53 protein-coding genes (2 of these 53 cut by a window edge) are annotated in these 56,458 nt (G+C 72.4%); 35 read left to right on the top strand and 18 right to left on the bottom strand.

The features are described 5' to 3' along the window. From tsaD to ACFYO8_RS03970, 4 genes are all read left to right on the top strand, one after another. Positions 1–182: the end of a tRNA (adenosine(37)-N6)-threonylcarbamoyltransferase complex transferase subunit TsaD gene (gene tsaD / locus ACFYO8_RS03985; RefSeq protein WP_354870554.1), read on the top strand. Its footprint begins 865 nt before the window's first position; the window shows 182 of its 1,047 coding nt (coding positions 866–1,047); its start codon lies off the left edge, out of view; its stop codon occupies positions 180–182. Between the two features lie 17 nt (positions 183–199). Further along, positions 200–454: a hypothetical protein gene (locus ACFYO8_RS03980; RefSeq protein ID WP_354870557.1), complete on the top strand. Its 255-nt coding sequence runs from the start codon at positions 200–202 to the stop codon at positions 452–454. A 71-nt stretch (positions 455–525) separates the two neighbouring features. Next, positions 526–2,232 carry an ABC transporter ATP-binding protein gene (locus ACFYO8_RS03975; protein ID WP_387256791.1) on the top strand — a complete coding sequence of 569 codons (1,707 nt, stop codon included), beginning with the start codon at positions 526–528 and terminating at the stop codon, positions 2,230–2,232. Beyond that, positions 2,229–3,977, top strand: a complete 1,749-nt coding sequence (locus ACFYO8_RS03970) for an ABC transporter ATP-binding protein (RefSeq protein ID WP_355014813.1) — start codon at positions 2,229–2,231, stop codon at positions 3,975–3,977. The genes ACFYO8_RS03975 and ACFYO8_RS03970 overlap by 4 nt, the downstream gene beginning before the upstream one ends. Before the next feature lie 73 nt (positions 3,978–4,050). Here ACFYO8_RS03970 and ACFYO8_RS03965 read toward each other — a convergent pair whose 3' ends face one another. The 5 genes from ACFYO8_RS03965 to ACFYO8_RS03945 all read right to left on the bottom strand — a co-directional run bounded on the left by ACFYO8_RS03965 (position 4,051) and on the right by ACFYO8_RS03945 (position 9,363). Then, a complete protein-coding gene (locus ACFYO8_RS03965; RefSeq protein WP_355014814.1) occupies positions 4,051–4,788 on the bottom strand; it encodes a DUF4142 domain-containing protein in 738 nt (245 codons plus the stop codon). Positions 4,789–4,880: 92 nt separating this feature from the next. Then, positions 4,881–6,056 carry an ROK family protein gene (locus tag ACFYO8_RS03960; RefSeq protein ID WP_355014815.1) on the bottom strand — a complete coding sequence of 392 codons (1,176 nt, stop codon included), beginning with the start codon at positions 6,054–6,056 and terminating at the stop codon, positions 4,881–4,883. A gap of 30 nt (positions 6,057–6,086) precedes the next feature. After that, positions 6,087–7,346 (bottom strand): ABC transporter permease, encoded by a 1,260-nt coding sequence (locus ACFYO8_RS03955; protein WP_355014816.1) that lies wholly within the window; start codon positions 7,344–7,346, stop codon positions 6,087–6,089. After that, positions 7,343–8,155 carry an ATP-binding cassette domain-containing protein gene (locus ACFYO8_RS03950; RefSeq protein ID WP_355014817.1) on the bottom strand — a complete coding sequence of 271 codons (813 nt, stop codon included), beginning with the start codon at positions 8,153–8,155 and terminating at the stop codon, positions 7,343–7,345. The genes ACFYO8_RS03955 and ACFYO8_RS03950 overlap by 4 nt, the downstream gene beginning before the upstream one ends. A gap of 104 nt (positions 8,156–8,259) precedes the next feature. Further along, positions 8,260–9,363 (bottom strand): substrate-binding domain-containing protein, encoded by a 1,104-nt coding sequence (locus ACFYO8_RS03945; protein WP_355014818.1) that lies wholly within the window; start codon positions 9,361–9,363, stop codon positions 8,260–8,262. A gap of 426 nt (positions 9,364–9,789) precedes the next feature. Between ACFYO8_RS03945 and ACFYO8_RS03940 the strand changes: the two genes are divergently transcribed. The 6 genes from ACFYO8_RS03940 to ACFYO8_RS03915 all read left to right on the top strand — a co-directional run bounded on the left by ACFYO8_RS03940 (position 9,790) and on the right by ACFYO8_RS03915 (position 12,548). After that, a complete protein-coding gene (locus tag ACFYO8_RS03940; RefSeq protein ID WP_355014819.1) occupies positions 9,790–10,347 on the top strand; it encodes a MauE/DoxX family redox-associated membrane protein in 558 nt (185 codons plus the stop codon). Next, positions 10,344–10,895, top strand: a complete 552-nt coding sequence (locus ACFYO8_RS03935) for a hypothetical protein (RefSeq protein ID WP_354870584.1) — start codon at positions 10,344–10,346, stop codon at positions 10,893–10,895. Before ACFYO8_RS03940 ends, ACFYO8_RS03935 begins: the two co-directional genes overlap by 4 nt. Further along, the gene (locus tag ACFYO8_RS03930) at positions 10,888–11,202 is read left to right on the top strand and encodes a hypothetical protein (RefSeq protein ID WP_354870587.1); all 315 of its coding nucleotides are present in this window, start codon (positions 10,888–10,890) and stop codon (positions 11,200–11,202) included. The genes ACFYO8_RS03935 and ACFYO8_RS03930 overlap by 8 nt, the downstream gene beginning before the upstream one ends. 77 nt (positions 11,203–11,279) lie before the next feature. Beyond that, positions 11,280–11,855 carry a hypothetical protein gene (locus ACFYO8_RS03925; protein WP_355094389.1) on the top strand — a complete coding sequence of 192 codons (576 nt, stop codon included), beginning with the start codon at positions 11,280–11,282 and terminating at the stop codon, positions 11,853–11,855. Beyond that, a complete protein-coding gene (locus ACFYO8_RS03920; RefSeq protein WP_354870593.1) occupies positions 11,852–12,238 on the top strand; it encodes a hypothetical protein in 387 nt (128 codons plus the stop codon). Before ACFYO8_RS03925 ends, ACFYO8_RS03920 begins: the two co-directional genes overlap by 4 nt. Before the next feature lie 52 nt (positions 12,239–12,290). Further along, the gene (locus ACFYO8_RS03915; RefSeq protein WP_141721744.1) at positions 12,291–12,548 is read left to right on the top strand and encodes a hypothetical protein; all 258 of its coding nucleotides are present in this window, start codon (positions 12,291–12,293) and stop codon (positions 12,546–12,548) included. Positions 12,549–12,680: 132 nt separating this feature from the next. Here ACFYO8_RS03915 and ybaK read toward each other — a convergent pair whose 3' ends face one another. Together ybaK and ACFYO8_RS03905 are read right to left on the bottom strand one after the other, a co-directional pair. Then, a complete protein-coding gene (gene ybaK / locus ACFYO8_RS03910; protein WP_357711120.1) occupies positions 12,681–13,160 on the bottom strand; it encodes a Cys-tRNA(Pro) deacylase in 480 nt (159 codons plus the stop codon). A gap of 135 nt (positions 13,161–13,295) precedes the next feature. Further along, complete coding sequence (locus ACFYO8_RS03905; protein ID WP_387256789.1) at positions 13,296–14,519, bottom strand: methyltransferase domain-containing protein; 1,224 nt, start codon at positions 14,517–14,519, stop codon at positions 13,296–13,298. Between the two features lie 254 nt (positions 14,520–14,773). On the opposite strand from ACFYO8_RS03905, the gene groES reads away from it, so the two are divergent. The 3 genes from groES to ACFYO8_RS03890 all read left to right on the top strand — a co-directional run bounded on the left by groES (position 14,774) and on the right by ACFYO8_RS03890 (position 18,564). After that, a complete protein-coding gene (gene groES / locus ACFYO8_RS03900) occupies positions 14,774–15,088 on the top strand; it encodes a co-chaperone GroES (protein ID WP_018222648.1) in 315 nt (104 codons plus the stop codon). 70 nt (positions 15,089–15,158) lie between these two features. Then, positions 15,159–16,802 (top strand): chaperonin GroEL, encoded by a 1,644-nt coding sequence (gene groL / locus ACFYO8_RS03895; protein WP_354870598.1) that lies wholly within the window; start codon positions 15,159–15,161, stop codon positions 16,800–16,802. A 121-nt stretch (positions 16,803–16,923) separates the two neighbouring features. Beyond that, positions 16,924–18,564: a sulfite oxidase gene (locus tag ACFYO8_RS03890; RefSeq protein ID WP_357711115.1), complete on the top strand. Its 1,641-nt coding sequence runs from the start codon at positions 16,924–16,926 to the stop codon at positions 18,562–18,564. A 145-nt stretch (positions 18,565–18,709) separates the two neighbouring features. On the opposite strand, the gene ACFYO8_RS03885 is transcribed toward ACFYO8_RS03890, so the two are convergent. Then, a complete protein-coding gene (locus ACFYO8_RS03885; protein ID WP_354870604.1) occupies positions 18,710–19,093 on the bottom strand; it encodes a WhiB family transcriptional regulator in 384 nt (127 codons plus the stop codon). 252 nt (positions 19,094–19,345) lie between these two features. Between ACFYO8_RS03885 and ACFYO8_RS03880 the strand changes: the two genes are divergently transcribed. Then, positions 19,346–20,164: a response regulator transcription factor gene (locus tag ACFYO8_RS03880; RefSeq protein WP_354870607.1), complete on the top strand. Its 819-nt coding sequence runs from the start codon at positions 19,346–19,348 to the stop codon at positions 20,162–20,164. A gap of 13 nt (positions 20,165–20,177) precedes the next feature. Here ACFYO8_RS03880 and ACFYO8_RS03875 read toward each other — a convergent pair whose 3' ends face one another. Continuing rightward, positions 20,178–20,582: a DUF5319 domain-containing protein gene (locus ACFYO8_RS03875; protein WP_354870610.1), complete on the bottom strand. Its 405-nt coding sequence runs from the start codon at positions 20,580–20,582 to the stop codon at positions 20,178–20,180. A gap of 197 nt (positions 20,583–20,779) precedes the next feature. Between ACFYO8_RS03875 and guaB the strand changes: the two genes are divergently transcribed. The 4 genes from guaB to ACFYO8_RS03855 all read left to right on the top strand — a co-directional run bounded on the left by guaB (position 20,780) and on the right by ACFYO8_RS03855 (position 26,512). Next, positions 20,780–22,342 (top strand): IMP dehydrogenase, encoded by a 1,563-nt coding sequence (guaB, locus tag ACFYO8_RS03870; RefSeq protein WP_354870613.1) that lies wholly within the window; start codon positions 20,780–20,782, stop codon positions 22,340–22,342. A 31-nt stretch (positions 22,343–22,373) separates the two neighbouring features. Next, positions 22,374–23,492, top strand: a complete 1,119-nt coding sequence (locus ACFYO8_RS03865) for a GuaB3 family IMP dehydrogenase-related protein (protein ID WP_354870616.1) — start codon at positions 22,374–22,376, stop codon at positions 23,490–23,492. 76 nt (positions 23,493–23,568) lie between these two features. Then, positions 23,569–24,966: a M1 family metallopeptidase gene (locus tag ACFYO8_RS03860; RefSeq protein WP_355014820.1), complete on the top strand. Its 1,398-nt coding sequence runs from the start codon at positions 23,569–23,571 to the stop codon at positions 24,964–24,966. Between the two features lie 88 nt (positions 24,967–25,054). After that, a complete protein-coding gene (locus ACFYO8_RS03855; RefSeq protein WP_355014821.1) occupies positions 25,055–26,512 on the top strand; it encodes a M1 family metallopeptidase in 1,458 nt (485 codons plus the stop codon). Between the two features lie 3 nt (positions 26,513–26,515). On the opposite strand, the gene ACFYO8_RS03850 is transcribed toward ACFYO8_RS03855, so the two are convergent. Further along, positions 26,516–27,616, bottom strand: a complete 1,101-nt coding sequence (locus ACFYO8_RS03850) for an LCP family protein (protein ID WP_355014822.1) — start codon at positions 27,614–27,616, stop codon at positions 26,516–26,518. Between the two features lie 139 nt (positions 27,617–27,755). On the opposite strand from ACFYO8_RS03850, the gene ACFYO8_RS03845 reads away from it, so the two are divergent. Continuing rightward, positions 27,756–29,438, top strand: a complete 1,683-nt coding sequence (locus ACFYO8_RS03845) for a GMC family oxidoreductase (RefSeq protein WP_354870628.1) — start codon at positions 27,756–27,758, stop codon at positions 29,436–29,438. 80 nt (positions 29,439–29,518) lie between these two features. After that, the gene (guaA, locus tag ACFYO8_RS03840; protein WP_354870631.1) at positions 29,519–31,075 is read left to right on the top strand and encodes a glutamine-hydrolyzing GMP synthase; all 1,557 of its coding nucleotides are present in this window, start codon (positions 29,519–29,521) and stop codon (positions 31,073–31,075) included. 6 nt (positions 31,076–31,081) lie between these two features. Here the strand turns inward: guaA and ACFYO8_RS03835 are convergent, their stop codons facing one another. Next, entirely contained in the window at positions 31,082–31,459 is a 378-nt protein-coding gene (locus ACFYO8_RS03835; RefSeq protein ID WP_354870634.1) for a PspC domain-containing protein, read from the bottom strand. A 144-nt stretch (positions 31,460–31,603) separates the two neighbouring features. Between ACFYO8_RS03835 and ACFYO8_RS03830 the strand changes: the two genes are divergently transcribed. From ACFYO8_RS03830 to ACFYO8_RS03820, 3 genes are all read left to right on the top strand, one after another. Continuing rightward, complete coding sequence (locus ACFYO8_RS03830) at positions 31,604–32,551, top strand: NUDIX domain-containing protein (protein ID WP_354870637.1); 948 nt, start codon at positions 31,604–31,606, stop codon at positions 32,549–32,551. Positions 32,552–32,680: 129 nt separating this feature from the next. Then, positions 32,681–33,592, top strand: a complete 912-nt coding sequence (locus ACFYO8_RS03825; protein WP_354870640.1) for an NUDIX domain-containing protein — start codon at positions 32,681–32,683, stop codon at positions 33,590–33,592. A gap of 345 nt (positions 33,593–33,937) precedes the next feature. Continuing rightward, entirely contained in the window at positions 33,938–34,852 is a 915-nt protein-coding gene (locus ACFYO8_RS03820; protein WP_354870643.1) for a CDP-alcohol phosphatidyltransferase family protein, read from the top strand. Between the two features lie 57 nt (positions 34,853–34,909). Here the strand turns inward: ACFYO8_RS03820 and ACFYO8_RS03815 are convergent, their stop codons facing one another. The 3 genes from ACFYO8_RS03815 to ACFYO8_RS03805 form a co-directional block, all read right to left on the bottom strand. Further along, complete coding sequence (locus ACFYO8_RS03815; protein ID WP_357711102.1) at positions 34,910–36,157, bottom strand: phosphatidylserine decarboxylase; 1,248 nt, start codon at positions 36,155–36,157, stop codon at positions 34,910–34,912. Positions 36,158–36,311: 154 nt separating this feature from the next. Then, positions 36,312–36,710 carry a hypothetical protein gene (locus ACFYO8_RS03810; RefSeq protein WP_354870816.1) on the bottom strand — a complete coding sequence of 133 codons (399 nt, stop codon included), beginning with the start codon at positions 36,708–36,710 and terminating at the stop codon, positions 36,312–36,314. Then, on the bottom strand, positions 36,707–38,554 hold the full coding sequence (locus ACFYO8_RS03805; RefSeq protein WP_354870647.1) for a PspC domain-containing protein: 1,848 nt from the start codon (positions 38,552–38,554) through the stop codon (positions 36,707–36,709). Before ACFYO8_RS03805 ends, ACFYO8_RS03810 begins: the two co-directional genes overlap by 4 nt. Positions 38,555–38,730: 176 nt before the next feature. Between ACFYO8_RS03805 and ACFYO8_RS03800 the strand changes: the two genes are divergently transcribed. From ACFYO8_RS03800 to ACFYO8_RS03770, 7 genes are all read left to right on the top strand, one after another. After that, positions 38,731–39,981, top strand: coding sequence for a PspC domain-containing protein (locus ACFYO8_RS03800; RefSeq protein ID WP_354870799.1), 1,251 nt, complete (start codon positions 38,731–38,733; stop codon positions 39,979–39,981). 1 nt (position 39,982) lies between these two features. Then, on the top strand, positions 39,983–40,660 hold the full coding sequence (locus tag ACFYO8_RS03795; RefSeq protein WP_354870650.1) for a response regulator transcription factor: 678 nt from the start codon (positions 39,983–39,985) through the stop codon (positions 40,658–40,660). Positions 40,661–41,242: 582 nt separating this feature from the next. After that, the gene (locus tag ACFYO8_RS03790) at positions 41,243–42,886 is read left to right on the top strand and encodes an ABC transporter substrate-binding protein (RefSeq protein WP_355094257.1); all 1,644 of its coding nucleotides are present in this window, start codon (positions 41,243–41,245) and stop codon (positions 42,884–42,886) included. Positions 42,887–43,030: 144 nt separating this feature from the next. Further along, a complete protein-coding gene (locus ACFYO8_RS03785) occupies positions 43,031–43,957 on the top strand; it encodes an ABC transporter permease (protein ID WP_354870654.1) in 927 nt (308 codons plus the stop codon). Between the two features lie 75 nt (positions 43,958–44,032). Continuing rightward, positions 44,033–45,016 carry an ABC transporter permease gene (locus tag ACFYO8_RS03780; protein WP_354870657.1) on the top strand — a complete coding sequence of 328 codons (984 nt, stop codon included), beginning with the start codon at positions 44,033–44,035 and terminating at the stop codon, positions 45,014–45,016. A gap of 25 nt (positions 45,017–45,041) precedes the next feature. Continuing rightward, the gene (locus tag ACFYO8_RS03775) at positions 45,042–46,070 is read left to right on the top strand and encodes an ABC transporter ATP-binding protein (RefSeq protein WP_354870801.1); all 1,029 of its coding nucleotides are present in this window, start codon (positions 45,042–45,044) and stop codon (positions 46,068–46,070) included. After that, a complete protein-coding gene (locus tag ACFYO8_RS03770; protein ID WP_354870660.1) occupies positions 46,063–47,079 on the top strand; it encodes a dipeptide ABC transporter ATP-binding protein in 1,017 nt (338 codons plus the stop codon). Before ACFYO8_RS03775 ends, ACFYO8_RS03770 begins: the two co-directional genes overlap by 8 nt. A gap of 66 nt (positions 47,080–47,145) precedes the next feature. Here the strand turns inward: ACFYO8_RS03770 and ACFYO8_RS03765 are convergent, their stop codons facing one another. After that, positions 47,146–47,499 (bottom strand): chorismate mutase, encoded by a 354-nt coding sequence (locus tag ACFYO8_RS03765; RefSeq protein WP_354870662.1) that lies wholly within the window; start codon positions 47,497–47,499, stop codon positions 47,146–47,148. Positions 47,500–47,785: 286 nt separating this feature from the next. Between ACFYO8_RS03765 and pcrA the strand changes: the two genes are divergently transcribed. After that, positions 47,786–50,179, top strand: a complete 2,394-nt coding sequence (gene pcrA / locus ACFYO8_RS03760; RefSeq protein WP_355014823.1) for a DNA helicase PcrA — start codon at positions 47,786–47,788, stop codon at positions 50,177–50,179. Positions 50,180–50,269: 90 nt separating this feature from the next. On the opposite strand, the gene ACFYO8_RS03755 is transcribed toward pcrA, so the two are convergent. Then, on the bottom strand, positions 50,270–51,025 hold the full coding sequence (locus ACFYO8_RS03755) for a M23 family metallopeptidase (protein WP_387188763.1): 756 nt from the start codon (positions 51,023–51,025) through the stop codon (positions 50,270–50,272). A 262-nt stretch (positions 51,026–51,287) separates the two neighbouring features. Next, on the bottom strand, positions 51,288–51,998 hold the full coding sequence (locus ACFYO8_RS03750; protein WP_357711093.1) for a M23 family metallopeptidase: 711 nt from the start codon (positions 51,996–51,998) through the stop codon (positions 51,288–51,290). 403 nt (positions 51,999–52,401) lie between these two features. Between ACFYO8_RS03750 and ACFYO8_RS03745 the strand changes: the two genes are divergently transcribed. From ACFYO8_RS03745 to sucD, 3 genes are all read left to right on the top strand, one after another. Then, on the top strand, positions 52,402–52,806 hold the full coding sequence (locus ACFYO8_RS03745; RefSeq protein ID WP_354870670.1) for a cobalamin B12-binding domain-containing protein: 405 nt from the start codon (positions 52,402–52,404) through the stop codon (positions 52,804–52,806). Between the two features lie 436 nt (positions 52,807–53,242). Next, positions 53,243–54,421, top strand: coding sequence for an ADP-forming succinate--CoA ligase subunit beta (sucC, locus tag ACFYO8_RS03740; protein WP_354870673.1), 1,179 nt, complete (start codon positions 53,243–53,245; stop codon positions 54,419–54,421). A 2-nt stretch (positions 54,422–54,423) separates the two neighbouring features. After that, positions 54,424–55,311 (top strand): succinate--CoA ligase subunit alpha, encoded by an 888-nt coding sequence (gene sucD / locus ACFYO8_RS03735; RefSeq protein ID WP_354870676.1) that lies wholly within the window; start codon positions 54,424–54,426, stop codon positions 55,309–55,311. Between the two features lie 56 nt (positions 55,312–55,367). Here the strand turns inward: sucD and ACFYO8_RS03730 are convergent, their stop codons facing one another. Next, complete coding sequence (locus tag ACFYO8_RS03730; RefSeq protein ID WP_354870678.1) at positions 55,368–55,637, bottom strand: DUF4190 domain-containing protein; 270 nt, start codon at positions 55,635–55,637, stop codon at positions 55,368–55,370. A gap of 158 nt (positions 55,638–55,795) precedes the next feature. Between ACFYO8_RS03730 and ACFYO8_RS03725 the strand changes: the two genes are divergently transcribed. Then, on the top strand, positions 55,796–56,458 hold the 5' portion of the coding sequence (locus ACFYO8_RS03725) for a DUF6350 family protein (RefSeq protein ID WP_354870681.1). The gene runs 624 nt beyond the window's last position; 663 of the gene's 1,287 nt are visible here — the first part of the coding sequence; its start codon is at positions 55,796–55,798; its stop codon lies beyond the right edge, outside the window.

The following is a 56,458-nucleotide window of genomic DNA, read 5'->3' as shown; positions in this document are numbered from 1 at the left end:
TGGCCGAGCAGCGGGCCGGCAGGCACGGCATCCGGGTGCGTACGCCCCGGCCGAAGCTCTGCACGGACAACGGCGCGATGGTGGCCGCGCTCGGCTCCCACCTGGTCGCGGCGGGTGTCGCGCCGAGCCGGCTGGACCTGCCGGCCGACTCGGCGATGCCGCTGACAGTGGTCAGCGTGTGAGCGGGGAGGGGACCGACATGATCGTCCGGATGTGGGAGGCGAAAGCCGAGTCGTACGGCTTCGCCGACCTGATCACCTGGGTCTGCGACACCGCGCTGCCCGAGTTCGAGCACGACCCGATGCACGTCTCCAGCGAGGTCTTCTCCTCCACCGACCATCGGCTGGTGGTCATCTCCAAGTGGCGGAACAACCCCCGGGAGCTGCCCGAACCGCCGGCCCGGCTGATCGCCCGCCCGCCGCACAGCTGGGACTTCACCCAGGTCGACCGCTGACGCGAGGGTCGTCGGGACGGCCGGAAACTGGTTGGCGTCCGGGGCGCCCCGGCACCTAGCGTCCGTGGGTCATGCGCTTCTCACCGGCCGGCGATCCCGGCACCCCCGACGCGCGGTCGGCCACCCGGTACCTCGTGTGGCTCGCCGGGCGGCACCCCGTCTTCTTCGGCGCGGGTCTCGCGCTCGGCGTGATCTGGATGCTGGCCCAGGCGCTGGTGCCGGCCGTGCTCGGCCGCGCCGTGGAGGCCGGCCTGGCCCAACGCGATCCGGACGCGGTGCTGCGCTGGAGTCTGGTCCTGCTCGGGCTGGGCCTGGTGCAGGCCGTCGCCGGGATCCTGCGCCACCGCTGCGCGGTGCACAACTGGCTCGGCGCCGCCTACCGCACGGTGCAGGTCACTGTGGACGCCACCAACCGGCTCGGTGCCGCGCTGCCCCGCCGGGTCGCGGCCGGCGAGGTGGTGAGCATCGGCACCGCCGACATCGAGCACATCGGCGGCGCCGTCGACATCACCGCCCGGGGCGCCGGGGCGGTGGTCGGCATCGTCACCGTCGCGGTGATCCTGCTCAGCGCCTCCCAGCCGCTCGGCCTCGTGGTGGTCCTCGGGGTGCCGCTGCTGATGGCGTTGGTCGCCCTGCTGATCCGCCCGCTGCACCGGCAGCAGGCCGCGTACCGGGACTCGACCGGCCGGCTCACCGCGCGGGCCGCGGACATCGTCTCCGGCCTGCGTGTGCTGCGCGGCGTCGGCGGCGAGCCGGTGCTCTCCGAGCGCTACCGGCAACGGTCGCAGGCGTTGCGCGCGGACGGGCTGCGGGTGGCCCGGGTCGAGTCGCTGTTGCAGGCCGCGCAGATCCTGCTGCCCGGCGTCTTCGTGGTGCTGGTGACCTGGCTGGGCGCCCGGTTCGCGCTGCGCGGCGAGATCAGCGCCGGCGAGTTGGTCTCGTTCTACGGCTACACCGCGTTCCTGGTCAGCCCGCTGCGCAACCTCACCGAGGCGGCCGACAAGCTGACCCGGGGACATGTGGCGGCCCGCCGGGTGGTCCGGTTGCTGCGGCTCGCGCCGGAGTTCACCGACCCGGCCACCCCGGTGCCGGTGCCGGCCGGGCCGGGCGAGCTGGCGGACGTACGGTCCGGGCTGGTGCTGCGACCGGGCCGGCTCACCGCGCTGGCCGCCGCCACCCCGCAGGACGCCACCGAGATCGCCGACCGCCTCGGTCGGTACGCCGACGGGGACGTCACGCTGCACGGCGTACCGCTGCGGGCGGTGGCGCTGGCGACGGTGCGGGAGCGGATCCTGGTGGCCGACAACGACGCGCAGCTGTTCAGCGGCGTGCTGCGCACGGAGCTGGACCCGCACGACCGGGCCGAGCCCGGCGTGGTGGAGGCGGCGCTGGCCGCGGCGAGCGCGACCGACATCGTCGAGGCGCTGCCCGGCGGCCTGGACGGCGAGGTCGCCGAACGCGGCCGGGAGTTCTCCGGCGGGCAGCGGCAACGGCTGCGGCTGGCCCGCGCGCTCGTCGCCGACCCGGAGACGTTGATCCTGGTCGAGCCGACCAGCGCGGTGGACGCGCACACCGAGGCGCGCATCGCCGAACGGCTCGGCGCGGCCCGCCACGGCCGCACCACGCTCGTCTGCACCACGAGCCCGTTGGTGCTCGGTCACGCCGACCACGTCGTCTTCGTGGAGGACGGCAAGGTCGTCGCCGAGGGCCGGCACGAGGACCTGCTCGCCACCGAGCCGCGCTACGCCGCCACGGTGAGCCGGGAGGAGGATCGATGAGCAACGCGCTGCCCGTCGCCGACGGCGCCCAGGTCCGCCGGTACGCGCGGGAGCTGATCCGTCGTCACCCGCGCGGCCTGGCCGCCGTGCTCGGCCTGCACGCTCTCGCCGCGGGCGCCGGACTCGTCACTCCGCGCCTGCTCGGTGACTTGGTGGAGGGGATCTCCCAGGGCATCGCCGCGACGACGGTGGACCGGGTCGTGGCGGCCATCGCCGCGTTCGTGGTGGTGCAGGCGGTGCTGGTCCGCTTCGCGCACCTGGCCTCGGCCCGGCTCGGTGAGCGGGTGCTCGCCGAGCTGCGGGAGGAGTTCGTCGACCGGGTGCTCGCGCTGCCGCTCGCCACTGTGGAGCGGGCCGGCACCGGAGACCTGCTCACCCGCACCTCGCGGGACGTCGCCGCGCTGTCCCGCACGGTCCGGTTCGCCGGGCCGGAGACGCTCATCGCGGCGCTCACCGTGCTGCTGATCCTCGGCGCGCTGGTGCTGACCGGCCCGCTGCTGGCGCTGCCCAGCCTGCTGTCGGTGCCGGTGCTGTGGGCCGGCACGCGCTGGTACCTGCGCCGCGCGCCGCAGGGCTACCTGCGGGAGAACGCCGCCTACTCGGACATCACCGACGGGATCAGCGAGACGGTCGAGGGGGCGCGGACCACCGAGGCGCTGGGTCAGGCGGCCCGCCGCCGGGCTCGCGGCGACGCGGACATCCGCCGGTCGTACGCCGCCGAGCGCTACACGCTCTACCTGCGGACCGTGTTCTGGCCGGTGGCCGAGTTCGGCTACCTGGTGCCGATGGTCGCGACCCTGCTCATCGGCGGCTGGTTCCACCTGAAGGGCTGGGCCAGCCTCGGCCAGGTCACCGCCGCCACGCTCTACGCCCAGCAGCTCACCGACCCGATCGAGCGGCTGCTCGGCTGGCTGGACGAGTTCCAGGTCGGCGGCGCGTCGCTGGCCCGGCTGCTCGGGGTGGCCGCCGAGCCGGACGAGCGCTCCCCGGCACCCGCCGCGCCGGCCCGGACCGGCGGCGCGGGCCGGCTCGCCGCGTACGACGTCCGGTACGCGTACCGCCCGGGTCACGACGTGCTGCACGGCGTGACGCTGGAGCCCCGGCCAGGGGAGCGGCTGGCGATGGTCGGCCCGTCCGGTGCGGGCAAGTCGACGCTGGGCCGGCTGCTGGCGGGCGTGCACGCGCCGAGCGCCGGCGCGGTGACAGTGGACGGCCGCCCGCTCGCCGCCATGCCCCTGGCCGAACTGCGTACCCATGTCGCCCTGGTCAGCCAGGAGCACCACGTGTTCATCGGCACGCTCGCCGACAACGTGGCGATGGTCCGGCCGGACGCCGATCCGGCGCGGGTACGCGCGGCGCTGGCCGCCGTCGACGCGCTGGACTGGGCGCTGGCCCTGCCGGACGGGCTGGACACGCCGGTCGGCGCGGGCGGCCACCCGCTCACCCCCGCGCAGGCGCAGCAGCTCGCGCTGGCCCGGCTGGTGCTCGCCGACCCGCACACGCTGGTGCTGGACGAGGCCACCTCGCTGATCGACCCGCGGGCGGCGCGGGCCCTGGAACGCTCGCTGTCGGCGGTGCTGCAGGGCCGCACCGTCATCGCCATCGCGCACCGGCTCTTCTCCGCGCACGACGCGGACCGCGTGGCGGTGGTCGCCGACGGCCGGATCACCGAGCTGGGATCACACGACGAACTGGTCGCGGCCGGTGGCTCGTACGCCGCGCTGTGGCGTTCCTGGCACGGCTGAAAGGCGCGACGGGCCCGGCTGAGGACACGCGACGGGCCCCGGCCGACGTGCCGGGGCCCGCTCGACGGCCGGGTCAGGAGCGGCGGGCCAGCCGCCAGGTCGCGTACCCGCCGGTGCCGAGCGCGATCAGGAACACCGCCCACACCACGCCGGTGCCGACCTGGAGCCCACCGCCGCTGCCCACGTTGGCCTGGGCGGCGGCGACGAGCGAGTCGCTCTGCGCGGGCGGCAGCGCGGCCGGCGGCAACTGCTGCCAGCGCACCAGCCCGGTGCTCTCCAGCATGGTCATGTGGTCGTTGACGAACGTGTTGGCGTCCTCGGCCAGCTTGCGCACGATCGGGTCGCGGGTGCTGGCCCGGACCGCGCCGATCACCGGGAAGATCTTGCCGTGGGCGACCCGCAGCCGGGTGACGAAGATCTGGTCGAACCGGCTGCCGGTGGCGTTCTGCATCTCGGTCAGCCACCCCTTCTGCTCGGTCGTCGGATCGGTCGGCAGGGTGGCGCCGAGCTTGTTGGCCGCCTCGACCACCAGTCGGTCCAGCTCCGCATGCTGCTTGGCGATCTCCGCGCCTACCTCGCGTACCCGGGCGGACTGGCCCTTCTCGGCCGCCATCTGCCCGGCCGGCATCTCCCACAACCCGGCCAGCCGTACGCCGTTGAGCAGCGTCATGTCGGCGGCGTTCATCTGCACGCCGGGGTTGGGCGCGGCCTGCGCCGTCCCGGGAACGACGCCGATCCCCGCGCCCAGCGCGGCGAGCAGCAGTACCACCCGGTGCGCCAGCTTGCGGCGTGCGGATTCCAGCGATGCCATGGTTGCGGTGCCTCCTCGGTCCGGACCGGTACGCGGGGACGGCCGCGCAGGCCGGCCGCCCGTCCGCACACTGGTACGGATCGGCGGGCCGATCAGTTCAGCGGGTCGGCGAGGAGCCGTTCGAACGCCAGCTCGGCGGCCCCGATCAGCGCCGCGTCGCCGCCGAGTTTCGGGGTACGCAGCCGCACGTGCTCCAGGCACGCCGGCAGGCCGTTGCAGTTGAGCCGGCTGCGTACCTGCGCCGCGGCGGCCAGGTAGAGGTCACGCATGGTGCCGCCGAAGATGACCATCTCCGGGTTGAAGATGTTCACCAGGTTCGCGACGCCGAAGCCGAGCCAGTCGCCGGCCTGCCGCACCGCTGTCTGGGCGCGGGCGTCGCCCCGGTCGGCGGCGTCGAAGACGGCGAGCAGGGCGTCCCGGCCGCGCGCCTCGGACCGGCCGGCGGCGCGCAGCAGCCCGTGCTCGCCGATCTCGGTCTCCCAGCAGCCGCGCCGGCCGCAGTCGCAGCGCGCCCCGCCGCGGACCACCACCATGTGGCCGACCTCGCCGCCGTAGCCGCCGTGCCCCCGCAGCCGCCGGCCGCCGGCGATGATGCCCGCCCCCACGCCGACGTCGCCGTAGATGTAGATGACGTTGTCGCAGCCGACCGCCGCGCCGCGGGCGTGCTCGGCGTACGCGGCCACGTCGGCCACGTTGCCCACCGTGATCGGTACGTCTATGCCCAGCTCGACGGCGAGCGCCTCGCCGATCGGCTCGTCCACCCAGCCGGTGGTCGGGCTGAGCCGGACCAGGCCGTCCTCCCTGCGGACCATGCCGCAGACCGCCACCCCGGCGCCCACGCAGACCGCGTCCGCCGGCACCGCCTGGTGCATCTCCTTGACCGCGCCCGCGAGTAGCGGGGCGGCCTCCCCGGCGACCAGGTTGCGCGGCCGGTCCAGCTCCCGGCGGTCGAGCACCTCACCGCCGAGCCCGACGCGCGCGGCCCGCAGCCGGTCCACCTCGACGCTGTACGCGTACGCGTAGACCCGCTCCGACTCGGGCCGGACGACGAGCGACGGTCGTCCGGCCCGGCCGGTCTCCTTCGGCGTCCCCTCGCTGACCAGACCGGCGCCGGCCAGGTCCGCGGTCAGCGCGCCGATGGTGCTGCGGTTGAGCCCGAGCGCGGTGGTCAGCTCCGCCCGGCTGGTGGCACCGTGCACGTGCACGTAGCGGAGCAACGCGCCCAGGTTCTGCCGCCGGATCTCGTCCTGACTGGGACCTGCGCGCATTGCCACTGCCATTGTGTTTCCGTACCCGGGTCAGCGGTTGCCGGTGGCGGCGGCCCGCCGACGCGACAGCGCGTCAATGGTCGCCGCGGCGAGCAGCACCACGCCGGTGACCACGTACTTGACGCCCGAGCTGTATCCCATCAGTCCCATACCGTTGTCGATGACCGCGACCACCGCGCCTCCGAGCACGGCGTCGAGGACCCGGCCCTTGCCGCCGAAGAGGCTGGTGCCGCCGATCACCGCCGCGCCGACGGCGTAGAGCAGTACGTTACTGCCCCCGGTGTTGGGGTCGACCGAGTTGCCCCTGCTGGCGGCCACGATGCCGCCGATGGCGGCCATCGAGGAGCAGATGACGAAGACGGAGATGCGAATCCGGTCGACGTTGATGCCGGCCCGACGGGCCGCCTCGGCGTTGCCGCCGACCGCGTAGATGTGCCGTCCGTAGCTGGTGCGCTGGAGCACGAACGTCCAGACGATCAGCAGGATCGCGATGATCGGCACCACGATCGGCACGCCCTTGAGCGAGGTGATCAGCACGTTGCGGCTGCGCTCCAGGTTGAGCACGTAGACCGCGACGCCGAGGACCACTGCCAGGCCGGCGATCCGGGCGGCGACCACAGCGATCGGGTCGGTGAGCAGGCCACGGGCTGCCCGGTTGCGGTGCCGCAGCAACTGCACGGCGGCGTACCCGGCGACGGCCACCGCGGCCAGCGCCCAGCCCAGCGCGGGGGAGAGGTTGCGGTTGGCGATCGCGACGAGCACGTCGTCCCGGATCGCGATGTTGGCACCCTCGTCCATCAGGGTGAGCACGACGCCCTGGAAGGCGAGGAACCCGGCGAGCGTGACCACGAAGGAGGGGATGCCGACCTTGGCGACCAGCAGGCCCAGCACGGTGCCGATGAGCAGGCCGGTGCCGATCGCGGCGGCCACCGCCACGTACCAGGGGTAGCCGAGCACGGTGACCACGTTGGCCAGGATGGCGGCGCAGACGCCGCTGGCGAAGCCGGCGGAGAGGTCGATCTCGCCCAGTAGCAGCACGAAGACCAGGCCCATCGCGATGAGCGTGACAGCCGCGCCCTGGGTGAACAGGTTCGCCAGGTTGCCGGCGGTGAAGAACGACGGGCGGGCGATCGAGAAGCCGACCGCGAGCGCCACCAGCATGACCACAGCGGGCAGCGCGCCGATGTCGCCGCCGCGCACCCGGCGCCAGTAGTTGTTCACGTGGCTGCTCATGGTCGGTGTCGGCGCGACGCCGGCCGGGCCTTCCTTCTTCACGACGATGGCGGTCATCGGACGGCTCCTGGAGTGGTGTCGGCGGGCGCGGCGCCGTTGCCGCCCGGCTCGCCGGCGAGGCCGATGCTGCCGGAGCGGCCGGCGGTGATCAGCTCGACCACCTGCGAGTGGGTGATGTCGGTGGTCTTCACCTGAGCGACCATCTGGCCGAGGTACAGCGCGGCGATCCGGTCGGAGACGGCGAAGACGTCGTTCATGTTGTGCGAGATGAGCACCACGGCCAGGCCGTTGTCGGCCAGCCGGCGGACCAGCTCCAGCACCTGGGCGGTCTGCGCGACGCCGAGCGCGGCGGTCGGCTCGTCCAGGATGACCAGCCGGCTGTTCCAGAGCACGGCCTTGGCGATGGCGACGGTCTGCCGCTGGCCGCCGGAGAGGCTGGCCACGTGCTGACGCAGCGACTTCACGGTGCGCACGCTCAGGCCGGCGAGCGTCTCGGCGGCCATCTGCTCCATGGTCGGCTCGTCGAGCACGATGCCGCTGCGCTTCTCCCGGCCGAGGAACATGTTCTGCACGATGTCGAGGTTGTCGCAGAGCGCGAGGTCCTGGTAGACGACCTCGATACCGAGCGCGGCGGCGTCGCGAGGGCTGTTGATGGTCACCGGCTTGCCGTCGAAGAGGAACTCGCCGGAGTCGGTGGGGTGGATGCCGCTGATGCACTTGACCAGGGTCGACTTGCCGGCGCCGTTGTCGCCGACGAGCGCGGTCACCTCGCCGGGGTGCGCGGCGAAGGCCACGTCGCGCAGCACCTGGACGGGACCGAAGCTCTTGTCGATCCCGCGTAGCTCCAGCAGGGGGGTTGCGGACACGGGGTTCTCCTTTGGGCGGAGGGAGGTCTCGGATCCCGTCCGGCGCGGGCGCCGCCCGGCACGGAGTTCTCCCGTGCCGGGCGGCGCCGCCTGAGGCGGGTGGGTCAGCTCACGCCGGCGTCGGTGCAGAGCTTGGTGAAGGCACCGGTGCAGAGCTCTTCCTTGGTGATGTAGCCGTCGGCCACCACGTCCTTGACGCTGTCCTTGAAGATGGCCTTGGGCTCCAGCAGCACGGCCGGCACGTCCCGGTTGCCCTCCGGGTCCTTGACCGTCTGGCCGGTGTCCTTCTTCTCGCCCTTGGCGAGCGCGATGGCCAGCTCGGCGGCGGCGTCCGCCTCCTTCTTGACCGCCTTGTAGACGGTCATGCACTGGTCACCGGCGAGGATGTTCTGCAGGCCCTCCTTGGTGGCGTCCTGACCGGTCACCGGGACCTTGCCGTTCAGCTTGTTCTTCTTCAGCACCGAGATGGCCGCGTTGCCCAGGCCGTCGTTGGCGGCCAGCACGCCGTCGATCTTGCCGCCGGCCTTGGTCATCTGCTGCTCGAAGATCGTGGCGGCCTGCGCGTTGTCCCAGGCGGGTACCGGGTCGTCGGCGACCTTGGTGTACTCCTTCGAGTCGAACTTCGGCTTGAGCACCGAGTCGTACCCGTTCTTGAACAGGGTGGCGTTGTTGTCGGTGGGCGAGCCGTTGAGGTACGAGATCGACGGGTTCTTGACGCCCTTGTCGGTCAGGCACTTGCTCAGGCCCTCGCCCTGGAGCTTGCCGACGGCCTCGTTGTCGAAGCTGACGTAGTACTGGGCGGAGCCGCCCAGGGTCAGCCGGTCGTAGTCGATGGTCGCGACACCCTGCGACTTGGCCTTGTCGAGCACGGCCTTGCCGGTGCCGGAGTCCAGGTTGACGATCATCAGGACGTTGACGCCGCTGGTGATCATCTGGTCGGCGATGGTCTGGAACGCGGTCTTGTCGTTCTGCGCGTTCTGGATGTCGGACTCGACGCCGGCCGCGTCGAACGCCGCCTTGAGGTACTTGCGGTCCGCGCCCTCCCAGCGGGCGGAGGACTTGCTGTCCGGCAGGATCACGCCGATCTTCGGCTTCTTGGCGTTGGAGCCGCCGGCCTCGTTGGACGAACCGCCGTCGTCGCCGCAGGCGGCCATGCTGCCGGTCGCGAGAAGACCGACGGCCGCGAAGGTGAGGAAGCCCTTGCGCATGTGCAGGGTCCTTTCGGAGGTGGGGGAGTGGTGATGTTTGTTGTGTCCGGCAACGTATTCCCCGCCCTCCATGCGTCGCAAGACTGTCGAGGTCAGAAGTTTGTTGGCGGCGGTAACAATTCCGCAACGTCGGCGACACGCCCGCCCCGTGGGTGCGGCTCCTCGCGGAGCCCGCGCGCGTGGCAGGTGGCAGGTGGCAGGTGGCAGGTGCGCGTGGCGGACGGCGGTGCGGGGTGCGGCGCCAGGGTCGGGCCGGATTACCACATTCCGTGACAGTCTCTTGACGCGGTGCGAAAGTTCCACGAAGATCGCGCTATACATCGACAGGCGTTCACGTTTCCCTCCGTATGGGAGCGCTGTCGACGCGGCTCACAGGGGTGTCCTCATGCGTGTCGAATTCTGCTCCGCACATGACAGGTCGCGCCCGTGAGTGCCGCCGAACTCCTCGCCACCATGTCGATCTGCCTGGTCTCGGCGGTCCTCGTCTGCTCCGGCCTCGGCAAGCTGGCCGCGCCCAGGCACGCCCGCCAGCTCTTCATGGCGCTCCTGCCGGTGCGTCGCGGCACGGCCCTCTCGCTGGTGCGGGCGGTCGCGGTCGTCGAGGCCGTCGTCGGTGCGGCCCTGCTCGTGCCGGCCGGCCGGCCGGCCGCCGCCGCGGCGACCGCCGGCCTGGGGGCCGGCTTCGCGGCGGCCGGTCTCGCGGGTCGGCAGCGCGGGACGACGTTGCCCTGCGGATGCTTCGGTCGGCCCGAGGGCCGTCCGCTGGGTGTGCGGAACGTCCTGATCGGGCTCGCGCTCGTGGGCTTCGGCACCGCGCTCCTGCTCACCTCGCCGGCGGCTCTCCCGGCCGACCGGATGGCCGTCGTGGCCGCGAGTCTCGTCGCGGGCATGACCCTGCTGTTGTGGCGCGGCATGGTCGTCGACCTGGTCCGGCCCCCGACGCGCCCGGCCGGCGCGGAGCTGTCTAAGGAGATCGCTGGATGAGTTACCTCTTCGGGTTCGGGTTGCTGGTGGTCGCGGGCGCCGTGGTGGTGCTCTTCGCGATGCTGGGCGAGCTGTACGCGCGCTCCGGCGGCATGGAGGGCGCGGGCGCGCCCGGCGGCGGCAGCGGCACCGTCCGGTTGCTGGACGGAGCCCGCGTCGGGTCGCGGCCGAAGCGCTGGCCCGCCGGTCTGGCGGAGGTCGCCACCGCGGACCTGCGGGTGGTGCTGGTGTTCAGCACCTCCTGCAACAGCTGCGAGAAGGCGGCCGGCGAGGTCGGCGACCTGGCCGACAGGCGTGACTTCGCCGTCCTGATCTCGACGATCGACCAGGAGCGCGGCGAGGACTTCATGACCCGACACGAACTGGCGGGACTCCCGCACCACATCGACGTGGGTGGCGAATGGGTGGCAGAAGAACTGGGCGTGATGACCAGCCCGTCGGCGCTGGTCTTCCGGCACGGGCGCCTGGTTTCGGCATTGTTGTTCACCGATCTGGCGGCGCTCAGCGGCGCCGTCTTCCCGGTCAAGGAGGCTGTTGGGAATGAATGAGGAGAAAATGACGGCGACAGGCCGTCGCGGGGGTAGCCGGCGAGGCTTCCTCGCAAAGATCGGCGTCGCCGGCCTGGTGGCGTCAGGGGCGGTCTTCGCCCGCTCGACGCCGGCGATGGCGGGCAACTACCAGTGCTGCAACCTCGTCTACGCCCCACCGAACATCTCGTACTCGACGTGCAGCTCGGCCACCTACAAGTACATCTGGTACTGCTCGGTCAACGCCTACCTGCACTGCAACTGCTGCGAGAAGAAGACCAAGTCGGGCAGCATCACCGGATCCGGCGCCCACTGCCAGTACAACTGAGCCCGCCGATGGTCGTCTGGCTCGTCGTCGGCATCGCGGGAGCGGTGCTGCAGATTCTCAGTCCTTGAGGCCTCTCCATGGCTGGGGTCGCCAGCCCTATGTTGAGGCGGAACGTATCGGAAGGACTTCGATTCCTGGCGGGCCTCGCGGTCGGCGGACTCGTCGCCGGAATGGTTCTCGCCGTGCCGGTCTACCTGATCGGATCGGCGGTCGGGGAACTGGTCCCCGAGACATGGCGGGTCGTGGCCCTCGTCGCACTCGCGGTGCTGTTCGGCGTCCTGGATCTGCTCGACCGGACGCCGCACATCTGGCGACAGGTGCCGCAGCGACTGGTCCGGACCCTGCCGGCCGGCACGCTCGGGGTGGTCTGGGGGATCGACCTGGGTCTGTTCTTCACCACGCAGAAGACCACGTCGCTGATCTGGTTGGCCACGGCGGGCGTCGTGCTTGTCGCACCCGGATCCGCGCCGTTGGTGCTGGTTGTCACGGCCCTCACCGTGACCCTCCTGGTCACTCTCTGGAGCCTGACCAGGAAGGCCGCCGAGATCGAGGAAAGGAGTGACCGGCTATGGGTGAGTCGGGTTCGACGGGTCTCCGGAGCGGCGATGCTGCTGCTGGCGGCAGCCCTCGCCGTGACCGTCGTTTCCCCGTGACCCCCACTCTGGAACCCGACACGACCCAGGGGCAGGTGGTGATCACCAGGTTCCACTGTGGTGATCTGGTGCGCGTGCTGGTCGTCCTGCTGCTGCATCTGCGGGTGAAGCGGGACGTCCGTCGCCATGCCGAGGGCTTCCTCGGCATCAGGCTGCTCGTGCGGTGGCGGGAGCGGACGGTGTGGAGCATCTCGCTCTGGCGGGATCTCGACAGCGTCTACTCGATGGGCGGGGTGTCCAGGCACGTCGCCGCGTCGAGGGTGCCCGCGAAGCTCGGCGTCACCACCAGTTGCGACATCTTCTGCCACGTCGGTGAGTGGACCCGGGTCATGTTCGGCGGCGGCAGGTGTCCGCCCCGGCCCGGCGGACGCTCCGGAGATTGATGTCCGAACACATGTGAACAAACAGGTTCTGCTAATCGGGAGGAGTCCCAGAATGCCTTTGCCAACCGACCGCGGCGTCGTGGTCATCGACGTCGAGGACGACGGTACGAGCACCGTGCGCATCTGTGCGGAGGTCGTGAACGGCGCACCCGTCGACGTCTTCGCGGAACACCACGGCGCCGTACACGTCCGTGTGCACAACGACGTCCCGATGTTCACCCAGGGGCGGCGTAGCGTCTCCAAGCGGATCGCCGAGGTCTACGACGACAACGGCACGATCAACGTCGGCCGGGTCCGCGGCGCGGCCTGATCCGTTAGTCGGCGCGGGGGACGGGCCGGTCGTGCCGGCGGCCGGTCCTCCGCGCGTTTCCCGTTTTCGTCGCCAGACGGGCGGACAGCGGGGCGGCCCGCGCACCCGACAGCGGGGCGGCCTGCGCGTCCGTCACCGGGTGGACAGCGGAGCGACCTGCGCGTCCGTCAACGTCAAGAGGTCGGTCGGGGCCAGCTCGACCTGGAGCCCGCGCCGGCCCGCCGAGACGTAGACGGTGGGGTGGGCGAGCGCCGACGAGTCCAGCATCGTGGGCAGCCGCCGGCGCTGGCCGAGCGGGCTGATCCCGCCGCGCAGGTAGCCGGTGGCCCGCTCGGCCACCGCCCGGTCGGCCATTGCCGCCCGCTTACCGCCGACGGCCGCGGCGAGGGCCTTGAGGTCCAGTTCGCCGGTGACCGGCACGACCGCCACGGTCAGCGCGCCGTCGACCTCGGCGACCAGCGACTTGAACACCCGCTCCGGCGGCACTCCCAGCGCCGCCGCGACCAGCGCGCCGTAGTTCGGCGCGTCCGGGGAGACGTCGTACGGATGGGTGCTGTGCGCGATCCTCCGCTTCACCAGCAGCGCCGTCGCCGGAGTGCCCTGTCCCGCCATGACCGTCACGCTAACCGGGCGCGGCGCGGGTGGGCGAGTTGAAAACACCCGCGCCCCGGGGCGCGGGACGACCGGCGCGTCGGGTGCGGGCAGGGCCGCACCACCTCGTCGGACGGCAGCCCGGCCGGTCGGCGCCTACCCGCCGGGCCGGCAGACCAGCACCGTCGGCGCGCCGGCCACGCGGGTCAGCACCAGGCCGGCCGCCTCGTCGCCGGCCAGCCGCAGGTCACGGCGCAGCTTCTCCGGCTCCAGCGCCGACCCGCGCTTGCGGATCTCCACCCGGCCGACCCGCCGCTCCCGCAGCAGGGCGCGCAGCCGCTTCAGCGAGAACGGCAGCACGTCGGTGATCTCCAGGCAGCGGGCGAACGGGGTGGGGCGGGCCTCGTCGGCGTACAGGTAGGCGATCGACGGGTCGGCGAGCGTGGCGTCGAGGTCGCCGGCCAGCTCGGCGACCAGGTGCGCGCGCACCACCGCCGGATCCGGGTCGTAGAGGAAGCGGCGGACCGGTCCCACCGGCGCCTCCTGAGCGCCCGTGCCGGTGAGGTGATAGGAGGGGACCCTTTTACTACCGGAGGCGTTAATAAGGGGCCCTTCCTTCTCGCGCAGCACAGTGGCGCGGCGCGGGACCTCGGCCAGTTCGCCGCACCAGAGCGCGGCCTCGACCAGGTCGCCGTCCACGCTCACCCACTCCGCCTCGGCGCCGGCCGGGATCAGCGCGTGGTCCAGCCCGGGCGCCACCTTCACCACGGTGCGCGGCACGCGTGCGGCCAGGGCGGTGACGAAGTCCCACGGCGGCGAGTAGGCGTTCGGGTCGAAGACGCGCCGCCCGGTGCCGGCCCGCCGCCGCGCCGGATCGCAGAACACCGCGTCCACCCCGGTCACGTCGAACGCCGTGGCGTCGCCGCACTCCACCGTCACCAGATCCGCGAGCCCGGCCGCCTCGGCGTTCACGGCGGCCATCGCGGCGGTCACCGGGTCGGCCTCCACCGCGTACACCCGGATGCCGGCGCGGCCGGCGGCGAGCGCGTCGGCCCCCAGACCGCATCCCAGGTCCGCGAGCGTGGTCACGCCCGCGGCGCGCAGCCGTGCGGCCCGCCGGTCGGCGACGGCGCGACGGGTGGCCTGCTCCAGCCCCGCCCGGGTGAGGAACATCCCGGCCGCCGCGGCGCCGAACTTGCCTGCTGCCCGGCGGCGCAGCTCCGCCTGGGTGAGCGCGGCGGCGGCGAGGTCCCCGGGCATCCCGGCCGAGCGCAGCGCGGCCGCCGCCGCCAGCGGGTCGCCGCCGGCCACCCGCCCGGCCGCGGCGAGCGCCGCCGACCCCTCGGGGGTACGCAGCGCGGCGAGCTGGTCGAGGTCCACGCGCCCATTCTCCCGGCCCGGTTCGCGGGCGACACGGAGGGCGACGTGCTGGCACTCTCCTTGACGGAGTGCTAGCCGAGGAATAACCTGCGATTAGCACTCTCACCCTGAGGGTGCCAACGCCCGAGCCTCGTGCCCGGGGGTTGAGCGCCAGGCGGACCGGCACCCGCGACGACGGCCCCGCCCGGTGGCATGTAGCAGATTGACGCTGGTCGGCGTGCCGACCGGCAACGACACCAAGTACCCGGGAGGGTATGCCCGTGACTACTGCGACCAAGGTTGCGATCAAGCCGCTCGAGGACCGCATCGTGGTCCAGGCGAACGAGGCCGAGACCACCACCGCCTCGGGCATCGTGATCCCCGACACCGCGAAGGAGAAGCCGCAGGAGGGCACCGTCCTCGCTGTCGGCCCGGGCCGGATCGACGACAAGGGCAACCGCGTGCCGATCGACGTGAAGGTCGGCGACACCGTCCTCTACTCGAAGTACGGCGGCACCGAGGTCAAGTACGCCGGCGAGGAGTACCTGGTGCTCTCCGCCCGCGACGTCCTCGCGGTCATCGAGAAGTAAGCAACCGATCAGTGTCGTTGCCCCGGTCCGGCTCGCCGGGCCGGGGCAACGTCGCTTCGAAGGGATACTGATGGCGAAGATCCTCAGCTTCTCGGACGACGCCCGGCACCTGCTCGAGCACGGTGTCAACGCCCTCGCAGACGTGGTCAAGGTCACCCTCGGCCCGCGCGGGCGCAACGTCGTCCTGGACAAGAAGTTCGGTGCGCCCACGATCACCAACGACGGCGTGACCATCGCCAAGGAGATCGAGCTCACCAACCCGTACGAGAACCTCGGCGCGCAGCTGGTCAAGGAGGTGGCGACCAAGACCAACGACGTCGCCGGCGACGGGACCACCACCGCGACCGTGCTGGCCCAGGCCATGGTCCGCGAGGGCCTGCGCAACGTGACCGCCGGCACCAACCCGACCGGCCTGAAGCGGGGCATCGACGCGGCGGCCGCCAAGGTCTCCGAGGCGCTGCTCGGCAAGGCCGTCGAGGTCTCCGGCAAGGAGTCGATCGCGCACGTCGCCACCGTCTCCGCGCAGGACGCCGCCATCGGTGAGCTGATCGCCGAGGCGATGGAGAAGGTCGGCCGCGACGGCGTCATCACCGTCGAGGAGGGCTCCGCGCTCACCACCGAGCTGGAGGTGACCGAGGGTCTCCAGTTCGACAAGGGCTTCATCTCGCCGAACTTCGTCACCGACCTGGAGGCGCAGGAGGCGGTCCTGGAGGACCCGTACATTCTGATCACCACGCAGAAGATCTCGGCGATCGAGGAGCTGCTGCCGCTGCTGGAGAAGGTCCTCCAGAACAACAAGCCGCTGCTCATCGTCGCCGAGGACGTCGAGGGCCAGGCCCTGTCGACGCTCGTGGTCAACGCGCTGCGCAAGACCGTCAAGGTCTGCGCGGTCAAGGCCCCCGGCTTCGGCGACCGCCGCAAGGCGATGCTCCAGGACATGGCGATCCTGACCGGCGCCGAGCTGGTCGCCCCGGAGCTGGGCTACAAGCTCGACCAGGTCGGCCTGGAGGTGCTCGGCAGCGCCCGGCGCGTCGTGGTCGACAAGGAGAACACCACTGTGGTCGACGGTGGCGGGCAGGCCGCCGAGGTCGCCGACCGGGTCGCCCAGATCCGCAAGGAGATCGAGGCCTCCGACTCCGAGTGGGACCGGGAGAAGCTGGCCGAGCGGCTGGCGAAGCTCTCCGGCGGCATCGCCGTGATCAAGGTCGGCGCGGCCACCGAGGTCGAGATGAAGGAGCGCAAGCACCGCATCGAGGACGCGATCGCCGCGACCAAGGCCGCGGTCGAGGAGGGCACGGTTCCGGGTGGCGGCGCCGCCCTGGCCCAGATCCTGCCGGTGCTCGACGACGACCTGGGCTTCACCGGCGAGGAGAAGGTCGGCGTCTCGATCGTGCGCAAGGCGCTCGTCGAGCCGCTGCGCTGGATCGCGCAGAACGCCGGCCACGACGGCTATGTCGTGGTGCAGAAGGTCATCGCCCAGGAGTGGGGCCACGGCCTCGACGCCGCCACCGGTGAGTACGTCGACCTGGCCAAGGCCGGCATCATCGACCCGGTGAAGGTGACCCGCAACGCGGTCAGCAACGCCGCCTCGATCGCCGGCCTGCTGCTCACCACCGAGAGCCTGGTCGTGGAGAAGCCGGCCGAGCCGGAGCCGGCCGCCGGTGGGCACGGCCACTCGCACGGTCACGGCCACCAGCACGGCCCGGGCTTCTGACCCGAGTACGGCCCGACGTCAGGGCACACCGCCGACCCGGTGGTGTGCCCTGACGCGTATCTCCTTACGGAACGCTGACGGAGTTGGCAGCCGTACCGGCGGGTCGATCAGACTGGATGCCGTGAGCACTTTCTCCCGCCGCCGGGCGGCGCTGGCCGGTGTCGTCGCCGCGGTGGTGGCCCTCGGCGCCGCCGAACCCGTGGCGGTCCTGACCGGCCCTCGGTCCGCTCCGCTCGTCGCCGTCGGCGGACTCGTCGTCGACCTGGTGCCCGAGCCGCTCAAGCAGTTCGCCATCGACGTCTTCGGCACGTACGACAAGATCGCCCTGCTGGTCGGGACGGCGCTGCTGCTCGTCGCGTTCGGGGCGCTGCTCGGCCTGGCGGCGGCCCGGCGGCTGGTGCTCGGCCTGGCCGGCGTCGCCGCGTTCGCCGTGCTCGGCGTCGCCGCCGCCCTGACCCGGGCCGGCGCGAACGTGTTCGACGCGCTGCCCTCGCTGCTCGGCGGCGGACTCGGCGCGCTGACGCTGTGGGCGTTCGTGGCCGGCCCGCTGGGTGCCGGCCGGGCACGCCGGAAGCCGGCCGGGCGCGACGCGGCCGACGCCGCGGACCGGCCCGTGCCGCCTCCGGCGGTCGCCGCGCTCGCCCGCGAGGGGGAGACCCCCGGCGGCTGGGAGCCGGTCCGGCACGACGACGACGCGGAGTCGCGGCGGCGGTTCCTGCGCGGTGCGGGGCTGCTCACCGGCGCGGCGGCGGTGGCCGGGCTGGGCGGGCACTGGCTGGCCGGCCGGCGCGGCGTGTCGGCGGCCCGGGAGGCGGTGACACTGCCCGCCCCGGCCGCGCCCGCCCCGCGGGTGCCGGCCGGAGCGGACCTGTCGTTGTCCAAGCTCGCGCCGTACGTCACGCCGAACCGCGAGTTCTACCGGATCGACACGGCGCTCGTGGTGCCGCAGGTCGACCCGGCCACCTGGCGGCTGCGCATCCACGGGCGGGTGCGCAACCCGATCGAGCTGAGCTTCGACGACCTGCTGGCCCGGTCGATGGTGGAGCGGTACGTGACGCTCGCCTGCGTCTCCAACGAGGTGGGTGGCGACCTGATCGGTAACGCGCGCTGGCTCGGCGTACCGATGAAGGAACTGCTCGACGAGGCCGGCCCGGAGGACGGCGCGGACCAGGTGGTGGGCCGCGCGGTGGACGGCTGGACCTGCGGCACGCCCACCTCGGTGCTGCGCGACGGGCGGGACGCGCTGCTCGCGGTCGGCATGAACGGCGAGCCGCTGCCGATCGAGCACGGCTTCCCGGTGCGGATGGTGGTGCCGGGCCTCTACGGGTACGTCTCGGCCTGCAAGTGGGTGACCGAGTTGGAGCTGACCAGCTTCGCCGACTTCGACGCGTACTGGGTGCCGCGCGGCTGGTCCGCGCAGGGCCCGATCAAGACGCAGTCCCGGATCGACACGCCCCGGCCCCGCAGCCGCCCGGGCGCCGGCCCGGTGACCGTGGCCGGTGTGGCCTGGGCGCAGCACCGAGGCATCGACCGCGTCGAGGTACGCGTCGACGGCGGCCCCTGGCAGGAGGCGACGCTGGCGCCGGCGGTGTCGGCGGACACCTGGGTGCAGTGGTCATGGCGGTGGGACGCGACGCCGGGGGAGCACACACTCCAGGTACGGGCGACGGACACGACCGGCGAGACCCAACCGGAGCAGCCCGCCCCGGTGGCCCCGGACGGCGCGACCGGCTGGCACACCGTCAAGGTCACCGTCGCCTGACCCGCCTCCGCCGCCGGGCGGCAGCGGGGCCGGCCGGCGGCGGCGCGCGACGAGGGCGACAGCGCGACCACGAGGTGCCGGCGCCACAACGAGACGACGCCGCGCCCCGGGGTCCGGGGCGCGGCGTCGGAGATCGTGAAGCGGGTCAGGCGACCTTGCGCTGGTCCGGCACGGCGGTGTTGTGCGGCCGGCCGAGGCGCGCCTCCAGCCGGGGGATGTCCACCTTGCTCTGGCGGCGGTCGGCCAGGTCCTCCCAGCCGAGCGCGATCAGCCGCAGCCGCTCGGACTCGCTGAACCCGCCCCAGACGCCGTACGGCTCGCGGACGGAGAGCGCGTGGGCGGCGCATTCGGCGCGTACCGGGCAGGCACGGCAGACCGACTTGGCGCCCATCTCGCGGCGCATCCGGGAGGAGCCACGCTCGCCGTCCGGGTGGAAGAACTGCGCGCTGTCGCGGCCACGGCAGGCCCCGAGCCGCTGCCAGTCCCAGAGCTCGTCGATCGGTCCAGGCAGCCTACGTACGTTCGACATCAGCACCCCTCCTCCCGCGCGGCACCGCGGAGAATGTTCGTGGCCAGCTACCGGGCGGCGGTCCGCGCGGGATGCCGGTTCCGGATGAACCCCTCGGTACCCGAGCGGTCCGCGCCTCACACATCTGTGATCGAAAAGCTCGGACACGCGGCGGCATATGCCCCATCTGTCGGAAAAGTTCGGATGATTGCCCGGAACCCCCTCCCGACCCCGCCTCCGCATGGTCTGCTCTGAGTCGGAGAGGAGACCACTGTGCGTAGTGTTCTTGTGTGCGTTCGGACACCATTGGCGGCCCAGCATCTGACCTCCGCGGCGGCGCGGCTCGGGCTGTCCGGCGTCGTCCGGACGGCCGTCTCCGACCCGGAGGTGATGTTGCGGCTCGCCGAGCGTCCGGTGGACGTGGTGCTCGCCGACACCGCGCTGACCCGCCCGGACAGCGCCGGGTTCGTCCGGCGGGTGCTCGCTCGCGCCCCGCAGGCGGCGGTGCTGCTGCTCGGCGTCGAGGAGTCGGAGTCGGCGGCGGCCACCATCAGCGCCGGAGCGCGCGGCCTGATCCAGAACGCCGACCACGACCTGACCAGCGCGGTGGCCAAGGCGCTGCTGCTGCTCTCCGCCCCCGGCCGGAGCAACCGGCACCGGGTGGCGGACACCGCCCGGGACGCGGCGGCGGTGGGCGGGCCGACCCGGTCGGCGGCGCCGGGGCGTACCCCGGGTGGGCCCGGCTGGCCGGCGACGGGGCCGGTGGATGCCGCGGGCCTGCCCACCGTGGTGCCGGTGCAGCGGGGCGAGGACCCGGACGACCCGGCGGCGGCCGACGGCGCGGAGGCGTCCCGGCCGGGCGCGGCCCAGCGGCCTGGGCGGACGCCGCGCAGCGCGATCGGGCTGACCGAGCGGGAGCTTCAGGTGCTGCTCGGCATGGCCGAGGGCAAGAGCAACGCGGAGATCGGGCGGGAGCTGTTCGTCTCCGAGGACACGGTCAAGACGCACGCCCGGCGGCTGTTCCGCAAGCTCGGCGCGCGCGACCGGGCGCACGCCGTGGCGGCCGGCTTCCGGGCCGGCCTGGTCGCCTGACCCGGACGGGGAGTCACTCCGGCGCGGAGTCGTCGGTGCCCTCGGTGAGCGTGTCGTGCACGCCGTCGGCGTAGCCCCGGGCGTAGTCCCAGCTCACGTAGTGGTCCGGATCCGGGTCGTAGGCCGGCTCGTGCACCCGGGGACGCCCCGAGTTGAGCAGGTGGCGCAGGTTGCCGCGGAGCAGGTCCCAGTCGAAGTAGTGCGGCTCGCGGCAGTCCTCGCACTCGATCACCAGGCCACGCACGCCGATCGGCTGGAGCAACGCCTGGTAGATCTCCAGATCGGCGAGATCCTCCAGCACGTCCTGGCGCTCGACCTCGGTCAGCGGGTCGAGCGCGTCGTCGTCGCCGAGATCGTGCAGGCCGGCAGCCGGATCGGCCGGGTCGCCGTTGAACGGGTCGATGGGCTCGTCTTGCACCCCCTCACCGTAGACCCCGAGCCGCCGGAAAGCCCGCCCCCGCCCGTGCTGTGGCCCGGCCTACCCCTGGGCCCGCCGCTGCCCGGACCGGGACGGGCAAGTGGGTACGATGAGGCGACGCGCCGTCACCCGGCGCCTGCCGGTGCCCCCGCGCGCCGCCTCGCTGCAGCCCGTTCGACCAGCTCAGGGGAGCAATCGTGGAGAATTCGCCCAGCACCGAGATCCCGGCCGGCGCCGACGGCGGGGAGTTGGGTGGCCATCTGCCCGAGCTGCCGGCCGGTTCGGCCCGGGTGGTGCCGCTCGGGCTGACCTTCGACGACGTGCTGCTCCAGCCGGGCGAGTCGGACGTCGTGCCCAGCCGGGTCAACACCCGCACCCGCCTCACCCGCGACATCGAGTTGACCGTGCCGCTGCTGTCCAGCGCGATGGACACGGTCACCGAGGCGCGGATGGCCATCGCCATGGCCCGCCAGGGTGGCATCGGCGTGCTGCACCGCAACCTCTCGGTCGAGGACCAGGCGCTCCAGGTCGACCTGGTGAAGCGCTCCGAGTCCGGCATGATCACCAACCCGGTGACCGCCAGCCCGGACGACACGCTGCGCGAGGTCGACGCGCTCTGCGGGCGCTACCGCATCTCCGGCGTCCCGGTCGTGGACGGGCAGGGGCAGTTGGTCGGCATCGTCACCAACCGCGACATGCGGTTCGTCTCCGACCCGGCCACGCCGGTCCGCGAGATCATGACCCGCACCCCGCTGATCACCGCCCCGGTCGGGGTGAGCAAGGACGACGCGCTCGGCCTGCTGCGCCAGCACAAGATCGAGAAGCTGCCGATCGTGGACGCGGGCGGCAAGCTGCGCGGCCTGATCACGGTCAAGGACTTCACCAAGAGCGAGCAGTACCCGAACGCCACCAAGGACGACGCGGGCCGGCTCCGGGTCGCCGCCGCGGTCGGCGTGGGTGAGGACGGCTACAAGCGGGCCCGCGCGCTCGTCGACGCCGGGGTGGACGTCGTCATCGTGGACACCGCGCACGGTCACCAGCGGGCCGTGCTGGAGATGGTGGCCCGGCTCAAGCGGGACGTCACCATCGACATCGTGGGTGGCAACATCGCCACCTACGCGGGCGCGAAGGCGCTCGTCGAGGCCGGCGCCGACGGCGTGAAGGTGGGCGTCGGCCCGGGCGCCATCTGCACCACCCGGATCGTCGCCGGGGTGGGCGTACCGCAGATCACCGCGATCATGGAGGCGGCCCGCGCCGCCCGCCCGGCCGGCGTGCCGGTGATCGGCGACGGCGGCATCCAATACTCCGGCGACATCGCCAAGGCGATCGTCGCCGGCGCCGACACGGTGATGCTCGGCAGCCTGCTGGCCGGCTGCGAGGAGAGCCCCGGCGAGCTGATCTTCATCAACGGCAAGCAGTACAAGGCGTACCGGGGGATGGGCTCGCTCGGCGCGATGCAGTCGCGCGGCCAGGCCAAGTCCTACTCCAAGGACCGCTACTTCCAGCAGGACGTGCTCGCCGAGGACAAGCTGGTCCCGGAGGGCGTCGAGGGTCAGGTGCCCTACCGGGGGCCGCTGTCCGCTGTCGCCCACCAGCTCATCGGCGGGCTGCGCGCCGCGATGGGATACGTGGGCGCGGAGAGCATCCCGGAGATGCACCGGCGTGGCCAGCTCATCCGGATCACCGCGGCGGGGCTCAAGGAGAGCCACCCGCACGACATCCAGATGACCGTCGAGGCGCCCAACTACCACTCCCGCTGACCCACCACCCCCCAACCACCTGGAGTCCCTCATGCGTGACGTGGTCGAGATCGGGCTGGGCAAGACCGCGCAGCGCGGTTACCACCTGGACGACATCGCCATCGTGCCGAGCCGCCGCACCCGGGACGTCGATGACGTCTCCACCGCGTGGCAGCTCGACGCGTACCAGTTCGGCATCCCGTGCGTCGCGCACCCCTCGGACGCGACCATGAGCCCCGCCTCGGCGGTCCGGCTCGGCCAGCTCGGCGGCCTCGGCGTCCTGAACGTCGAGGGCCTCTGGACCCGGTACGAGAACCCGGCGAAGATCCTGGAGGAGCTGGCCGGTCTCGACGAGGACGCGCGGGCGACCAAGCGCCTCCAGGAGGTCTACGCCGAGCCGATCCGCCCCGACCTGATCGCCGAGCGGGTGCGTGAGCTGCGCGAGGGCGGCAGCACGGTGGCGGTGCGGGTCTCCCCGCAGCACACCCTGGCGCTGGCCCCGGTGATCCTCGACGCCGGGGTGGACATCCTGGTCATCCAGGGCACGCTCGTCTCGGCGGAGCACGTCTCCACCACCGACGAGCCGCTGAACCTCAAGGAGTTCATCGCCGACCTGGACCTGCCGGTCGTCGTCGGCGGCTGCACCGACTACAAGACCGCGCTGCACCTCATGCGTACGGGCGCGGCCGGCGTGATCGTCGGCATCGGTGGCGACGACTGGTCGACCACCGAGTCGGTGCTCGGCATCCGGGTGCCGATGGCCACCGCGATCGCCGACGCCGCCGCGGCCCGCCGCGACTACCTGGACGAGACCGGCGGCCGGTACGTGCACCTGATCGCCGACGGCGACATGCAGACCTCCGGTGACATCGCCAAGGCGCTCGGCTGCGGCGCGGACGCGGTGATGCTCGGCGAGCCGCTGTCGCTCTGCGAGGAGGCCCCGGCCGGCGGCGCCTGGTGGCACTCCGCGGCCAGCCACCCGTCGCTGCCCCGGGGCGCGTTCGAGGTGGCCGGCGAGCCGCTCGGCTCGATGGAGAGGCTGCTGTTCGGTCCGGCCGACGAGCCGGACGGCCAGCTCAACCTCTTCGGCGGCCTGCGCCGCGCGATGGCCAAGTGCGGCTACCGCGACCTGAAGGAGTTCCAGAAGGTCGGGCTGGTCCTCGACCGCTGAGCACCACGCGGCGGCGCGGGCGGTGGCGCGGACCTGTTCCGGCCCGGCCCGCGCCGTCCGCGTCTAGGCTCGCCGGGTGAGACGCGGGCGGGTCTGGGCGGCGGGGCTGGTGGCGGCGGCGCTCGCGCTGAGCGGGTGCACGGGCGGCGGCGACGACAACGGGTTCCGGCCCGGCGCGGCGGACGCCGGTGACCCGTACGTGCCGGGAGCCGGCAACGGCGGCTACGACGTGGGCCACTACGCGCTCGACGTGCGCTACGACCCGGCCGGGGACCGGCTCACCGGCACCGCCACGCTGACCGTCACCGCCACCCGGGCGCTGTCCCGGTTCCAGCTCGACCTGGCCGGGCTCGACGTCGAGCGGGTGCGGGTGGACGGCGAGGCGGCGAAGCACCGCCACGACGACGCCGAGCTGATCGTCACCCCGGCGCGCGGGCTGCCGTCGGGGAAGCGGTTCACCGTCGAGGTGACGTACGGCGGGGTGCCGCAGCCGCTACCGAACGCCGAACTCGGCGACGGCGGTTTCCACGCCACACCGGACGGCGCGATCGCGCTCGGCCAGCCGGAGTCGGCGAGCACCTGGTATCCGGTGAACGACCACCCGTCGGACAAGGCCACCTACGACCTCGCGGTCACCGTGCCGGACGGCCTCGCCGCGCTGTCGAACGGCGCGCCGGCGGGCCGGACGACGAGCGGCGGCTGGACCACCTGGCGCTGGTCGGAGAGCGCTCCGATGGCCAGCTACCTGAGCACGGTGGTGATCGGTGACTACCGGGTCAGCAGCGGCACGCACGCCGGCAAGCCGATGGTCACCGCCGTCGCCGCGAGCCTGCCCGCGGACGGGCCGGCCGCCGCGTCGGTGGCCCGCACCGGTGAGGTCGCCGACTTCCTGGCCGAGCGCTTCGGGCCGTACCCGTTCGAGGCGTACGGCGGTGTGGTGGTCGCCGACGAACGCATCAGGTACGCGCTGGAGACGCAGAGCCGGCCGGTCTACGGGCCGGCGTTCTTCCGGGGCGACCGGCCGAACACCGAGGTGGTCGCGCACGAGCTGGCGCACCAGTGGTTCGGCGACAGCGTCTCGGTGGCCCGGTGGAGCGACATCTGGCTGAACGAGGGCTTCGCCACGTACGCCGAATGGCTCTGGGCCGAGCACGACGGCGGGCGGACCGTGGCGCAGACCGTCGTCGAACGCTACGCGGCCACCGACTGGTCCGAGCCGACTGTCGACCCGGGCCGGGCCGGGCTGTTCGGCGACGCGGTCTACCAGCGCGGCGCGCTCGCCGTGCACGCGCTGCGCCGCGCGGTGGGCGACGAGGCGTTCCACCGCGTGCTGCGCGGCTGGCTGGCGCAGCACCGCGACGGCAACGTCACCACTGCCGACTTCGTCGGGTACGCCGAACGCACGTCCGGACGGCCGTTGCGGGCGCTGCTCGACGCCTGGCTGGTCGGTGGCACGCCGCCGGGACTGCCGTGACGAACGCGTGACCGCCGCTGGGTAGGCTGCCGCGGTCGGAGCGGCCCGTGGGCGGGGCCGCCGAACGGGCCCGGGAGGGATCGAGGCGATGACGCGGCGCGGCGCACGACGACGGCTCGGGTTGCTGGTCTGCGGCACGGTGCTGGTGGCCGGCTGCGGTTCGGCCGAGCCGGACCCGGGTCCCGCGAGCCCGGCCGGCCCCGCGCCCGCGACCTCGCGCAGCTTCGCGCCGGGCGGGGCCGGCGCAGGCGATCCGTACTTCCCGAGCTACGGCAACGGCGGGTACGACGTCGCGCACTACACGGTGAAGGTGCGTTACGACCCGGAGACGGACAAGCTCGGCGGCACCACCACGCTGCGGGCCACCGCCACCGCCGACCTGTCCGCGTTCAATCTGGACCTGGCCGGGCTGACCGTCCGGTCGGTGACAGTGGACGGCGCCGCCGCCCGGCACAGCCGTACCGAGGACGAGCTGGTGGTCACCCCGGCCGTCGGACTGACCTCCGGCAACGGTTTCACCGCCGAGATCCGGTACGACGGCCGGCCGGAGGCGCTGCGTACCGAGTCGCTCGGCGAGGGCGGCTGGCTGCACACCGCCGACGGGGCGATCGCGCTCGGGCAGCCGGAGTCGGCGAGCACCTGGTTCCCGGTCAACGACCACCCGTCGGACAAGGCCACCTACGACATGGAGATCACCGTCCCGAAGGGACTGACGGCGATCTCCAACGGCGTGCCGAAGGGGAAGACGACAAGCGGTGACTGGACCACCTGGAAGTGGTCGGAGACCGCGCCGACGGCCAGCTACCTGACCATGGTGGCGATCGGGAAGTTCCGGATCACCACCGCACGGCACAAGGGACGGCCGGTCTACAGCGCGGTCACCACCCAGGTGGCGCAGGGCGCGCCGGACCGGTCCGTCGCGCGCACCGTCGAGGTCGCCGACTACCTGGAGAGCGTCTTCGGGCCGTACCCGTTCGATGCGTACGGCGGCGTGGTGATCGCCGACGAGCGGATCCGGTACGCGCTGGAGACGCAGAGCCGGCCGGTCTACTCGGCGAGCTTCTTCCAGCGGGGCGACAACACCGGCGTGGTCGCGCACGAGCTGGCCCACCAGTGGTACGGCAACAGCGTGTCGATCCAGCGCTGGCAGGACATCTGGCTCAACGAGGGGCTCGCCACGTACGCCGAGTGGCTGTGGGCCGAGCACGACGGCTCGACCACCGTGCAGCGCACGTTCGAGCAGAAGTACGCGAACGCCGGCGGGCAGGTGTGGCGTACGCCGCCGGGCAAGCCGGGCGTGGCGGACCTGTTCAGCCGCTCGGTCTACGACCGGGGCGGGATGACTGTGCACGCGCTGCGGGTGGCGGTGGGCGACGTCGCGTTCTTCGCCATCCTGCGCACCTGGGCGGCGGAGCGGAAGAACGGCAACGCCACCACTGCCGACTTCACGGCGCTGGCCGAGCGGATCTCCGGCAAGAAGCTGGCGAAGGTCTTCGACCCGTGGCTGTACGGCACCGAGCGTCCGCCCGCCCCGAAGCCGCTGTAGGGGTCAGTTCTTCACGCGCAGCGACGGGTGGGCGGCCAGGAACGCGTCGGCCCGCCCGCCGCGCAGCGCGGTGAGGAAGTCGCGGCCGAGCGGCTTGAGCTGCTCACCCCGGTACGCGCCGCCGCTGCCCACCCCGGCGCCGGGCAGCACGACGAGCGTGAGCCGGTCCGCCGGCAGGCCACCCAGGGCGTACGCGAAGTCGATCAGCTTCCGGCCGCCACCGGCGTACACCAGGGTCCGGCCCAGCGCGGCCACCACCTGCTCGACCCGCTGCGGGTCGCGGGCCGTGCCCTGGGCGAGGATCTTGCGGGCCAGCGCGCGGAGCAGCTGCTGCTGGTGCCGCTGCCGGGTGTAGTCGCCGCCCGCGGTGTAGCGCTGCCGCGCGTAGTCCAGTGCCTGCCAGCCGGTGAGGTGCCGGGTGCCCTTCTCGTAGACCATCTGCGGCCCGGTGTACCCGCCGCCGGTCAGGGTCCGCATGGTGCCGTCGGGGCGGCGGTGGCGGGAGGCGACCTGCTGGTCGACGTAGAGGTCCACGCCGCCGAGCGTGTCCACCAGCCTGTCGAAGCCGCCGAACGTGATCACCGCCCCGGCGTCGATGCGCAGGCCGGTGTAGCGGGAGACGGTGGCGCGCAGCAACTCGTACCCCTGGGCGGTGCTGGGGTTGCCCTTGTCGCCCGGCACCCGGCTGCCGTAGCTCATCGCGTGGGTGAGCTTGGTCCGGCCGCCCGGGTAGCGGGCCTTCGGGTAGGCGGGGATGTCCACGACCAGGTCGCGGGGGAGCGAGAACAGGTACGCCCGGTCCAGCCCGGCCGGTACGTGCAGCAGCAGCACGGCGTCGGCGTGCGGCTCCCAGCCGGGGATGCTGACCCGGGTGTCCACGCCGACGAGCAGCAGGTTGAGCGGGCCCTTCAGTTCTGCCCCGGGCGGCGGCGTCGGGCTGGCGGTGGTCGGGGCGGGCGTGGGTGAGGCCGGGGCCGGGGTGGTCGGGCCGGCGACCGGTGCGGCGGGCCGGTTCGCCACGAGCCGGGTGGTCACCACCGCTCCGGTGGCCACCAGCAGCGCCGCCACCAGTGCGGCCAGGCCCAGCAGGCGTCGTCTCGTCACGTCCGTTCCTCCCCGTGGATTCGACGCGCCAGGTGGGCCCACGGGTTGCAACGGCGGGATTCCCGGCGGTCGAGCGCTCTGCATGATGTGCGAAAAAGCCTCGTTGGCGCTATAGCTACCGGTCGGTAATGATGCGTCCATGCGCTACGACGTGGTCGTCATCGGTTCCGGGTTCGGCGGCAGCGTCACCGCGCTGCGGCTGGCCGAGAAGGGTTACTCGGTAGGGGTCCTGGAGGCCGGGCGGCGCTTCGCCGACGACGAGTTCCCGCGTACCTCCTGGCGGGCGCGGCGGTTCCTCTGGGCGCCCCGGCTCGGCTGCTTCGGGCTCCAGCGGATCACGCTGCTGCGCTCGGCCGACCGCAAGGCCGGCGGCGGTGTGCTGGTGCTCTCCGGCGCCGGGGTCGGCGGTGGGTCGCTCGTCTACGCGAACACGCTCTACGAGCCGCTGGACGCGTTCTACACCGACCCGCAGTGGCGGGACATCACCGACTGGCGCGACGAGCTGGCCCGCCACTACGACCAGGCGAAGCGGATGCTCGGCGTCACCACGTACCCGATCGACACGCGTGCGGACCGGGCCGTGCGCGCGGTGGCCGAGCGGATGGGGGTGGCGCACACCTACCACCCGACGCCGGTCGGCGTGCACATCGGCCGCCCCGGCGAGCGGGTGGCGGACCCGTACTTCGGTGGGGCCGGGCCCGACCGCACGGGCTGCAGCCACTGCGGGTCGTGCATGACCGGCTGCCGGCACGGCGCCAAGAACACGCTGGTGAAGAACTACCTCTGGCTGGCCGAACGGCTCGGCGTGCGGGTGCACCCGCTGACCACTGTCACCGCCGTCCACCCGGACCCGGCCGGCGGCTACGCGGTGCACATCGAGCGCACCGGCGCCTGGCTGCGCAAGCGGCGCGAGGTGATCCACGCCGACCAGGTGGTCTTCGCGGCCGGCGCGCTCGGCACCCAGCGGCTGCTGCACAAGATGAAGGCGACCGGCACGCTGCCGGCGCTCTCGCCCCGGCTGGGCGAGCTGACCCGGACCAACTCCGAGGCCATCCTCGGCGCCTCGGTGGCGCCCGGCGCGGCCCGCCGGCGCGGCCTCGACTTCACCGAGGGGGTGGCGATCACCAGTTCCTTCCACCCCGACCCGCAGACCCACATCGAGCCGGTCCGCTACGGCAAGGGCTCCAACGCGATGGGCCTGCTCCAGTCGCTGCTCGTCGACGGCGGTCCCCACCGGGTCCGGCGCTGGCTGGGCAGCATCGTCCGGCAGCCCACGGTGGCGGCACGGATGCTGTCGGTACGCCGCTGGTCCGAGCGCACCGTCATCGCGCTCGTCATGCAGTCGGTCGACAACTCGCTGACCACCCGCTACCGCAGGGGCCGGCTGGTCTCCGGCCCCGGCCACGGCGATCCCAACCCGACCTGGATCCCGGCCGGCAACACGGCAGCCCGGCTGCTCGCCGAGGAGATCGGCGGCACCCCCGGCGGTGCGGTGACCGAGCCGTTCAACATCCCGGTCACCGCGCACATCCTCGGCGGTGCGGTGATCGGCGCCACCCCGGACGAGGGGGTCGTCGACCCGTGGCACCGGGTGTACGGCCACCCGGGGCTGCACGTGGTGGACGGCGCGGCGGTCTCGGCGAACCTCGGCGTCAACCCGTCGCTGACGATCACCGCGCAGGCCGAGCGCGCCATGTCGTACTGGCCGAACAAGGGCGAGGTGGACCCGCGTCCGGCGCTCGGGTCGGCGTACACCCGGGTCGCGCCGGTCGCGCCGCAGCGGCCCGCCGTCCCCGCGCACGCCCCCGCCGCCCTGCGCTGAGCGCGCTGCCGCCAGGTTCATCCCGCCACACCGCCGGGGCGCGTCCGCGCGGCCGGTGACTGTCGGTAGGCTTTGCGCACATGAGCACGCCTCGCCCCGTCCTCGTGGTGGACTTCGGAGCCCAGTACGCCCAGCTCATCGCGCGCCGTGTCCGCGAGGCGAAGGTCTACTCGGAGATCGTCCCGCATTCCATGCCGGTGTCCGAGATGCTGGCGAAGAACCCCGCCGCGATCATCCTGTCCGGCGGCCCGGCCAGCGTCTACGCCCCGGACGCGCCGCAGATCGACGCCGGGATGTTCGACGCCGGCGTACCGGTCTTCGGCATCTGCTACGGCTTCCAGGCCATGGCCCAGGCGCTCGGCGGCACCGTCGCCCGCACCGGCAACCGCGAGTACGGCGGCACCCCGCTGCGCCCGCGCCTGACCGAGCCCGGGGTGCTGCTGCGTGACCTGCCGGCCGACCTGCCGGTCTGGATGAGCCACGGAGACTGCGTCACCGAGGCCCCGGACGGCTTCACCGTCACCGCCGAGTCGGCGGGCGCCCCGGTCGCCGCGTTCGAGGACGTGGCCGGCCGCCGGGCCGGCGTGCAGTTCCACCCCGAGGTCGGGCACACCGCGCACGGCCAGGAGATGCTGACCCGCTTCCTGTACGACATCGCCGGCATCGAACCGACGTGGACGCCGTCGAACATCATCGACGAGCAGGTCGCCCGGATCCGGGAGCAGATCGGCGACAAGGAGGTCATCTGCGGCCTCTCCGGCGGCGTCGACTCGGCGGTCGCCGCGGCGCTCGTGCACCGCGCCGTGGGCGATCAGCTCACCTGCGTGTTCGTGGACCACGGGCTGCTGCGCGCCGGTGAGGCCGAGCAGGTCGAGAAGGACTACGTGGCGGCCACCGGCATCAAGCTCAAGGTGGTGGACGCCCGGGAGCGGTTCCTCGGCGCGCTCGCCGGGGTGACCGACCCGGAGCAGAAGCGCAAGATCATCGGCCGGGAGTTCATCCGGGTCTTCGAGGCCGCCGCCCGGGAGATCGCCGCGCACGGCGACGTGGAATACCTGGTGCAGGGCACGCTCTACCCGGACGTGGTGGAGTCCGGCGGCGGCACCGGCACCGCCAACATCAAGAGCCACCACAACGTCGGCGGCCTGCCCGAGGACCTGAAGTTCTCACTGGTGGAGCCGCTGCGCACGCTGTTCAAGGACGAGGTCCGCACGATCGGCCTGGAGCTGGGCCTGCCCGAGGCGATGGTGTGGCGGCACCCGTTCCCGGGGCCGGGGCTGGCCATCCGGATCATCGGCGCGGTTGACGAGGAGCGCCTCGCCGTGCTCCGCAAGGCCGACCTGATCGCCCGGCAGGAGCTGACCGCGGCCGGTCTGGACCGGGGCGTCTGGCAGTTCCCGGTGGTGCTGCTGGCCGACGTCCGCAGCGTCGGGGTGCAGGGCGACGGCCGCACCTACGGTCACCCGGTGGTGCTGCGCCCGGTCTCCAGCGAGGACGCGATGACCGCCGACTGGTCGCGGCTGCCCTACGACGTGGTGGCCCGGATCTCCACCCGGATCACCAACGAGGTCGCCGAGGTCAACCGCGTGGTCCTGGACGTGACGAGCAAGCCGCCGGGCACCATCGAGTGGGAGTGACGCGGCTCAGGCCGCGGGCGGCGCTCCGGCGTCCGGCGGCGTCTGCGGTCCGGCCTCGGGGCGCGGCGTCCGCGGCGTGACCTGCGTGGTCGGCGGGACCGGTCCGGCCGGCGGGACCGGTGGCCAGCCCGGCGCGGTGCCCGGCGGGTGCGGCCAGGCGGGGGCGCCGGCCGGCTCCTCGGGCATCAGGAACCACATGATCGGGTACGCGAGCGCGGCCAGCCCGCCGGTGAGCACGGTGGCGGTCGCGAAGATCACCCGGATCAGCGTGGGGTCGGCGGCGAAGTAGCGGCCGAGGCCGCTCGCCACCCCGGCGATCATGCGGTCGCTGACCGGCCGGCGGAGCTGCTTGTACGGGGCCTGGGAGGGGTTCGGGAAGGTCATGTGTCAACGGTCGCGCGCGTCCCGGCGGGCGACCTCGGTGACCGCCCCGACGCCTACCCTGAACCGTCCCTGAGGCGCCAGCCGAGAGTCAGGAATCTGACTCTTTTCGATCGCGGTAACCCACTCCGGGGAGAATTTGCTCCCGTGACCACCTCGCTGGAGCCGCTGCGCAGGATCGCGGCATACGCAGTTTCTGCTGATTCACACGGCCGAGTGTTGCTGGTCCGCGCATCGGAGCGCTCCGGCACCCCCGGCACCTGGTCGCTTCCCGGAGGCGCGGTCGACCACGGTGAGGACCCCAAACACACTGTCGTACGCGAGACCGCTGCCGAAACCGGGCTCTCGGTGGCTGTGGCCGGCCTCCAGGACGTGCTCGCCGACATGCGGGCGCTGCCCGAGCGGCACATCACGATCCACACCGACCGGCTGCTCTACACCGTCTCGGTACGCGGCGGGACGCTCACCGAGCGGGTCGACCGCCCGACCGACCTGGCCCGCTGGTTCACCCTCGACGAGGCCCGGGATCTGCCGCTGCGGTCGTTCACCGCGCGCGCCCTGGGCCTGCCCACCTCCACCGACGACATCGTGCCGGAGGAGGTGCCCGAGTTCCCCTCGTTCTACGCCGTACCCGGCCCGGACGGGCTGCACCGGGCGCAGCGCTTCGCCGCGTACGCGGTGGTGACCGACCCGGAGGAGCGCGTGCTGCTGACCCGGGTGTCCGACGGCTACCCGGGCGCCGGCTGCTGGCACCTGCCCGGCGGCGGCACCGACTACGGCGAGCAGCCGGGCGCGGCCCTGATCCGGGAACTCGTCGAGGAGACCGGCCAGACCGGCCGCCTGGTCGAGCTGCTCGGCGTGGCCAGCCACCGGGACGCCGCCTCGCTCGGCCCGGAGGGCTACCCGATCGACTGGCACGGCGTACGCGCGTTCTACCGGGTGGTCGTCGACCAGCCCGCGCCACCCACGGTGGCCGACATCGGCGGCTCCACCTGCGAGGCCCGCTGGTTCCGCCTCGAGGAACTGGGCGCCCTCCCCACCGACCGTCTCACCGAGGTGACAGCCGAAGCAGTCCAGGCCGCCCACCTCCTCTGACCGCGCCGCCCTCACCCACCCGGCGATCATGAAGTTGACGGCGCGAAACGGCCCCCTCGGTGCCGCTAACCTCATGATCGACGGGGCGGGTGCGGGGAGTGCGCGGGGGCGCGGGCGGGGGAGGGTGCTGTGGAGCAGCGGCGGCGGGTCGGGGCCTACGGGGTGCTGCGGGACTCCGAGGGGCGGGTGTTGCTGGCGCGCGGCTCGGCGCGGTGCCCGTGCCCGGGGGTGTGGCAGGTGCCCGGCGGCGGCGTCGAGCACGCGGAGCACCCGGCCCACACCGTCGTACGCGAGTTCGCCGAGGAAACCGGCCTGACCGTCGCGCCCGGCGTGATCCGGGCCGCTGTGGCCGACGTGACCACGTTCCGCGCCGAGCGCGTCGCCATGCACACGGATCGGCTGATCTTCGAGGTCGAGGCGCGGGGCGGGCGGGTGCGGCCCGAGCCGGCCGGTGGCACCGACGAGGTGGGCTGGTTCACGCCCGAGGAGGCCGCCGCCCGCCCGCTGATGCCGTTCACCGCCGAGCTGCTCGGCCTGCCGGTGTCGCCCCTGCCGGCCGACATGCCCCGAGGGCTGCCCGTCGACCCGGCCGGGCCGGCCGTCGACCGCCGGCAGCGCTTCGCCGCGTACGGGCTGGTCACCGACCCCGCCGACCGGGTACTGCTCACCATGATCGCCGACGGCTACCCCGGGGCGGGCTGCTGGCACCTGCCCGGTGGCGGCACTGACCACGGCGAGCAGCCGGCCGCCGGTCTGCTGCGCGAGCTGGTCGAGGAGGCCGGGCAACTGGGCCGGGTGGTCGACCTGATCGCTGTGGACAACCTGCACAACCCGGCCGCGCTCGGTCCCGAGGGTCGTCCGCTGGACTGGCACGGCGTCCGGGTGATCTACCGGGTACGCGTGGACGTGCCGACCGAGGCGGTGGTGACCGAGTCGGCAGGCGGATCGACGGCGCGGGCGGCCTGGTTCGCCCCGGAGCAGGTCACGACCCTGCGGATGACAGATGTGGCAGCCCGCGCCACCGTGCGGCGGGTGACCTGAATCGCTCGCCGAGCCGCCCTTGGTGACCTCCGGTACAGTCAGGAGGAAGGGTTGGCACCGAAAACGGGCGATGAAGCCCGAGATGGGAATGGTTGAGCGGTTCGCGCGGTTAGGGGAGATATAACTACCGTCGGCAGCTATCGCCAAGCCCTTGTCCCCTGTGCAATGGTGTACTCCGCAAATGGGCTGCCGGACCCGAAAGGTCCGGCACGAGACAGCCGGACACCCGCCCCGCCAAGGGCGGTCAGCCGATCCGGTGATGGAGGAAACGTGCCGAGAGCCCCATGGCGCCGGCGTCGTACGACTGACAGTCCGCGCCCCGCAGGGCGTCGCTGGGCGGGCCGGTTGCGCCGCAGCAGCACGTTCGCCCGCCAGGTGCTTCTGGTCCGAGTGGGCCGCCGGGACGGTACTGCCGTCTCGGGGACCGACCGGGTCACCCCCGACCACCGCTACGCCGATCGCCAGCGCCTCCGCTACGGCCGGCTCGACACCGAGATCGAGGCGGTACGCCCGGTCAGCCCGGCGCTCGCCCCGGCCGCCCCGGTCGACGACGAGGCCTCGGCGATGTCGATCCCGCTCCTGCCGGGTGAGCGCACCGCCGCCCGCCGGGCCAAGTTCGCACTCGTCAACGCGTGCACACTGAGCAGCCTCATGCTCGGTATGCTGGCCATCTTCCTGGCCATGCGCGGTGACGTGCAGATCGCCGCGATCTTCCTGATCGCCTGCGTCGCGTTCGACGGCCTCGACGGCGCGCTGGCCCGCAAGCTCGGCGTGGCCAGCCCGTTCGGCGCGCAGATGGATTCGCTCGCCGACATGTGCTCGTTCGGCCTGGCCGCGCCCGTCGTGGTCTACGCCTCGCTTGCCGGTTCGGCGCCCCCGGCGGCCGCCGCGGTCTCCTGCGCGCTCGTTGCCGCCTGCGCGGCGATCCGGCTCGCCCGGTTCAACGTCTCGCCGAAGGACGGCCGCTTCTTCTGCGGCGTGCCGACCACCATGGCGGCGGCCGTGCTGGCCCTGACCGTGGCCATCGGCGTGCCGGTCCCCGGCCTGGTCATGGTGGCTGGCGTGGCGCTGCTCGCCTTCGCCATGGTGTCCAGTTTCCCGTACGCCAAGCTCGCCCGGCTGCTGAAGCTGCCGCCGTGGCTCTGGCTGGCCCTGGTGGTGGGCGCGCTGGTCGACATCCGGCTCACGTTCGCCCTCGTGGTGGTGAGCTACCTGGTCAGCGGCCCGCTGCTCTGGCTGCATCAGCGCCGTACCGCCTGATCCGAGAACGACGCAAGGGGCGCCGCGAGAGCGGCGCCCCTTGCGCGTGTCCGGCGCTCAGCGCCAGCGGGCGATCACCGTGGCGCCGCCGACCACCTTGTCACCCGGACCGACGAGCGGGTCCGCGGCGTCGGCCGGCAGATAGACGTCGGTACGCGAGCCGAACCGGATCAGGCCGAAGCGCTCGCCCCGGGCCAGCAGCGAACCGACCGGCGCCCGCTGCACGATCCGGCGGGCGATCAGCCCGGTACGCTGCGCCACCACCACGGCGCCGTGGTCGGTGTCCAGCACCGTGTACGCCGCCACGTTGTGCTCGGCGTCCGGCTTCATGGCGTTGACGAACCCGCCGTCGGCGACGAAGTAGTCGACCACCTTGCCGGCCACCGGAGCGCGGTTGACGTGCACGTCCAGCACCGACAGGAAGACCGCGATCCGCAGCCACTCGCCGTCACCGAAGCGCTCGTCCGCCAGCCGCTGCACGGACAGCACCCGACCGTCCGCCGAGGCCACCACCGCCGACGGGTCCTCGGGAACGTCCCGCTCCGGGTCCCGGAAGAACGCGGCCACCGGCGCGGCGGCCAGCGCCGGCAGCAGCCAGAGCTTCGACTTCGGCCGCGCGACCCGGGCCAGGGCGGCCAGGCCGAGCGTGATGCCCGCGGCGGCCACGCCGTTCGAGTCGATGTGCATGCCCCGGGTCAGCGGCACGCTCGACGGCCGGTACGCCGGGGACAGGGAGGCCGCGAGCGCGACCGGCGCCGGGGCGAAGCGCAGGTGGTGCACGCGTACCGGCGGGGTGTTGCGCAGCACCAGGTCGGTGCGTACGCCGTGCAGCACGCCCTGCCGGTCCAGCTCGCCGTCGGCGCCCTCGGTGCGGAACAGCGGCGCGGAGACGCTCAGCACCGCGCCCTCGGCGAGGTACTTCACCAGCCCGTCGACGGCGGCGCGCGCCTCTTCCGCGGTGCCGGTGAACGGCTCGGCGACGATCACCACCGCGGCGGCGTCCGCCTCGGCGAGCGTGTCGGCCACACGTACCCGGTCGGCGACCCAGCGGCCCTGCGCGGTGACGTGTTCGCGCAGCGCCGCCGCCGAGGCGCCCTCCGCCGGCACCACTGTCAGCCGGTCGCCGGGGAGCAGCGCCTCGATCGCGGCGGCCAGCACCGCGGACTCCGGGGTCGCGCCGACCAGCAGGCCGGCCTTCGGGTCGTTGCGCCGGGCGAACTCGCTGACGAGCGTGCGGGCGGCGCGCTCGCCGATGCGGACCGCACCGGAGGGACCGGTGACGCGCACGGCGGGGGACTGGGTCATGTCGGACGGGCTCCTGACGAGATAGCGAACGGACGGGCAGCTCCGGCGACCCGACCGGCGGCTCCGGTGAGTCGAGGGGCGCGGGCCGGCCGGCGGAGGTGAGATCTCCGCCGACCAGCATAGGCCGCGTCCGAAGGGCGCCGCAGTGGCGCGGTCAGGCCGGTTCCCCCGGCGTACGGCGCTGCTGAACCGGTTCGTCGGCCGGTTCGTCGAGCGGCGGCAGTTCGCGGGTGGCCGGCTCGGCGGAGTCGGTGGTCGCCTCGGTAACCCATTCGTCGGCACCGTCGGTCGTCGCCGTGCCGCCGGCCGGGGAGCCGTACGGCGCGGCGACGGTGACCTCCGGTGCGGGCGGGGCGGGCTGCTCCGGGGCGCGGCCCGAGCGCAGCGCGCCGACCAGTCCGAGCAGTCCGATCACCACCAGCCCGCCGGCCAGGAACCAGCCGACCGGCGGTACGGAGAGACCGAGGATCCGGGCCAGCAGCCACCAGACGGACAGGCCGAGGAACAGGAGTCCGAAAGCGAGCGACACGAGGTCGGTACGGTGCGCCTTCACCGGGTCACCTCCAGCTTGCCGGCGTTCACGTGGACGTAGAGGCGCAACTTGCCGCCACCGGGACCGTCGGGGCCGACGTCGGTGGTCTCCCACTGAGGGCCGCCGAGCCCGCCGTTGCGCTGGCCGAAGACCGTGGCGTCACCGGCGTTCACGTCGGCCACCGTGGTCACGTCGACGTTCGGCGGTACGACGACCGTCGCGTTGCCGAGGTTCACGTCGACCGTCACCTGGACGTCCTGCTTGTCGAAGTCGATGCCGCGCAGGTCGAGCGTCGCGTCACCGAGGTTGTTCTCGTACCGGCTGGCCAGGTCGCGCAGGTCGGTCGGCGCCCAGGTGACGTTGCCGTCGATGCCGCGTACCCGGTCGTAGGACTCGGCGACGGTGGCGATGCCGAGCGCCGCCGCGGTCACCAGGCCCAGCGCGATCAGCCAGCGGGCCCGGCCGAACCAGGTGCCGACGAGCAGGCCGAGGCCGATGGTCGCGAGCACTGCGGCGAAGTAGCCGGCGGCGCCGACCGGGAAGACGTCGAGCAGGTCGAGCATGGCCACCACGCCGAGCGCCAGGAAGATCAGCGAGAACGTGATCGCGCCGAGCGGCGAGCGCTCCTTGGGCCGCTTCGGTGGTCGCGGCGGCCGGACCGGTGGCGGGACGGGCGGGACGGGCGGTGACCCGGCGTAGGGGCCGTGCGGGGCGAACGGCGGCCGGTAACCGCGGGGCGGCAGGGGTGCGCCCACCGGCGCGGGCGGCGGCACGGCGGCCGGCTCGTCCAGCCGGGCGCCCGAGTCCCGCGCGCCCGGCCAGGCCGGGTTCCCGCCGTACGCGGGCCAGGAGGCGGTGTCGGCGACCGCGCCGGTCACGTGCCGCATCGCGACGGTTGTCGGCTCGGCCGGGGCCGGCCGGGTGCCCGCAGCAGCGGGCCAGCCCGGCGCGGGCAGCGTCGGGTAGCCGGTCGTGGGCCCGGAGAAGCCCTCCGGCGTCGCCGGGTTGCCCGGCTCACGCTCCGCGCCGGACGTCGCCGGGTCCTCCGGCTCGGCGGCGGACACCGTCGGGTAGCCGGGCTCGGACGCGGACACCGTCGGGTAGCCGGGCTCCGCGTGGGTGGCGGGCAGCGTGCCAGGGCGTGCCGGCGGCACGGCCGGTCCGGCGGGCGCGCCGGTCCACGGCGCCGCGGGGGGAGCCGCGGTCCAGGTACCCGGCGCCGGGGCCTGCGGTGCGGGCCAGGCCACCGGCGGCACCGGACCCGGCGGGGGACCGTGCGGCGGCACCGGCTGAGCCGGGCGCTGCGCCGGTCCGCGCTGATCGCGGTTGAGCAGGAGCGCGCCGCCGATCAGGATCACCGCGCCGAGCAGGATCGCCCGGAACCCGTCGGTCACGACGTAGGCGAAGCCGAGCGCCACCACGATGCTGAGCACGATCACCGTGATCGGGGACATGCTGGACCGGCCCCGGCCGAGCATGGCCTCCAGCGGCGAGGCGGTGTCGCCCTCGCCGGGGACGATCAGCCAGCCGGCGATGTACACGATGATGCCGATGCCGCCGAAGAAGCCGAGCACGGCCAGCAGCACGCGCCACAGCACCGGGTCGGTGTTCGTGGCCCGGCCGATGGCGGCGCACACCCCGGCCAGGTAGCGGCCCTGGCGAGGGCGTACCAGGCCGTACCGGGTGGTGAAGCCGGCGGCGCCGGGCGGTGGGGCGTACCCACCGGGTGGCGGACCGGCGAACGGCGTGCCGCCGGGCGGCGGGGGCGCCTGGTCGGTGGTGGGCGCCGCTCCCGGCGGGGGCGGCGGCGGGGTGTCCTGTGCTGCCGCCCAGGGGCGGGGCGGACGGGCAGCGTCCTCGTTCATGGCTTCGATACTGCTGCCCCGGCCGCCCGAGCAGCCTCCGGACCCGACCCTGACCCCACCCTGAGATCCGGCGCGGGTGAAACTCCGGGGCGTCCCCGTGGTCCGGGGTGTCGCCATCGTGTGACGATCTGAGCGTCGGCGCCGCCGGCACACCCACCTCGACCTGGGAGCCTCCGATCAGCAGCACCCCCGCCCCGCACGCCCCGCGCCTCTACCGCGCCACCGAGCACCGGCTGGCCGCCGGGGTGGCCGCGGGCATCGCCGAGCACCTGGGCATCCCGGTGCTGCGGGTCCGCGTGGCGTTCATGGTGCTGCTCGGGCTGAGCGGTCTCGGGCTGCTGCTCTACGCCGCCTTCTGGGCGGTGGTCCCGCCCCGGCCCGGCGACACCGCCGCCCCGCCCCGCCGCGACCTCGCCCAGTTGCTGCCGTTCGTGGTGATCGGGCTCGGTGTGCTGCTGCTCCAGGTGGTCGCGTTCAACTCGGTGGGCGCGGCCGGCACCGCCGGCTGGCTGGTGGCGATCATCGCGGTCGGCGCGGGCGTCATCTGGCACCAGGCCGCCCCGGAGCGCCGCCGGCAGTGGGGCGACTCGGCGGTGCCCTGGCTGGGCGCGGTGGTGGAGGAGAGCGACAGGCGCGCGTTCGTGCTGCGCTTCATCGGCGGCGGCGTGCTCGTCGCGGTCGGCATCATCGGCGTGGCCGCCGTCTACTCCCCGGCGCAGAACTTCGACGCGGTGCTCAACGGCGTGATCTTCGCGCTGGTCGGGCTGGCCGGCGTGGGTGTGGTCACCGGTCCGGTGCTCTGGCGCACCTGGAACCAGCTCCGGTCCGAGCGGGAGGGGCGCATCCGGGAGCAGGAACGCGCCGAACTGGCCGCGATGGTGCACGACCAGGTGCTGCACACGCTGGCCCTGATCCAGCGCAACGCCAGCGACGTCAAGACGGTGCAGCGGCTGGCCCGTGGTCAGGAACGGTCGCTGCGCAACTGGCTCTACAAGCCGACCGCCTCGCCCACCGAGCGCTTCGCGGCCGCCCTGGAGCAGGCCGCCGCCGAGGTGGAGGACACCTTCGCCATCACCGTCGAGGCGGTGGTGGTCGGCGACCGGGAGACCGACGAGCGGGTGGGCGCGATCGTTGCCGCCGCCCGGGAGGCCCTGGTCAACGCGGCCCGGCACGCCGGTGTGCAGACCGTGTCGCTGTACGCGGAGGTGGAGCCGGAGCAGGTGAGCGTGTTCGTCCGGGACCGGGGCAAGGGCTTCGACCCGGATACGGTGGAGAATCACCGGCACGGCGTCCGGGGCTCGATCATCGGACGGATGAAGCGGCACGGCGGCCGGGCGGAGATCCGGTCCGAGCCGGGGGAAGGGACCGAGGTCCGGCTGATCCTGCCGATCAGCGGCTCCGGCTCCACGGCGGAAAGGGACAAGTGACATGTCCGAGCAGGAACCGGTCGAGGGTACGGCGCCGCGCGGGCCGCTGCGGGTGTTCCTCGTCGACGACCACGCGATGTTCCGGGCCGGCGTCCGCGCCGAACTGGGTGCGCGGGTGGACGTGGTCGGCGAGGCCAGCTCGGTGGCCGAGGCGGTGACCCGGATCGCGGCCAGCGCGCCGGACGTGGTGCTGCTCGACGTGCACATGCCCGACGGCGGTGGCCGCGCGGTGCTGGAGGCGATGCGGCGTACCCACCCGCAGGTGCGGTTCCTGGCGCTGAGCGTCTCCGACGCCGCCGAGGACGTGATCGGCCTGATCCGCGCCGGCGCGCGGGGGTACGTCACGAAGACGATCTCGCCGGAGGAGCTGACCGACGCGATCCGCCGGGTGGCCGACGGCGACGCGGTGTTCAGCCCGCGGCTGGCCGGGTTCGTGCTCGACGCGTTCGCCTCCCGGCCGGACGCGCCGGTGGCCGACCCGGAGCTGGACCAGCTCACCAACCGCGAGCGCGAGGTGCTGCGGCTGCTCGCCCGGGGGTACGCGTACAAGGAGATCGCCAAGGAGCTGTACATCTCGATCAAGACGGTCGAGACGCACGTCTCCAACGTGTTGCGCAAGCTCCAGATGTCGAACCGGTACGAGTTGTCCCGCTGGGCCGCCGACCGCCGGCTGGTCTAGGACCGGCCGCCACCCTGGGCGCGGCCTCGACGGCCTCATCCACCGAGGTGGTCGCGTCGCCCGCTCAGTCGGCATGGCATCATCCGGACGGACAGAAAACGCGACAGTCGTACGCCCACGAGGAACGGCCGCATCGGCGCGGTGAACGTCACAGCTCTCCTGTGGCAGGGACATCTGTCGACCTCTTGCTGCCCGTTCCTCCTGTTCAGGGCCTTGTCGTCCGCACACTTTGTGATCTTTTCTCAAGTATCGGCAACGCGGCGACCAACTAACGGCTTGATAACGGCACCTTCACGGAAAGGGCCGGTTGGTGTCACAGTGGCAGCACCTCACCCCCCGGTGTGAGGCACTTCGTCGGGCCTGTCGAACACGCGACGCCGTCTTTTGCGTCGTCGCGCGGTCGCCGACCCTGCGCGGTGTCTCGTCCAGGGTGTGGCGCCCGGCGGATCGGTACCCCTGGGGTGTCCCGAATTCCTCTGCGGTAACCGGTGTCCTGTGGTTCGGGCCGCCGGTGGTGTCACCCCCCAAAGACGTGCGTGAAACTCACGACGGAACCAGGTTAGAAAGAGGAGGCCCCTCGTAATGAGAGTCTCGAAGCGGGCGAGCGGCGCGCTCGCGGTGGGCGCGGCATTCGCGCTCGTCGCGTCCGGCTGCTCCAGCGGGAACAACGACGGTGGCGACGTCGGCGCCAACAAGGACGGCGCGATCGTCATCGACGGCACCCAGCCGGAGAACCCCCTGGTTCCGGCGAACACCACCGAGACCGGTGGTGGCAAGGTCATCGACTGGCTGTGGAGCGGCCTGGTCGAGTACCCCAACAACGGTGGGGCGCCGCAGAACCTGCTGGCCGAGTCGATCGACACGACCGACTCGAAGGTCTTCAAGATCAAGATCAAGCAGAACACCAAGTTCCACGACGGCACCACCGTCAAGGCCGAGAGCTTCGTCAAGGCCTGGAACTGGGCGGCGTACGGCCCGAACGGCGCGCAGAACGCCTCCTTCTTCGCCGACATCCAGGGCTTCGACGACGTCTACACCGAGGACCCGGACGGCCCGGACGGCCCGAAGAAGGCTCCGGAGCCCAAGGCCAAGGACATGTCCGGCCTGAAGGTCGTCGACGACTGGAACTTCGAGGTCACGCTCTCCGCGCCGACCTCCGTGTTCCCGACCAAGCTCGGCTACAGCGCCTTCATGCCGCTGCCGGACGCGTTCTTCTCCGCCGCCCCGGCCGACTTCGGTAAGAAGCCGATCGGTAACGGCCCGGTCAAGCTCGTCTCGTGGCAGGACGACGTCGAGATCAAGCTGTCCCGCTTCGACGACTACAGCCTGCGCGACAAGATGAAGATCAAGGACGTCACCGTCAAGATCTACCAGGACGACACGGCGGCGTACAACGACCTGCTCGCCGGCAACCTGGACTTCCAGCAGCAGGTTCCGGTCTCCGCGCTGGCCGGTGAGAAGTGGAAGACCGACCTGGGTGAGCGGGCCATGCCCACGACCACCCCGTCGACCGGCATCATCGCCTTCCCGATCTACGACAAGCGCTTCCAGAACCCGAAGCTGCGCAAGGCGATCTCGCTGTCCGTCGACCGGCAGTCGATCACCGACAAGATCTTCTTCGGTAACCGCAAGCCGGCCGACAGCTGGGCCAACCCGCTGACCCCGGGCGCCGAGCCGGGCAACTGCACCGCTTGCAAGTTCGACGTGGACCAGGCCAAGCAGCTCCTCGCCGAGGCCGGTGGCTTCCAGGGCAAGCTGACCCTGTCGTACAACGCGGACGCCAGCCACAAGGAGTGGATGGAGGCCGTCGCCCAGCAGATCAAGACCAACCTGGGCATCGACGCGGTCGCCGTCGGCGTGCCGACCTTCGCGGTCTTCCGCGCCAACATCAACGCCTACAAGATGACCGGCGCCTACCGGGCCGGCTGGCAGCAGGACTACCCGGACGTCGAGAACTGGATCAACCCGCTCTACGTCACCGGTGGTTCCTCGAACGACGGCAAGTACAGCAACCCCGAGGTGGACCGTCTCGCCAAGGAGGCCTCCGCGGCCCCCAGCCTCGAGGAGGCCCACAAGAAGTTCGCTGAGGCCGTCAAGCTGATCGACCAGGACGTCCCCACCATGCCGATCTACTTCGGTGGCCAGCAGTCCGGCTACTCGGAGAAGATCAAGAAGCTGGAGCTGTCCAACGTCGGTGAGCTCGACATCACCTCGGTCGAGCTCTGATCCGAACGGTCTGACCCCGGGTCGGGCTCGCCTACCGGTGAGCCCGGCCCGGGGCCGTTCCGCGAGGGGGTGTACAACGAACCCCTCGCACGTTGTCGCCGTCGCGTCGGCCTACCCGGCGCTCCCTGTCTGGAGGACCACCCCATGGGCCGTTATCTCTTGAGACGGCTGCTGCAACTCGTGCCGGTGTTCATCGGTACGACGTTCCTGATCTATTGGCTCGTCTGGTCCGTGCCCGGTGACCCCTTCGCCGGCAAGTGCGGTGACCGAGGTTGCCCGCCGAACTACCGGGCCATGATGACCGAGAAGTACCATCTCGACGACTCGATCTGGGTGCAGTACGCCAGCTACATGAAGAACCTTCTCCAGGGTGACTTCGGTATCACGTTCGGCGGTCGCGAAATCAGCGACATCATCGCCACGTCGTACCCGAACACCCTGAAGCTGGCGGTGGTCGCCCTCACCATCGAGGCCGTGATCGGTCTCGGCGCGGGCATCCTGACCGGTCTGCGTCGCAACGGCTTCCTGGACAACCTGGTCCTGGTCTCCACGCTCTTCCTGATCGCCCTGCCGGTCTTCGTCATCGGCTTCGTGCTTCAGTGGCTGCTCGGCGTCAAGTGGGGCATCATCAACCCGACCGTCTCCAACGAGATGCGGTTCAGCGAACTGATCGTGCCCGGTTTCGTGCTCGGCAGCGCCTCGATGGCGTACGTGGCGCGTGTCGCCCGGACGAGCATCGCCGAGAACCGGCGTGCCGACTACGTCCGTACCGCGATCGCCAAGGGCCTGCCCATGCGCCGCGTGGTCGGCGTGCACCTGCTGCGCAATTCGCTCATCCCGGTGGTCACCCTGCTCGGCACCGATCTCGGTGCGCTGATGGGTGGCGCGATCGTGACCGAGGGCATCTTCGGCATCAACGGCATCGGCCGCCAGGTGCTCCGCTCGATCGTCACGAAGGAGAGCGCTACCGTTGTGGGCATCGTGGTGGTGTTGGTGCTCGTCTATCTCATCATGAACCTGGTGGTCGACCTGCTCTACGCCGCCCTCGACCCGAGGATCCGCTATGAGTGACCGCCGCAGCGAACGAATCGTCCCAGCAGTCTGCGCGGGTAACCACGCCCGCGCCGAGCGCAACGAGGTGCGGGCATGAGTGACCCGAGTACCGCGTCGATCGTGACGACGCCGCCCGCGACCATGCCCACCGAGGCCGGGTCGGGCGCGCCCACAAACGCCGGCCTGCCGGAGAGCGCGAAGCAGCACAAGCCCCGCGGTCTGCTCGGCGACGCCTGGATCGACCTGCGCCGCAAGCCGCTGTTCTGGATCTCGGCGTCGTTCATCCTGCTGTTCATCCTGATGGCCGCCTTCCCGTCGTTGTTCACCTCCGGCGACGCGGTGAACGGCACGCTGGAGCGCAGCCGGGTCGAACCGTCCTCCTCCGCCTGGTTCGGCTACGACGTGCAGGGTCGCGACGTCTACGCCCGGGTCATCTACGGCGCCCGCGCCTCGATCGTGGTCGCGGTGGTCTCCACCCTCCTGACGCTGTTCGTCGGTGGCGCGATGGGCATCATCGCCGGCTACCGCGGCGGCTGGGTGGACGCGCTGCTGTCCCGGATCGCGGACATCTTCTTCGGTCTGCCGTTCGTGCTCGGCTCGATCGTCATCCTGACCACGTTCAACGGGTCCGGCACCGACAACGGCGAGTGGACGATCATGGGCCTGGTGATCATGTCCCTGAGCGTGCTGACCTGGCCGGTGGTGATGCGGCTCATGCGCTCCTCGGTGCTCTCCACCAAGGAGGCCGACTACATCGTCGCGGCCCGCGCCCTGGGCGCGGGCACCGGCCGGATCATCCTCAAGCACCTGCTGCCGAACTGCCTGGCACCGCTGCTGGTCTACGGCACGATCCTGGTGGGCTCGTTCATCGGCGCGGAGGCCACGCTCTCGTTCCTCGGCATCGGCCTGAAGAACCCGGTGGTTTCCTGGGGCATCATGATCAGCGAGGCGCAGAACTACATCCGGGTCTCGCCGTTCCTGCTGTTCTTCCCCGCCGCGTTCCTCGTCACCGCCGTGCTGAGCTTCGTCATGCTCGGCGAGGCGGTCCGCGAGGCCCTCGACCCGAAGCTCCGATAGGGGAACTGAGTTGTCCGACATTCTCGTGTCCGAGCAGTCCGCGCCGGGCGCCGACGGATCCGGCCGCCCCTCGGGCCGCCTGCTCGAGGTCGACGACCTTCGGGTGGAGTTCCGCACCCGGGACGGCGTCGCCAAGGTCATCAACGGAGTCACGTACCACGTCGACGCGGGGGAGACCCTCGCCGTGCTCGGCGAGTCCGGCTCCGGCAAGAGCGTCACGGCGCAGACCATCATGGGCATCCTGGACACCCCGCCCGGGTTCGTCACCGGCGGCGAGGTCCGCTTCCACGGCAAGGACATGCTCAAGCAGTCCGCCGAGCAGCGGCGACGGATCCGTGGCGAGGGCATCGCCATGATCTTCCAGGACTCGCTCTCGGCTCTCAACCCGGTTTTCACCGTCGGCTTCCAGATCGCCGAGCAGTTCCGCATCCGGCGCGGCATGAGCCGCTCGGACGCCAAGAAGCGCGCGATCGAGATGCTCGACCAGGTGAAGATCCCCAACGCCAAGGGCCGGTTCAGCAACTACCCGCACCAGTTCTCCGGTGGTATGCGGCAGCGCGCCATGATCGCCATGTCGCTGGCGCTGGACCCCGAGGTGCTCATCGCCGACGAGCCGACCACAGCGCTGGACGTGACAGTGCAGGCCCAGATCATGGACCTGCTCGGCGAGCTGCAGCGGGAACGGCAGATGGGCATGATCCTGATCACCCACGACCTCGGCGTGGTCGCCGACGTCGCGGACCGGATCGCGGTCATGTACGCCGGCCGGATCGTCGAGGAAGCCGACGTCTACGAGCTGTACCGCAAGCCTGCGCACCCGTACACGCTGGGCCTGCTCGACTCGATCCCCCGGATGGACGAGAAGGGCCAGGAGCTCCGCACCATCAAGGGCCTCCCGCCGAACCTGATGAACATCCCGCCGGGCTGCGCGTTCAACCCGCGTTGCCCGATGGCGCAGCCGGTGTGCCGGGAGAAGGTCCCGCCGCTGCTGCAACTGGGTAACGGCCGGGCCAGCGCCTGCCACTTCGCCGAGGAGCTGGTGAACCGTGACTGAGCACATCATCGAGGTTCGTGACCTGGTCAAGCACTACCCGGTGACCCGGGGTGTGGTGTTCAAGAAGACCATCGGCCAGGTCAAGGCCGTCGACGGCGTCTCGTTCGATCTCAAGGCCGGCGAGACGCTCGGAGTGGTCGGCGAGTCCGGCTGCGGTAAGTCGACGCTCGCCCGGGTGCTGATGAACCTGGAGAAGCCGACCTCCGGTTCGGTCCTCTACAAGGGCCAGGACATCTCGAAGCTCTCCGGCGGTGCGCTGCGGCGACTGCGCCGGCAGATCCAGCTCGTGATGCAGGACCCGTACACCTCGCTGAACCCCCGGATGACCGTGGGTGACCTGATCGGCGAGCCGTTCGAGATCCACCCCGAGGTGGCCCCGCGCGGCAGCCGGCGTGGCAAGGTCAAGGAGCTGCTCGACCTGGTCGGCCTCAACCCGGAGCACATCAACCGGTACCCGCACCAGTTCTCCGGCGGCCAGCGGCAGCGCATCGGCATCGCCCGGGCGCTGGCGCTGCGGCCCGAGGTGATCGTCTGCGACGAGCCGGTGTCGGCCCTGGACGTCTCGATCCAGGCCCAGGTGATGAACCTGCTGGAGAAGCTCCAGGCCGAGTTCGGGCTGTCCTACGTCTTCATCGCCCACGACCTGTCCGTGGTGCGGCACCTGTCCGACCGGGTCGCCGTGATGTACCTGGGCAAGATGGTGGAGATCGGCACCGAGGACGAGATCTACGAGCGGCCGACCCACCCGTACACCCAGGCTCTGCTGTCGGCGGTGCCGGTGCCGGACCCGACCGTACGGGAGAGCAAGGCGATCATCCGGCTCCAGGGCGACGTGCCCTCGCCGGTCAGCCCGCCCTCGGGCTGCCGGTTCCGCACGCGGTGCTGGAAGGCGCAGGACATCTGCGCCCAGGAGGCGCCGCTGCTGGAGATCCGGCCGGGCTCGGATCACCCGAGCGCCTGCCACTTCGCGGAGAAGCGGGAGATCGTCGTCACCCACGAGGTGGCCTGATCCGAACCGGACCGCCTGCCGGCGTCAACTACGACGCAGGCAGGCGGTTCGTCGTCTCCACAGCCGTCACAGCGGGCCGCGGCCGGCGCGCAGCAGCAGGAGCGCGAGCTGGGTGCCGTCGGCGCCGAGCTCGGCCCGGAACCGCTCCAGGATCTCCCGCTCGCGGGAGAGCACCAGCCGGGTTCCACCGGACGCCATCCGGGTCGCGCCGACCTCCTGGGAGAGCGCGGCCCGCTCCTGCCAGAGCGCGATGAGCGTACGGTCGATCTCGTCGATCCGCCGCCGGATCTCGCCGATCCGCTCCGCCGCCGCCGCGTCGTCGGTGCCGGTCCGGGCAGCGGCGGCCCCGGTCGGGGCGCCGTCGGCCGGCCGGTCGTGCCGCGCCAGGCTGCCGCTGGGCTCCACCACGTCAGTCATCATCGTCGTCCCTCTCGGGGCTCGGGCCCGGTACCCGGATCCCGGAACGAAAACGCCCCGGGCTCTGGGGAGCCCGGGGCGTTTCGCAGGTCAGTGATCAGGCGCGACCCACGGCTGCCGGACTCCCGGTGCCGTAGTAAAAGTAGAAGCGCTGATCGAACACGCGTCGAGTATGCCGACCACCCGGGCGCGCGCGCAAGAAGACGCACCAACAGGTGAGACGTGCCGGTGCGCCGACCGGCGGCGCGGGCGGGGAAGTGTCCGCCGGGCGGCATAGACTCGGGCTGCGATGCATCCTCTCTTCGACATTCCCGCGTCCCCGCCCGCGCCGGAGTCCCGGCCGACCCCGCCGCGCCGCCCCGGACGCCCTGGGCCGGACCCGGGTGCCCTCCTCGACGGCCTGAACGGCCCCCAGCGGGACGCCGTGACCCACGCCGGCTCCCCGCTGCTGATCGTGGCCGGCGCCGGCTCCGGCAAGACCCGGGTGCTCACCAACCGGATCGCCTACCTGCTCGCCGCCCGCGACGTGCATCCCGGCGAGATCATCGCGATCACGTTCACGAACAAGGCCGCCGGTGAGATGAAGGAGCGGGTGGCCGCGCTGGTCGGCCCGCGCGCCCGGCTCATGTGGGTCTCGACGTTCCACTCGGCCTGCGTACGCATCCTGCGGGCCGAGCACGAGCACGCCGGCCTGAAGTCGACGTTCTCGATCTACGACGCGGACGACTCGCGCCGGTTGATGCAGATGGTCGTCCGCGAGCTGGATCTGGACCCGAAGCGCTACCCGGCCCGGGGCCTGGCCGCCCAGGTGTCGAACCTGAAGAACGAGCTGGTCGACCCGGAGGAGTTCGCCTGCCGGGCCAAGGGGCCCAACGAGCGGGCGCTGGCCGAGGCGTACACGCTCTACCAGCGGCGGCTGCGCGAGGCGCACGCGCTGGACTTCGACGACCTGATCATGACGACGGTGCATCTGCTCCAGTCGCACCCGCACGTGGCGGAGAGCTACCGGCGCCGGTTCCGGCACGTGCTCGTCGACGAGTACCAGGACACCAACCACGCCCAGTACGTGCTGATCAAGGAGCTGGTCTCCGGGACCGAGGGGATCCCGCCGGCCGAGCTGTGCGTGGTCGGCGACGCCGACCAGTCGATCTACGCGTTCCGCGGCGCGACCATCCGCAACATCCTGGAGTTCGAGCGGGACTTCACCGACGCCCGCACGATCCTGCTGGAGCAGAACTACCGCTCGACCCAGACCATCCTCAACGCGGCGAACGCGGTGATCGACCGCAACACCTCCCGCAAGCCGAAGCGGCTGTGGAGCGACGCCGGGTCCGGTGAGCAGATCGTCGGGTACGTCGCCGACACCGAGCACGCCGAGGCCGACTGGGTGGCCCGGGAGATCGACCGGCTGGTCGACGACGGCGAGACCCGCCCGGGCGACGTGGCGGTGTTCTACCGCACCAACGCCATGTCCCGGGTGTTCGAGGAGGTGTTCATCCGGGTCGGCCTGCCCTACAAGGTGGTCGGCGGGGTGCGCTTCTACGAGCGCAAGGAGGTCCGCGACGCGCTCGCCTACCTGCGCGCCGTGGTGAACGACGACGACACGGTCAGCCTGCGCCGGATTCTCAACACCCCCCGCCGGGGCATCGGCGAGCGGGCCGAGGCGTGCGTGGAGGCGCTGGCCGCGCGGGACCGCATCTCCTTCGGCGCCGCGCTGCGCCGGGCCAAGGACGCGCCGGGCATCTCCACCCGGGCGGCGAACGGCATCGCCGAGTTCGTCGCGCTGCTCGACGCGGCGCGGGAGATGGCCGACACCGGCACGCCGGAGGAGGTGCTGGAGGCGGTGCTGACCCGCTCGGGCTACCTGGCCGAGCTGGAGGAGAGCCTCGACCCGCAGGACGCCGGCCGGGTGGACAACCTCCAGGAACTGGTGAGCGTCGCCCGGGAGTACACCGAGCGGATCGAGGCGCTCGGCGCCGACGACGAGCGGGCCACCCTGGCCGGCTTCCTGGAGCAGGTGGCGCTCGTCGCCGACGCCGACCAGCTCCCGTCCGACGATCCGGACCACCAGGGCGTGGTCACCCTGATGACTCTGCACACCGCGAAGGGCCTGGAGTTCCCGGTGGTCTTCCTGACCGGCTTGGAGGACGGCGTCTTCCCGCACCTGCGCTCGCTCGGCGACACCCGTGAGCTGGAGGAGGAGCGGCGGCTGGCGTACGTGGGCATCACCCGGGCCCGCCAGCGCCTCTACCTGTCCCGCGCGGTGACCCGGTCGGCCTGGGGCGCGCCCGCGTACAACCCGCCGTCGCGGTTCCTGGAGGAGCTGCCGCCGGAGCTGGTCCGCTGGGAGCGCACCGAGGGGTCGTACACCTCGTGGGGTGGCGGAGGCGGCGGCGTCGGCGGCCGGGCGGACCGGCTGGGCCGCGGCGGCTTCGCCGGCGGCACGCCCAAGGCGACCGAGCTGGCCAAGCGGCTGGGCGTGGACGCCAGCCGGCTGTCCACCGCGAGCGAGCTGAAGCAGGCCCCGAAGGTCTCGGCCGGCGACCGGGTCAACCACCAGCGGTACGGCCTGGGCCGGGTGCTGGCGGTGGAGGGGGCCGGGCCGGGCGCCCGTGCGCAGATCGACTTCGGCGACCAGACCATGTGGCTGGTGCTGCGGCACGCCCCGATCGACAAGCTGTGAGCGTCGGGCGGTCCTGACCGGCCCACTCAACCCCCGGACGCGGCCGGGCCGCCCGGCGGCGGCTCGGCCACGCCGACGGACCACCTCGCGTCAGCAGGCCACGCCGACGCCCCGTGCGCGCAGGAACGGCGCCGGGTCGATCTGGCTCCACATCGCGCCCTGGTGCACCTCGAAGTGCAGGTGCGGGCCGGTGGAGTCGCCGGTGGAGCCCTCGTAGCCGATGACCTGACCGGCGGTGACCTTGTCGCCCACGCCGACGGCGAGCCGGCTCTGGTGGGCGTAGTGGGTCAGGTAGCCGTTGTGGTGGTCGATGAAGACGGAGATGCCGTACCCGTCGCCCACGTCACCGGCCTTGACCACGGTGCCCGCCGCGGCGGCGTGGATCGGCGTGCCGGCCGGCATGGCGAAGTCGATGCCGGCGTGCTGGGTGCCCCAGCGGGGCCCGTAGCAGGAGGTGATGCCGGCGCCCTTCATCGGGATGACCCAGGCCGGCTTCTTCGCCGCTGTCGTCCTCTTGGGCTTCGGCTTGGGTTTCGCGGTCGCCGTCTTCTTCGGCTTCCTCGGCGCCGGGGTGGTCGCGCTCGCGCTCGGCGAAGGGCTGGCCGGAACGGCGGACGGGGTGACCGGCTCGCGGGCCGAGCGGTCGGCGCGGGCGGCGTCGTCGGCGCGGGCCGCTACGCCGAGGTCGACGGCGGCCGGCGTCGGGGCGGTGGTGACGACCACGCCGCCGATGCCGAGGCCGAGCAGGGCCACCGCGCCGGTGACCACGTAGACGGTACGCCGGGCGGGGCGCGGGCGCCGGGGCCGGGCGGGGGCGTTGTCCGGGGTGGGGCTGCTGTGCTGCACGGGATCCTTCATCGGTTCGAGGGGCACGTGACCTCGAAATACTGGTGTCGGCGCAGCTCGCAGCGGGTATCGGGGGTGCGGAGGCGGCGGCGTGGGCCGTCACGGCGCGTCCGGTTTCCCGCCGCGCGACCGGTTCGGTCGAAGAGTCGATCTTCGACCACCGTGGTCCCACTCACACTCGCGGATGTGACGTGGGATACATCGGCACAGACGAAACCGCCCGGACCGTGCGGTCCGGGCGGTTAAGAGGCGTTACGGAGCGTCAGGAAGCGGCTGCGTCGCTGTAGAACTCTTCGAGTTCGAGCTGGATGTTCACGCCGCGGTCCTTGAGGTATGCCACCGGGTCCTGCGGCTGGCCCTTGACATGGATCTCGAGGTGCAGGTGGGAGCCGTAGGAGTGGCCGGTGTTGCCGACCAGGCCGAGCTGGTCGCCGGCCCTCACCTCCTGGCCTTCCTTGACCGTCACGGCGGAGGAGTGGCCGTAGATGGCCTCGCTGCCGTCGGCGTGCTTGACGATGACGGCGTAGCCGTAGCCGCCGAACCAGCCGGCCTTGGTGACCGTGCCGGCGTGGATCGCCTTGTAGGGCGTGCCTTCCGAGGCGACCAGGTCGACGCCGGTGTGCAGCTTGCCCCAGCGCATGCCGTAGGGGGACTTGAAGTCGTAGCCGTGCAGCGGCAGGAGCCACGGGTCCTGCTCGGCGGCCTTGCTGTCGGAGCGGTCGGAGCGGGAGGCGGCGTCCGCGCTCTTGCCACGGTCGGCGGCGTCCTGGCTGGCGACCGAGGCCTGCCGGAGCTCGTCGAGGACCGACGGGTTGACGCTCTTGGCGTCGGGGAGGGCGTTCGCGCCGATGGCGACGATGCCGGCGCCGACGAACGCGGTGGTGACCACCGCCGCGTAGCGGCTCCGCGGTGGGGTGGGTACGCGGCGGCGGCCGCGATAGCGATCGGGCTCAGACGACAGGCGCTGGCGCACGCACACCCTCCGTTGTCGGGGATCCGATGCGACTCCGGACCGTTCGGTGGAGCTCGGTGGAAACTCCGGTGTCGCGTCGTCACCCGTCCGTGGACCTGATGACAACCGTGGTCACGTTAGCCAACAGCCACTCCTGTCACAAGCCGAAGCGCCGAACTGCTGATTCGTTATGTCCAATTCTATCCGATCTTGTTATATCTCGTGTCGCCGGTCGGATGCCTGTTGACTGCCCATTCGTCGCGGACAGTGACCGAACGGCGGAGGTGTCCGGCTTTCCGCGTGGGGGCATGGGCGGTAGAGGGACGGGCCCGGTTGTGGGACGGTTCCGGCCCGGCTTCCCGCCTCCCGTCCGGCCGGGTTACCGTTCGTTCAGGTCAGGAGTGCCGGTGAAAGGTGTGCGCAGATGAGCTCTCGTATCCGGGTCGTCGTCGCGAAGCCCGGCCTTGACGGCCACGACCGGGGGGCCAAGGTGGTCGCCCGCGCCCTGCGCGACGGGGGCATGGAGGTCATCTACACGGGCCTGCACCAGACGCCCGAGCAGATCGTCGAGACCGCCATCCAGGAGGACGCGGACGCAGTCGGCCTGTCGGTGCTCTCCGGCGCGCACATGACGCTGTTCAAGCGCGTCGTCGAACTGCTCGGCGAGCGCGACGCCACCGACATCGTGGTGTTCGGCGGCGGCATCATCCCCGACGCCGACATCCCGGAGCTGGAGCGGCTCGGCGTCGCGAAGATCTTCACCCCGGGCGCGACCACCGGCTCGATCGTCGAGTGGGTCCGGGAGAACGTCGCCCAGCCGGTCGGCTGACCCGCCGCGTCTGCGGCCTCGCGTTCCCTCCCCCGGGCACGGGGGAGGGGCCGGACGCACCCCTCACACGCCCGGCCCCTCTATGCACGATGCCCCGCCGCCACCCCTCGACCGACAGGGCATCGGCCGCTCCCGTCGTCGCGCTTGACCAGCGCGCCGACATCACACTCAACGAGGCCCCCGACGGGCGGTTACGCCCCGGGCCGGACATCCCCCGGACGGCTGACGCCCGCCCGCGCCGACGCGGCGGTGACCGGGCCGGCCGAGCCCGGCCTGTGCATTACCGCACACCGCGCACCCGCTCGGTTGCCGCCCGTTCCCATCTCGTTAGGCTGCGGCAAATGGCCTGTCTCATCTGATGACAGGCGTCAAACTGATTTCCGAAGCTGGTGGCGGCGCGACGGCGCGCCGCGGAGACGGGACGGGACGCGCAATCGTGGACCTGTACGAGTACCAGGGGCGGGACCTCTTCGAGCGGCACGGCTTGCCCGTGCTCGCCGGCGGCGTCGCCACTACCCCGGAAGAGGCCCGCGCGATCGCCGAACGCCTCGGCGGCCGGGTGGTCGTCAAGGCGCAGGTGAAGGTCGGTGGCCGCGGCAAGGCCGGCGGCGTGAAGCTGGCCGAGGGCGCGGAGGAGACGGTGGCCCGGGCCACCGACATCCTCGGCATGGACATCAAGGGTCACACCGTCCACAAGGTCATGATCACCGTGACCGCGGACGTGGCCGAGGAGTACTACTTCTCCTATCTGCTCGACCGGGCGAACCGCACCTTCCTCTGCATCGCCAGCGTGGCCGGCGGCATGGACATCGAGCAGGTCGCGGCCGAGACCCCGGACCGGGTCGTGAAGGCGCCGATCGACGCCAACACCGGCGTGGACGAGGCCAAGGCCCGGGAGATCGTCACCGCGGCCGGTTTCCCGGCCGAGATCGCCGACCAGGTGGTCGACGTCGCGGTCAAGCTCTGGCAGGCGTTCGTGGCCGAGGACGCCACGCTCGTCGAGGTGAACCCGCTGGCCACCACCAAGGACGGCAAGCTGCTGCTCCTGGACGCCAAGATCACCCTGGACGAGAACGCCGCGTTCCGGCACCCGGACCACGAGGCCCTGGTCGACCAGGCGTCGGTGGACCCGCTGGAGCAGGCCGCGAAGGCCAAGGACCTCAACTACGTCAAGCTCGACGGCGAGGTCGGCATCATCGGCAACGGCGCGGGCCTGGTCATGTCCACGCTCGACGTGGTCGCGTACGCGGGCGAGCGGCACGGCGGCGTGAAGCCGGCCAACTTCCTCGACATCGGCGGCGGCGCGAGCGCCGAGGTGATGGCGAACGGCCTGGAGATCGTCCTGTCCGACCCGTCGGTCAAGAGCGTCTTCGTCAACGTGTTCGGCGGCATCACCGCCTGTGACGCGGTGGCGAACGGCATCGTGCAGGCGCTGGCGCTGCTGGAGCAGCGGGGCGAGAAGGCCACCAAGCCGCTCGTCGTGCGCCTCGACGGCAACAACGCCGAGGCCGGTCGGGCCATCCTCGACGGCGCGGCCAACCCGCTGATCCAGCGGGTCGACACCATGGACGGCGCGGCCGAGCGGGCCGCCGAGCTGGCAGCTGCGGGGGTCTGACAATGGCTATCTGGCTGACCAAGGACTCCAAGGTCATCGTGCAGGGGATGACCGGTTCCGAGGGTTCCAAGCACACCCGGCGGATGCTCGCCGCCGGCACCAACGTGGTCGGCGGCGTCAACCCGCGCAAGGCCGGCACCACTGTCGACTTCGACGGCACCGAGCTGCCCGTCTTCGCCTCCGTCGCGGACGCGATGAAGGACACCGGCGCGGACGTCACCGTCATCTTCGTGCCGCCGCAGTTCACCAAGGCCGCTGTGGTCGAGGCGATCGACGCCGGCATCGACCTGGCCGTGGTGATCACCGAGGGCGTGCCGGTGCACGACACCGCCGCCTTCTGGGCGTACAACCAGTCCAAGGGCGAGCGGACCCGGATCATCGGCCCGAACTGCCCGGGCATCGCCTCGCCGGGCGCGTCCAACGCCGGCATCATCCCGGCCGACATCACCGGCTCCGGCCGGATCGGCCTGGTCAGCAAGAGCGGCACGCTGACCTACCAGATGATGTACGAGCTGCGCGACATCGGCTTCTCCACCTGCGTCGGCATCGGCGGTGACCCGATCATCGGCACCACCCACATCGACGCCCTGGCCGCCTTCGAGGCGGACCCGGAGACCGACGCGATCGTCATGATCGGTGAGATCGGTGGCGACGCCGAGGAGCGGGCGGCCGAGTTCATCAAGGCCAACGTCACCAAGCCGGTGGTCGGCTACATCGCCGGCTTCACCGCCCCGCCCGGCAAGACGATGGGCCACGCCGGCGCCATCATCTCGGGCTCGGCGGGCACCGCCGACGCGAAGAAGGCAGCGCTGGAGGCGGTGGGCGTCAAGGTCGGCAAGACCCCGACCGAGACCGCCAACCTGATGCGGGAGCTCATGTCCGGCCGCTGAGCGGTCGAGTGACGCGCCGAGGGGGCCGACCGGGTTACCGGTCGGCCCCCTCGCGCTCAGCGGTACCAGTACGGGTAGTACGAGTTGCCCCGGGCGCGCACGACGGCGCTGGCGATGATGTTGATCACGCCGAACGCGACGCCCAGCCAGCCGAGCAACTGCGACCTGCGGTTGCGCCGGGCGTCACGGATCGACAGCGCGCCGAAGACGATGCCCAGGATGCCGCAGCAGAACAGGCCGAAGACGATGCCGAGGACGCCCCAGAGCGTGGTCCGGTCGCGGCCGGCGGCCGGTGGCGGCGGTGGCGGCGGATACGGAGCGTGCACGGCTTCCTCCGGACGGTCGGCGCCGCGACGGGAACGGTCGCGTCTGAGGCCGAGGCTAGACCGGATCACCGCCGCCGGGCCGGGGTTCGGCGAACTCGCCGCGCTGCCGACCCGGTATCGGACTGCCGTCCTTCGCGCGGCGTGCCAGAGTAGACACGATGTCACGCGTCACCCCTGATCAGCCCCGCCGTCCGGCCACCGGTCCTTCGGCCGGCGTCCGGCCGCCCGGCCGCGCCCGTCCGGCCGCGCGGGTGCCCGCGCCCCGATCGGGTGAGGAGCCGCGCAGCCGGGCTCCGCTACCGGTCGCCGCCGGGGTGGCCGCGCTCTGGGCGGCGCTGACCTCCTGGCTGCCGGTCTCCGCCGTGCTCGGCCTCGCCCAGCTCAGCGAGGACGCCGGGTCGTTCGGCGGCGCGTTGCGCGCCGGCCTGGTCGGCTGGCTGCTCGGCCACGGGGTCCCGTTGCAGACCACCGCCGGGCCGCTGGGCCTGGCGCCGCTCGCGCTCAGCGCGCTCGCCGTCTGGCGGCTCACCCGCGCCGGGGTGCACGTCAGCCGGGCCGTCGGGGCACGCGGGGTGGGCTCGCCCCGCCAGGCGCTCACCGTCGCGGTCGCCGTCGGCATCGGGTACGCGCTGCTCGGTGCGCTCGCCGCGCTCGCTGTCGACGCGGGTGGCCTGCGGGTCTCCCCGGTCACCGCCGCGCTCACGTTCGCCGCGTTCGGCGTACCGGCCGCCCTGGTCGGCGCGCTGCGCACCACAGGCGTCTGGGCGCTGCTGGCCACGCGCTGCCCCCCACCGGTGCGCGACGGCCTGCGTACCGGACTG

The organism is Micromonospora sp. NPDC005257 (assembly GCF_042872445.1).
GTDB lineage: Bacteria > Actinomycetota > Actinomycetes > Mycobacteriales > Micromonosporaceae > Micromonospora.
This window is presented reverse-complemented; position numbering and strand designations above follow the sequence as displayed.

What these genes read in the sequence shown, in the direction of transcription:
- ACFYO8_RS03980 (WP_354870557.1), top strand. Translation starts at nt 200, where the DNA reads ATGATCGTCCGGATGTGGGAGGCGAAAGCCGAGTCGTACGGCTTCGCC.
- ACFYO8_RS03975 (WP_387256791.1), top strand. Translation starts at nt 526, where the DNA reads ATGCGCTTCTCACCGGCCGGCGATCCCGGCACCCCCGACGCGCGGTCG.
- ACFYO8_RS03970 (WP_355014813.1), top strand. Translation starts at nt 2,229, where the DNA reads ATGAGCAACGCGCTGCCCGTCGCCGACGGCGCCCAGGTCCGCCGGTAC.
- ACFYO8_RS03965 (WP_355014814.1), bottom strand. Translation starts at nt 4,788, where the DNA reads ATGGCATCGCTGGAATCCGCACGCCGCAAGCTGGCGCACCGGGTGGTA.
- ACFYO8_RS03960 (WP_355014815.1), bottom strand. Translation starts at nt 6,056, where the DNA reads ATGCGCGCAGGTCCCAGTCAGGACGAGATCCGGCGGCAGAACCTGGGC.
- ACFYO8_RS03955 (WP_355014816.1), bottom strand. Translation starts at nt 7,346, where the DNA reads ATGACCGCCATCGTCGTGAAGAAGGAAGGCCCGGCCGGCGTCGCGCCG.
- ACFYO8_RS03945 (WP_355014818.1), bottom strand. Translation starts at nt 9,363, where the DNA reads ATGCGCAAGGGCTTCCTCACCTTCGCGGCCGTCGGTCTTCTCGCGACC.
- ACFYO8_RS03935 (WP_354870584.1), top strand. Translation starts at nt 10,344, where the DNA reads ATGAGTTACCTCTTCGGGTTCGGGTTGCTGGTGGTCGCGGGCGCCGTG.
- ACFYO8_RS03930 (WP_354870587.1), top strand. Translation starts at nt 10,888, where the DNA reads ATGAATGAGGAGAAAATGACGGCGACAGGCCGTCGCGGGGGTAGCCGG.
- ACFYO8_RS03925 (WP_355094389.1), top strand. Translation starts at nt 11,280, where the DNA reads ATGGCTGGGGTCGCCAGCCCTATGTTGAGGCGGAACGTATCGGAAGGA.
- ACFYO8_RS03915 (WP_141721744.1), top strand. Translation starts at nt 12,291, where the DNA reads ATGCCTTTGCCAACCGACCGCGGCGTCGTGGTCATCGACGTCGAGGAC.
- ybaK (WP_357711120.1), bottom strand. Translation starts at nt 13,160, where the DNA reads ATGGCGGGACAGGGCACTCCGGCGACGGCGCTGCTGGTGAAGCGGAGG.
- groES (WP_018222648.1), top strand. Translation starts at nt 14,774, where the DNA reads ATGCCCGTGACTACTGCGACCAAGGTTGCGATCAAGCCGCTCGAGGAC.
- groL (WP_354870598.1), top strand. Translation starts at nt 15,159, where the DNA reads ATGGCGAAGATCCTCAGCTTCTCGGACGACGCCCGGCACCTGCTCGAG.
- ACFYO8_RS03885 (WP_354870604.1), bottom strand. Translation starts at nt 19,093, where the DNA reads ATGTCGAACGTACGTAGGCTGCCTGGACCGATCGACGAGCTCTGGGAC.
- ACFYO8_RS03865 (WP_354870616.1), top strand. Translation starts at nt 22,374, where the DNA reads ATGCGTGACGTGGTCGAGATCGGGCTGGGCAAGACCGCGCAGCGCGGT.
- ACFYO8_RS03855 (WP_355014821.1), top strand. Translation starts at nt 25,055, where the DNA reads ATGACGCGGCGCGGCGCACGACGACGGCTCGGGTTGCTGGTCTGCGGC.
- ACFYO8_RS03845 (WP_354870628.1), top strand. Translation starts at nt 27,756, where the DNA reads ATGCGCTACGACGTGGTCGTCATCGGTTCCGGGTTCGGCGGCAGCGTC.
- guaA (WP_354870631.1), top strand. Translation starts at nt 29,519, where the DNA reads ATGAGCACGCCTCGCCCCGTCCTCGTGGTGGACTTCGGAGCCCAGTAC.
- ACFYO8_RS03835 (WP_354870634.1), bottom strand. Translation starts at nt 31,459, where the DNA reads ATGACCTTCCCGAACCCCTCCCAGGCCCCGTACAAGCAGCTCCGCCGG.
- ACFYO8_RS03815 (WP_357711102.1), bottom strand. Translation starts at nt 36,157, where the DNA reads ATGACCCAGTCCCCCGCCGTGCGCGTCACCGGTCCCTCCGGTGCGGTC.
- ACFYO8_RS03805 (WP_354870647.1), bottom strand. Translation starts at nt 38,554, where the DNA reads ATGAACGAGGACGCTGCCCGTCCGCCCCGCCCCTGGGCGGCAGCACAG.
- ACFYO8_RS03795 (WP_354870650.1), top strand. Translation starts at nt 39,983, where the DNA reads ATGTCCGAGCAGGAACCGGTCGAGGGTACGGCGCCGCGCGGGCCGCTG.
- ACFYO8_RS03790 (WP_355094257.1), top strand. Translation starts at nt 41,243, where the DNA reads ATGAGAGTCTCGAAGCGGGCGAGCGGCGCGCTCGCGGTGGGCGCGGCA.
- ACFYO8_RS03785 (WP_354870654.1), top strand. Translation starts at nt 43,031, where the DNA reads ATGGGCCGTTATCTCTTGAGACGGCTGCTGCAACTCGTGCCGGTGTTC.
- ACFYO8_RS03780 (WP_354870657.1), top strand. Translation starts at nt 44,033, where the DNA reads ATGAGTGACCCGAGTACCGCGTCGATCGTGACGACGCCGCCCGCGACC.
- ACFYO8_RS03765 (WP_354870662.1), bottom strand. Translation starts at nt 47,499, where the DNA reads ATGATGACTGACGTGGTGGAGCCCAGCGGCAGCCTGGCGCGGCACGAC.
- pcrA (WP_355014823.1), top strand. Translation starts at nt 47,786, where the DNA reads ATGCATCCTCTCTTCGACATTCCCGCGTCCCCGCCCGCGCCGGAGTCC.
- ACFYO8_RS03745 (WP_354870670.1), top strand. Translation starts at nt 52,402, where the DNA reads ATGAGCTCTCGTATCCGGGTCGTCGTCGCGAAGCCCGGCCTTGACGGC.
- sucD (WP_354870676.1), top strand. Translation starts at nt 54,424, where the DNA reads ATGGCTATCTGGCTGACCAAGGACTCCAAGGTCATCGTGCAGGGGATG.